General features: G+C 70.6%; 48 protein-coding genes (2 of these 48 only partly in view). 17 read left to right on the top strand and 31 right to left on the bottom strand.

The window, feature by feature from the left end:
* The 3 genes from fdh to CGQ25_RS07395 form a co-directional block, all read right to left on the bottom strand.
* Nucleotides 1–3,247, bottom strand: partial view of a formate dehydrogenase gene (gene fdh / locus CGQ25_RS07410; RefSeq protein ID WP_255405649.1) — the 5' portion only. Its footprint begins 98 nt before the window's first position; the window shows 3,247 of its 3,345 coding nt (coding positions 1–3,247); its start codon is at nt 3,245–3,247; the stop codon falls past the left edge of the window.
* A 67-nt stretch (nt 3,248–3,314) separates the two neighbouring features.
* Nucleotides 3,315–4,556 carry a thiolase family protein gene (locus tag CGQ25_RS07400; RefSeq protein WP_208712488.1) on the bottom strand — a complete coding sequence of 414 codons (1,242 nt, stop codon included), beginning with the start codon at nt 4,554–4,556 and terminating at the stop codon, nt 3,315–3,317.
* Nucleotides 4,537–5,937, bottom strand: coding sequence for a class I adenylate-forming enzyme family protein (locus CGQ25_RS07395; protein WP_208712487.1), 1,401 nt, complete (start codon nt 5,935–5,937; stop codon nt 4,537–4,539). The genes CGQ25_RS07400 and CGQ25_RS07395 overlap by 20 nt, the downstream gene beginning before the upstream one ends.
* Nucleotides 5,938–5,977: 40 nt before the next feature.
* Between CGQ25_RS07395 and CGQ25_RS07390 the strand changes: the two genes are divergently transcribed.
* The gene (locus tag CGQ25_RS07390; protein ID WP_208712486.1) at nt 5,978–6,859 is read left to right on the top strand and encodes a neutral zinc metallopeptidase; all 882 of its coding nucleotides are present in this window, start codon (nt 5,978–5,980) and stop codon (nt 6,857–6,859) included.
* Nucleotides 6,860–6,939: 80 nt separating this feature from the next.
* On the opposite strand, the gene CGQ25_RS07385 is transcribed toward CGQ25_RS07390, so the two are convergent.
* From CGQ25_RS07385 to CGQ25_RS07365, 5 genes are read right to left on the bottom strand one after another with little or no spacing between them, the layout of a single operon-like run.
* Nucleotides 6,940–7,269, bottom strand: a complete 330-nt coding sequence (locus CGQ25_RS07385) for a metal-sulfur cluster assembly factor (RefSeq protein ID WP_208712485.1) — start codon at nt 7,267–7,269, stop codon at nt 6,940–6,942.
* 17 nt (nt 7,270–7,286) lie between these two features.
* Nucleotides 7,287–8,060: a Fe-S cluster assembly ATPase SufC gene (gene sufC / locus CGQ25_RS07380; protein WP_208712484.1), complete on the bottom strand. Its 774-nt coding sequence runs from the start codon at nt 8,058–8,060 to the stop codon at nt 7,287–7,289.
* Nucleotides 8,061–8,112: 52 nt separating this feature from the next.
* Entirely contained in the window at nt 8,113–9,405 is a 1,293-nt protein-coding gene (gene sufD / locus CGQ25_RS07375; RefSeq protein WP_208712483.1) for a Fe-S cluster assembly protein SufD, read from the bottom strand.
* Between the two features lies 1 nt (nt 9,406).
* On the bottom strand, nt 9,407–10,894 hold the full coding sequence (gene sufB / locus CGQ25_RS07370) for a Fe-S cluster assembly protein SufB (RefSeq protein ID WP_255405648.1): 1,488 nt from the start codon (nt 10,892–10,894) through the stop codon (nt 9,407–9,409).
* Nucleotides 10,894–11,676, bottom strand: a complete 783-nt coding sequence (locus CGQ25_RS07365) for a helix-turn-helix transcriptional regulator (protein ID WP_369802305.1) — start codon at nt 11,674–11,676, stop codon at nt 10,894–10,896. Before CGQ25_RS07365 ends, sufB begins: the two co-directional genes overlap by 1 nt.
* A 136-nt stretch (nt 11,677–11,812) precedes the next feature.
* Here CGQ25_RS07365 and CGQ25_RS07360 point away from each other — a divergent pair, with 136 nt between their 5' ends.
* Genes CGQ25_RS07360 through CGQ25_RS07350 form a run of 3 tightly spaced genes read left to right on the top strand, consistent with a single transcriptional unit; the run spans nt 11,813 to nt 14,485 of the window.
* Entirely contained in the window at nt 11,813–12,805 is a 993-nt protein-coding gene (locus CGQ25_RS07360; RefSeq protein ID WP_255405647.1) for an ABC transporter ATP-binding protein, read from the top strand.
* Entirely contained in the window at nt 12,802–13,542 is a 741-nt protein-coding gene (locus CGQ25_RS07355) for an ABC transporter permease (protein ID WP_208712482.1), read from the top strand. Before CGQ25_RS07360 ends, CGQ25_RS07355 begins: the two co-directional genes overlap by 4 nt.
* Nucleotides 13,543–13,546: 4 nt before the next feature.
* Nucleotides 13,547–14,485 (top strand): heme A synthase, encoded by a 939-nt coding sequence (locus CGQ25_RS07350; protein ID WP_208712481.1) that lies wholly within the window; start codon nt 13,547–13,549, stop codon nt 14,483–14,485.
* 91 nt (nt 14,486–14,576) lie between these two features.
* Here CGQ25_RS07350 and CGQ25_RS07345 read toward each other — a convergent pair whose 3' ends face one another.
* Entirely contained in the window at nt 14,577–15,521 is a 945-nt protein-coding gene (locus tag CGQ25_RS07345) for a heme o synthase (protein WP_208712480.1), read from the bottom strand.
* Nucleotides 15,522–15,920: 399 nt separating this feature from the next.
* On the opposite strand from CGQ25_RS07345, the gene tkt reads away from it, so the two are divergent.
* The 6 genes from tkt to pgl are packed head-to-tail and all read left to right on the top strand — an operon-like array spanning nt 15,921 to nt 24,131.
* Entirely contained in the window at nt 15,921–18,053 is a 2,133-nt protein-coding gene (gene tkt / locus CGQ25_RS07340; RefSeq protein WP_208712963.1) for a transketolase, read from the top strand.
* An 18-nt stretch (nt 18,054–18,071) separates the two neighbouring features.
* Nucleotides 18,072–19,199: a transaldolase gene (gene tal, locus CGQ25_RS07335; protein WP_208712479.1), complete on the top strand. Its 1,128-nt coding sequence runs from the start codon at nt 18,072–18,074 to the stop codon at nt 19,197–19,199.
* A 2-nt stretch (nt 19,200–19,201) separates the two neighbouring features.
* Nucleotides 19,202–20,812: a glucose-6-phosphate isomerase gene (locus tag CGQ25_RS07330; protein WP_208712478.1), complete on the top strand. Its 1,611-nt coding sequence runs from the start codon at nt 19,202–19,204 to the stop codon at nt 20,810–20,812.
* A gap of 19 nt (nt 20,813–20,831) precedes the next feature.
* A complete protein-coding gene (zwf, locus tag CGQ25_RS07325) occupies nt 20,832–22,385 on the top strand; it encodes a glucose-6-phosphate dehydrogenase (RefSeq protein WP_208712477.1) in 1,554 nt (517 codons plus the stop codon).
* A complete protein-coding gene (locus CGQ25_RS07320) occupies nt 22,382–23,323 on the top strand; it encodes a glucose-6-phosphate dehydrogenase assembly protein OpcA (protein ID WP_208712476.1) in 942 nt (313 codons plus the stop codon). The genes zwf and CGQ25_RS07320 overlap by 4 nt, the downstream gene beginning before the upstream one ends.
* The gene (pgl, locus tag CGQ25_RS07315; protein WP_208712475.1) at nt 23,313–24,131 is read left to right on the top strand and encodes a 6-phosphogluconolactonase; all 819 of its coding nucleotides are present in this window, start codon (nt 23,313–23,315) and stop codon (nt 24,129–24,131) included. The genes CGQ25_RS07320 and pgl overlap by 11 nt, the downstream gene beginning before the upstream one ends.
* A 107-nt stretch (nt 24,132–24,238) precedes the next feature.
* Here pgl and secG read toward each other — a convergent pair whose 3' ends face one another.
* The 13 genes from secG to CGQ25_RS07250 form a co-directional block, all read right to left on the bottom strand.
* Nucleotides 24,239–24,496, bottom strand: a complete 258-nt coding sequence (secG, locus tag CGQ25_RS07310; RefSeq protein ID WP_208712474.1) for a preprotein translocase subunit SecG — start codon at nt 24,494–24,496, stop codon at nt 24,239–24,241.
* Nucleotides 24,497–24,567: 71 nt separating this feature from the next.
* Nucleotides 24,568–25,380 carry a triose-phosphate isomerase gene (gene tpiA / locus CGQ25_RS07305; protein WP_208712473.1) on the bottom strand — a complete coding sequence of 271 codons (813 nt, stop codon included), beginning with the start codon at nt 25,378–25,380 and terminating at the stop codon, nt 24,568–24,570.
* A gap of 92 nt (nt 25,381–25,472) precedes the next feature.
* Nucleotides 25,473–26,717 (bottom strand): phosphoglycerate kinase, encoded by a 1,245-nt coding sequence (pgk, locus tag CGQ25_RS07300; RefSeq protein ID WP_208712472.1) that lies wholly within the window; start codon nt 26,715–26,717, stop codon nt 25,473–25,475.
* Nucleotides 26,718–26,758: 41 nt separating this feature from the next.
* Nucleotides 26,759–27,766 (bottom strand): type I glyceraldehyde-3-phosphate dehydrogenase, encoded by a 1,008-nt coding sequence (gene gap, locus CGQ25_RS07295; protein ID WP_208712471.1) that lies wholly within the window; start codon nt 27,764–27,766, stop codon nt 26,759–26,761.
* A gap of 235 nt (nt 27,767–28,001) precedes the next feature.
* Nucleotides 28,002–28,634, bottom strand: coding sequence for a superoxide dismutase (locus CGQ25_RS07290; RefSeq protein ID WP_208712470.1), 633 nt, complete (start codon nt 28,632–28,634; stop codon nt 28,002–28,004).
* 106 nt (nt 28,635–28,740) lie between these two features.
* The gene (gene whiA / locus CGQ25_RS07285; protein WP_208712469.1) at nt 28,741–29,721 is read right to left on the bottom strand and encodes a DNA-binding protein WhiA; all 981 of its coding nucleotides are present in this window, start codon (nt 29,719–29,721) and stop codon (nt 28,741–28,743) included.
* 43 nt (nt 29,722–29,764) lie between these two features.
* Nucleotides 29,765–30,811, bottom strand: coding sequence for a uridine diphosphate-N-acetylglucosamine-binding protein YvcK (gene yvcK, locus CGQ25_RS07280; RefSeq protein ID WP_208712468.1), 1,047 nt, complete (start codon nt 30,809–30,811; stop codon nt 29,765–29,767).
* Nucleotides 30,808–31,731, bottom strand: a complete 924-nt coding sequence (gene rapZ, locus CGQ25_RS07275) for an RNase adapter RapZ (RefSeq protein ID WP_208712467.1) — start codon at nt 31,729–31,731, stop codon at nt 30,808–30,810. The genes yvcK and rapZ overlap by 4 nt, the downstream gene beginning before the upstream one ends.
* A gap of 31 nt (nt 31,732–31,762) precedes the next feature.
* Nucleotides 31,763–33,694, bottom strand: a complete 1,932-nt coding sequence (uvrC, locus tag CGQ25_RS07270) for an excinuclease ABC subunit UvrC (RefSeq protein WP_208712466.1) — start codon at nt 33,692–33,694, stop codon at nt 31,763–31,765.
* Nucleotides 33,695–33,723: 29 nt separating this feature from the next.
* Nucleotides 33,724–34,389, bottom strand: a complete 666-nt coding sequence (locus CGQ25_RS07265; RefSeq protein ID WP_208712465.1) for a 1-acyl-sn-glycerol-3-phosphate acyltransferase — start codon at nt 34,387–34,389, stop codon at nt 33,724–33,726.
* A complete protein-coding gene (locus CGQ25_RS07260; RefSeq protein WP_208712464.1) occupies nt 34,383–35,096 on the bottom strand; it encodes an HAD hydrolase-like protein in 714 nt (237 codons plus the stop codon). Before CGQ25_RS07260 ends, CGQ25_RS07265 begins: the two co-directional genes overlap by 7 nt.
* A 46-nt stretch (nt 35,097–35,142) precedes the next feature.
* Complete coding sequence (uvrA, locus tag CGQ25_RS07255) at nt 35,143–38,028, bottom strand: excinuclease ABC subunit UvrA (RefSeq protein ID WP_255405753.1); 2,886 nt, start codon at nt 38,026–38,028, stop codon at nt 35,143–35,145.
* A 140-nt stretch (nt 38,029–38,168) separates the two neighbouring features.
* Nucleotides 38,169–38,549, bottom strand: a complete 381-nt coding sequence (locus CGQ25_RS07250; protein WP_208712463.1) for a GntR family transcriptional regulator — start codon at nt 38,547–38,549, stop codon at nt 38,169–38,171.
* 43 nt (nt 38,550–38,592) lie between these two features.
* Between CGQ25_RS07250 and CGQ25_RS07245 the strand changes: the two genes are divergently transcribed.
* Both CGQ25_RS07245 and CGQ25_RS07240 read left to right on the top strand, forming a co-directional pair.
* Nucleotides 38,593–39,255 carry an MBL fold metallo-hydrolase gene (locus CGQ25_RS07245; RefSeq protein ID WP_208712462.1) on the top strand — a complete coding sequence of 221 codons (663 nt, stop codon included), beginning with the start codon at nt 38,593–38,595 and terminating at the stop codon, nt 39,253–39,255.
* A complete protein-coding gene (locus CGQ25_RS07240) occupies nt 39,245–40,165 on the top strand; it encodes an amidohydrolase family protein (protein WP_255405644.1) in 921 nt (306 codons plus the stop codon). Before CGQ25_RS07245 ends, CGQ25_RS07240 begins: the two co-directional genes overlap by 11 nt.
* A 17-nt stretch (nt 40,166–40,182) precedes the next feature.
* Here the strand turns inward: CGQ25_RS07240 and CGQ25_RS07235 are convergent, their stop codons facing one another.
* Complete coding sequence (locus tag CGQ25_RS07235) at nt 40,183–40,983, bottom strand: trans-aconitate 2-methyltransferase (RefSeq protein ID WP_208712460.1); 801 nt, start codon at nt 40,981–40,983, stop codon at nt 40,183–40,185.
* A 62-nt stretch (nt 40,984–41,045) separates the two neighbouring features.
* Here CGQ25_RS07235 and CGQ25_RS07230 point away from each other — a divergent pair, with 62 nt between their 5' ends.
* The 3 genes from CGQ25_RS07230 to CGQ25_RS07220 are packed head-to-tail and all read left to right on the top strand — an operon-like array spanning nt 41,046 to nt 45,505.
* Nucleotides 41,046–43,616 carry an RNA helicase gene (locus CGQ25_RS07230; protein ID WP_208712459.1) on the top strand — a complete coding sequence of 857 codons (2,571 nt, stop codon included), beginning with the start codon at nt 41,046–41,048 and terminating at the stop codon, nt 43,614–43,616.
* 9 nt (nt 43,617–43,625) lie between these two features.
* Nucleotides 43,626–44,150 carry a GNAT family N-acetyltransferase gene (locus tag CGQ25_RS07225; RefSeq protein WP_208712458.1) on the top strand — a complete coding sequence of 175 codons (525 nt, stop codon included), beginning with the start codon at nt 43,626–43,628 and terminating at the stop codon, nt 44,148–44,150.
* The gene (locus tag CGQ25_RS07220; protein ID WP_208712457.1) at nt 44,147–45,505 is read left to right on the top strand and encodes an alpha/beta fold hydrolase; all 1,359 of its coding nucleotides are present in this window, start codon (nt 44,147–44,149) and stop codon (nt 45,503–45,505) included. Before CGQ25_RS07225 ends, CGQ25_RS07220 begins: the two co-directional genes overlap by 4 nt.
* Here the strand turns inward: CGQ25_RS07220 and CGQ25_RS07215 are convergent.
* Genes CGQ25_RS07215 through coaE form a run of 3 tightly spaced genes read right to left on the bottom strand, consistent with a single transcriptional unit; the run spans nt 45,493 to nt 49,631 of the window.
* A complete protein-coding gene (locus tag CGQ25_RS07215; RefSeq protein ID WP_208712456.1) occupies nt 45,493–46,839 on the bottom strand; it encodes an MFS transporter in 1,347 nt (448 codons plus the stop codon). The genes CGQ25_RS07220 and CGQ25_RS07215 overlap by 13 nt on opposite strands.
* Nucleotides 46,832–48,943, bottom strand: coding sequence for an excinuclease ABC subunit UvrB (gene uvrB, locus CGQ25_RS07210; protein ID WP_208712455.1), 2,112 nt, complete (start codon nt 48,941–48,943; stop codon nt 46,832–46,834). The genes CGQ25_RS07215 and uvrB overlap by 8 nt, the downstream gene beginning before the upstream one ends.
* 52 nt (nt 48,944–48,995) lie before the next feature.
* A complete protein-coding gene (coaE, locus tag CGQ25_RS07205; protein WP_208712454.1) occupies nt 48,996–49,631 on the bottom strand; it encodes a dephospho-CoA kinase in 636 nt (211 codons plus the stop codon).
* 43 nt (nt 49,632–49,674) lie between these two features.
* Here coaE and CGQ25_RS07200 point away from each other — a divergent pair, with 43 nt between their 5' ends.
* A complete protein-coding gene (locus tag CGQ25_RS07200) occupies nt 49,675–50,352 on the top strand; it encodes a YigZ family protein (protein WP_208712453.1) in 678 nt (225 codons plus the stop codon).
* Here the strand turns inward: CGQ25_RS07200 and CGQ25_RS07195 are convergent.
* The 4 genes from CGQ25_RS07195 to polA form a co-directional block, all read right to left on the bottom strand.
* Complete coding sequence (locus CGQ25_RS07195; RefSeq protein ID WP_208712452.1) at nt 50,349–50,780, bottom strand: flavodoxin family protein; 432 nt, start codon at nt 50,778–50,780, stop codon at nt 50,349–50,351. The two genes, CGQ25_RS07200 and CGQ25_RS07195, sit on opposite strands and share 4 nt — an antisense overlap.
* A 239-nt stretch (nt 50,781–51,019) precedes the next feature.
* Complete coding sequence (gene rpsA, locus CGQ25_RS07190; RefSeq protein WP_208712451.1) at nt 51,020–52,495, bottom strand: 30S ribosomal protein S1; 1,476 nt, start codon at nt 52,493–52,495, stop codon at nt 51,020–51,022.
* A gap of 200 nt (nt 52,496–52,695) precedes the next feature.
* Nucleotides 52,696–54,030: a GNAT family N-acetyltransferase gene (locus CGQ25_RS07185; protein WP_255405642.1), complete on the bottom strand. Its 1,335-nt coding sequence runs from the start codon at nt 54,028–54,030 to the stop codon at nt 52,696–52,698.
* Nucleotides 54,027–56,675 (bottom strand): DNA polymerase I, encoded by a 2,649-nt coding sequence (polA, locus tag CGQ25_RS07180; protein ID WP_255405750.1) that lies wholly within the window; start codon nt 56,673–56,675, stop codon nt 54,027–54,029. Before polA ends, CGQ25_RS07185 begins: the two co-directional genes overlap by 4 nt.
* Before the next feature lie 121 nt (nt 56,676–56,796).
* Between polA and CGQ25_RS07175 the strand changes: the two genes are divergently transcribed.
* Nucleotides 56,797–57,396 carry a hotdog fold thioesterase gene (locus CGQ25_RS07175; protein ID WP_208712449.1) on the top strand — a complete coding sequence of 200 codons (600 nt, stop codon included), beginning with the start codon at nt 56,797–56,799 and terminating at the stop codon, nt 57,394–57,396.
* On the opposite strand, the gene CGQ25_RS07170 is transcribed toward CGQ25_RS07175, so the two are convergent.
* A protein-coding gene (locus CGQ25_RS07170; protein ID WP_208712448.1) for a dihydrofolate reductase family protein crosses the window boundary here: on the bottom strand, nt 57,381–57,671 show its 3' portion. It continues 249 nt past the right edge of the window; 291 of the gene's 540 nt are visible here — the last part of the coding sequence; its start codon lies beyond the right edge, outside the window; its stop codon occupies nt 57,381–57,383. The two genes, CGQ25_RS07175 and CGQ25_RS07170, sit on opposite strands and share 16 nt — an antisense overlap.

The raw sequence follows: 57,671 nt of genomic DNA, 5'->3' as shown, positions 1-57,671 counted from the left end.
TCTCAGGCGTCGTGGCCGCCCGCTGCTGGTACTCCGCCACGAGGGCGAGCAGGTCCGCCCCTCGGGGCCGGCGGCCAGGCCGGATATCGCAGGAGGCGACCTTCGACTCCTGGATCTGGACATTCGGGTCCAGTGTCACGCCCAGGAGGTCGTTGGCCGCATCGCCGCTGACGACCGCGTTCTCCCCGACGCCCCAGTGGTACGGCAGGCCGATCTGGTGCACCGTATGGTTGCCCACGGTCAGCGGCTTCACCCGTTCGGTGACGATCACCTTCGCCTCGATGGCCGAGCGCGGCGAGATGATCGTTGCCCACCCGTAGGGCTCGAGCCCTCGCTCGGCGGCCAGCTCGGGCGAAACCTCGCAGAACATCTCCGGCTGCAGTTCCGAGAGGTACGGGAGCCAGCGGCTCATGCCTCCCGCAGTGTGGTGCTCCGTGAGCCGGTAGGTGGTGAAGACGTAGGGATAGACGTCAGCACCGCTGATGCCGGCGCTTGGCGCACTCAGGTTGTCGGCTCGGGGGAAGACGAGCCGCGCTGGGCTCTGCTGCTGCGGGTACAGCACGTTGGCCACCGGCGATTCCTGAGCCTCGTAATGGGTGGGAAGGGGTCCGTCCACGAGGCCCTTGGGAGCGAACAGCCAGCCCTTGCCGTCGGACTGCATGATGAACGGATCATCTCCACTGAGCGCGGCGGGACCGCCGAGCGCGGGGTCGGGCTTGCTCCCCGGGGCCCTGTCAGGCGGGAAGTCGGGAACGTCATCGCCCACCCATCGCTGCTGTTCCTCGTCCCACCAGATGTACTTCTTCCGCTCGCTCCACGGCTTGCCGGCCGGGTCGGCAGATGCCCGGTTGTACAGGATCCTGCGGTTGGCGGGCCAGGCCCATCCCCATTCCGGAGCCGCGGGCCCCTGCTCGTGGCCGGGCTTCCGGTTGGCGGCGTGGTTGATGCCGTCCGCGTACACGCCGGTGTAGATCCAGCAGCCGCCCGAGGTCGAACCGTCGGCACGCAGCTCGGTGTACGCCGAGAGGGGCCTGCCTGCGTCCGGCCCCTCGAGATGACGGCCATTGATCTCGGCGAGCACCGACTCGGGGTCGGGATCGCCGTGCTCGTCCGTGGGATAGTCCCAGGTGAGGTCGAGCAGCGGGCGGTCGCGCTCGTCGTCGGACCCGGCCAGCTTCTGGCGGATCCGCTGGCCCAGCTCGAAGAAGAACTGCAGTTCGCTCTGGCAGTCTCCAGGGGGTGTGACCGCTTGGTGCCGCCACTGCAGCAGTCTCTGGGTCTGGGTGAACGACCCCGCCTTCTCCACATGGGTGGCGGCAGGCAGGAAGAACACCTCGGTCTCGATGTCCTCGGTGTGCAGCTCCCCGGACTCGATTTCCGGGCCGTCCTTCCACCACGTGGCCGACTCGATGAGATTCAGGTCCCGCACCACCAGCCATTTCAGGTGGGACATCCCCAGCCGCTGCATGCGGCCGTGGGCTGACCCGACGGCCGGATTCTGTCCGAGGAGGAAGTAGCCCTCCACCTCGTCGTCGAGCATGCCCATCACCGTCTCGTACGTGCCGTGCGCTCCGGTCAGCCGGGGAAGGTAGTCGTACGCCCAGTCGTTCTCCGCCGTCGCGGCATCGCCCCACCAGGCCTTCAGCAGGCTGATGGTGTAGGCGTCCGCGTCGGCCCAGAATCCCTTCTGCTTCTTCGACGCGACGGCGTCCAGATAGTCGCTGAGGGTGTCGTGGCGGCCTGCGCTGGGCATGGGAAGGTACCCAGGGAGCAGGTTGAAGAGCGTCGGGATGTCCGTGGAGCCCTGGATGCTTGCATGGCCGCGCAGAGCCATGATGCCGCCGCCGGGGCGGCCCACGTTTCCGAGCAGAAGCTGCAGGATCGCGGCGGCGCGGATGAACTGCGCCCCCAGTGTGTGCTGGGTCCAGCCCACGGCGTAGGCAAAGCACGTCGTCCGCTCGCGCCCCGAGTTCTCCGCGATGGTGCGCGCCAGATACTCGAAGTCGGCGATGTCGATGCCGCACATGTCCCGGACCACCTCGGGGGTGTAGCGGGAGTAGTGGCGCTTGACGATCTGGAAGACGGTCCGCGGGTCCTGCAGCGTGTCATCGCGCTGCACCTGGGCATGCTCCAAGGCGGGCCCGCCACTGCCGAAGACGTCGCCAGCGGCGCGGGCCGAAGCATGGACGCCGTGTTCCGAGGCGGCCCCGGGCTCCTCGACGCGGTCGCCGCCCTCTTCCGCGTACGACCATGACGACGTGTCGTACGCCCGCTTCTCCGGATCGAAGCCGGAGAACAGTCCGCCGAGATCCTCGGCGTCGCGGTAGTCGTCGTGCACCAGCGTTGCCGCATTGGTGTACGCCTTCACGTACTCCGTGAACCAGAGGTCATTGGTGATGACGTAGTTGATGAGCGCGCCCAGGAGGACAACGTCCGAGCCGGCACGGATCGGGATGTGCCTGTCAGCGACCGCGGAGGTGCGCGTGAATCTGGGGTCTACATGGATGACCTTTGCGCCGCGGGCCTTCGCCTCCGCCACCCACTGGTATCCCACAGGGTGGCACTCGGCCATGTTCGAGCCCTGGATGACGATGCAGTCGGCATTGGCCATGTCCTGCAGTGATTGCGTCGCACCACCGCGTCCAAACGAGGCTCCCAGACTGGGAACCGTGGCGGAGTGTCAAATGCGCGCCTGGTTCTCGGTCTGCACCGCCCCGGCAGCCGTGAAGAGCTTCTTGATGAGGTAGTTCTCTTCGTTGTCGAGGGTGGCGCCGCCCAGCGACGCGATCCCCATCGTGCGTCGGAGCAGCCGTCCGTGCTGGTCCTCCTGCTGCCAGGTCCTGCGGCGCGTCTCGATGAACCGGTCCGCCACCATGTCGATGGCCTTCTCCAGGTCCAGATGCTGCCATTCGGTGGAGCGGGGGGCGCGGTACAGCACTCGGGTCTGCCGGCCCGGCGAATTGACGAGCTGCTCGCTCGCGGAACCTTTGGGGCAGAGCCGGCCGCGCGAGATGGGCGAGTCCGGATCGCCTTCGATCTGGACGACCTTCTCGTCCTTGACGTAGACACGTTGTCCACATCCCACAGCACAGTACGGGCAGACGCTCTGCACGACGCGGTCGGCTGTCGACGTCCGCGGGGCGATCGCCTGCGTCTTGGGCGACGTGACCGATGGTCCGCGGCCGAACAGGTCGCCCGTGGTCACCTGCCGAACCACTGGCCACTCAAGGAAGCTTCGCCGTGCCATGTCCGGGAGCATATCCCACATCACACCGCAAGCGAAGAACCCCGCGGGGCCCGTGTGCGGCGTCCCCTCAGCCGCGCGGCCTCCTGGTCTCGAAGAGGGCCGCTGTGCCAAGGCCCCCCGCGGAGCTGATGAGCGCGAGGCACAGCGCGCCGTCGGGGAGCGATTGTGCCCGGGCGAGCAGCCGGACCACCGAGACCGCCCCAGAGGCACCGTACGCGTGCCCGAGGGCGAGCGCACCGCCGCCCGTGTTGAGCACGGCCTCCAGCTGCGCGCGCCCGAGGCCGAGCCGGTCGGTGCACGCGAGGACCTGGCCCGCGAAGGCTTCATTGAACTCGATGGCGGCGACGTCCTGGATGTCCAGCCCGAGATCCGACAGCAGCGACCCAGCCGCCGCTGCCGCCCCGAGGCCGAGCCGCCGAGGGTCGACCCCCACGGTCGTCGCGCCCACGAAGGCCAGCGACGCGCGTCCGCCGGCCCCCTCGCAGCCCGTCGCGGCATCGCGGGCCACCACGAGCACGGCTGCCGCGCCGTCGGCGTCGAAGCACGAGTTCCCGGCCGTGACGGTCCCCCCGGCAGCGAACGCCGCCGGGAAGCGGGCGAGGAGCCTGGCGTCAAGCCGTGCGCGGGGTCCGTTGTCCGCGCGCACCCACCCGCCACCTCCGCGCACAGGCACGAGCTCGGCGTCGAACGCCCCCGAGGACGCCGCGGCGAGGGCCAGACGGTGGCTGCGCAGCGCGAACGAGTCCTGGCGATCACGGGCCACGCCGGCCTCGCGCGCCACCGTCTCGGCAGCGAAGCCCATGTCGGGGTCGCCGGGCTCCGCCTCGCCGTCGCGAGTCGGGGCGTGCTGGGCGCGGTGGTAGAAGTCGACGCCGCCGTCTGGCAGCCGTCTCCCGCGCACCGGTGCGGTGCTGATCGACTCCGTGCCGCCGGCGAGGAACGCATCGCCGGCGCCCGCCTGGGCGAGCCTGCAGGCGAGGACCACGGCGTCGAGCCCCGACCCGCACTGCCGGTCCACCGTGATGCCTGGGAGGCGCTCGGGCAGTCCGGCGTCGAGGGCGGCGAGGCGGGCGAGGTTGCCGCCTCCCCCTGCGGCGTTCCCGACGACGACGTCGGCGAGCCGCCCGGGGTCGAGGCCGGGCGCCGCGGTCAGAGCCTCCAGGACGGGGGCGAGCAGCCGATGGGCGGGGACGCCGGCGAGCAGGGTGCCGGCGCGCGCGAGCGGAGTGCGCTGGCCGGCGACGACGAGGGGCGCACCGTCCGGCGCGAGTCGCCGGCCGGCGCCGGGCTCAGGGAAGGGGCCGCGCACGGGCGTCGCCCTCGAGGACCCAGCGCTGGAACTCGGCCCGGCTGAGCTTGCCCCGCTCTGTGGTGGGGAGCTCGGCCAGCTCGAGGTACGCCAGCGGCCGCTTGACCGGCGGGAGCGAGCCCTCGAGGCCCGCGCGCAGGGCGAGCTGCCCGAGCCCCGCGTGCGAGGGCACGATCCCGGCCACGATCCGCTGCCCGCGCACGTCGTCGGGAACGCCGGCGACGACGACCTCCGCCACGCCGGGAAGCATCGCCAGCGCCGCCTCGACCTCGTGCGGGTACACGTTGGCGCCGCCCGTGTTGATCATGTCGGCCCTGCGGCCGAGGACGTGGAGGACGTCGCCGTCGAGGAACCCCTGGTCCCGCACCGTGGCCCAGCCGCTGAGCCTGGTGAACGCCTCGCCGTCGTCGCCCCACACGTAGCCTGCAGAGACGAGGGCGCTCTTCACGCAGATGTTGCCCACCCCGCCGTCGGGCAGCGGCTTGCCCGCGTCGTCGAGGATGGCCAGGCGGACGCCGGGGAACGCGCGCCCGACGCCGGTCCCGACCTCGGCGCCGACGGCTCCAGGCTCGTGGAGGCGCGCCGCGACGAACGAGAGCTCGGAGGCGCCGTAGTACTCCCACACCGCGGCCTGAGGCGCCCACCGCCGGACCGCTTCGAGCGTGCGGAGGTCGAGCTTCTGCCCCGAGCACACGACGGCGGTGACGCCGCTCGCGTCGACGTCCCCGGTGAGGCCGCGCTCGGCGAGGACCCTCAGCATCGTCGGGACCAGGACGAGCCTGGTGATGCCCCGCGAGGTGATCTCCGCGTGGGCGTCGCCGACATCGAAGTGCGGGAGGGTGTGGAATGTGGCCCCGGCGTACAGGCACTCCGAGAGTGCGTACAGGTTCAGGCTCGCCGAGAGCGGCCCCGGCGCCAGGACCCTGTCCTCGGGCTTGAGCGCGAAGCACTCGATCGAGGCGTCGAAGGACCGCCGCCACGAGCCCCGCGCGCGCGAGAAGCCCTTCGGCAGCGAGGTCGTGCCCGAGGTGAGGCCGACGAGGAAGGAGGAGTCGGGATCGCCGTCGGCCAGTTCCGCCGGGACCGGCTCCACCGTGCGCCAGCGCTCGGCGAGGCGGGCCTCGACGTCGGAGGCGAGCTGCTCTGGCCACAGCGGGTCCAGGACGGCGCACTCGCGCTCCCCCGCCACGCCCGCGGCCCATCGGACGGCGAAGTCGACGCCGTTGCCCTGCCGGAGGATGCCTGTGGGCTCGCCTGACCGCGCGAGGGCTGCCGCGGCGTCGTGCAGCTCGGACCACGTGAGCCGCTCGCGCCCGCACACCACCGCGGGCTCGTGCGGCTTCTGCGCCGCCCAGCGGCGCAGCTGGTCAAGGAAAGGCATCACAGCATTCTACGGCGGCCGCCCCGCTACTCTGGGGTACATGAGCTTCAATGACGGTGCACAGCTGGACCCGTCGCAGGTCCAGGACCGGCGCGGCGGCGGCCTCGGGCGCGGCGGGGTGATCGGCGGCGGAATCGGCGGGGGCATCGTCGCGCTCATCCTGGTGCTCCTCGGGGTGAACCCGCAGATCCTCGGGGACCTCACGAACCAGGCGCCCCAGACGCAGCAGGCCAATCCGAGCAGCCTCGCCGAGTGCCGCACCGGGGCGAACGCCGACGAGCGGCTCGACTGCCGCATCGTCGGCACGGTGAACAGCCTCAACGCGTTCTGGGGCAGCTACCTCCCCCAGCGGGGCGTGAAGTACCCGCGGCCGCAGGCAGTCATCTTCAGCCAGGCGACGAGCACGGCCTGCGGATCCGCCACGAGCGAGGTGGGGCCGTTCTACTGCCCCGGGGACACGACCGCCTACTTCGACCCCGGGTTCTTCCAGGTCCTCGAGACCCGGTTCGGGTCTTCCGGGGGGCCCCTCGCGCAGGAGTACGTGGTGGCGCACGAGTTCGGCCACCACGTCCAGAGCCTCATCGGCACCCTCGACTACGCGCAGAAGGACCCGCAGGGACCCCAGTCAGGCTCGGTTCGCGTCGAACTCCAGGCCGACTGCTTCGCCGGGATCTGGGCGCACTACGCGTCCGACAAGGGCTCAGGCCAGCCGTTCCTGGAGCCGCTGACGCAGAAGGACGTCCAGGATGCTCTCTCGGCTGCCTCCGCCGTGGGCGACGACCGCATCCAGAAGTCCGCGACCGGCCGCGTCAACCCTGAGGGCTGGACCCACGGGTCGAGCCAGCAGCGCCAGACCTGGTTCATGCGGGGTCTCCAGAGCGGCGACCTCGACCAGTGCAACACGTTCTCGGGAGCCATCTGACGGACGACGACGGGCGGTCACCTTCCGCGGGGAAGGTGACCGCCCGTCGTCGTACTCGGTGCTGGTGAGGAGGCCGGCTGTCAGATGTTGAAGCCGAGGGCCCTCATCTGGTCGCGGCCGTCCTCGGTGATCCGCTCGGGACCCCACGGGGGCATCCACACCCAGTTGAGGCGCCACTCGTCCACCACGCCGTCGAGCGCCTGGCCGACCTGCTCTTCGAGGATGTCGGTGAGCGGGCACGCGGCCGTGGTGAGCGTCATGCTGATGAGCAGGGCGCCGTCCTCGCCGTACTCGAGGCCGTAGACGAGCCCCAGGTCCACGACGTTGACGCCGAGCTCGGGGTCGATGACATCCTTGAGGCGTTCTTCGACGTCCTCGAGCGAGGTCTGTGCGGGCTGGATCTCAGTCATTGCTGCCTTCCGGTTGATCAGGCCGTCACTGCCGAGCCGGCGCCGGCCACGTAGCGGTCGTAGCCCTCGTCCTCGAGGCGGTCGGCGAGCTCCGGACCGCCCTGCTCGGCGATGCGGCCGTCGACGAAGACGTGCACGAACTCCGGCTTGATGTAGCGGAGGATTCGAGTGTAGTGGGTGATGAGGAGGGTGCCCATGCTGCCCTCGGCCTGCGCGCGGTTGACGCCCTCCGAGACGACCTTGAGCGCGTCGACGTCGAGGCCCGAGTCGGTCTCGTCGAGGACCGCGAACTTCGGCTTGAACAGCTCGAGCTGGAGGATCTCCACGCGCTTCTTCTCGCCGCCGGAGAAGCCCTCGTTGACGTTGCGCTGGGCGAAGTCGGCGTCGATGCGGAGCTGGTCCATGGCCGCCTTGACGTCCTTGGTCCACGTGCGCAGCGCCGGGGCCTGGCCGTCGATCGCGGTCTTCGCAGTGCGGAGGAAGTTCGTCATGGTGACGCCGGGGATCTCGACCGGGTACTGCATGGCGAGGAACAGGCCGGCGCGGGCGCGCTCGTCGACGCTCATCGCGAGGACGTCCTCGCCGTCGAGCGTGATGGAGCCCGAGGTGACGGTGTAGCGCGGGTGCCCCGCGATCGTCGAGGCGAGCGTGGACTTGCCGGAGCCGTTGGGACCCATGATGGCGTGTGTCTCGCCCGTCTTCACGGTGAGGGTGACGCCCTTGAGGATCTCCTTGACGCCCTGCTCGGTCTCGATCGAGACGTGCAGGTCCTTGATCTCCAGAGTGGACATATGTGTGTTCTCCTTGTGCCCGGTCGGCCCGGGCTAGCCGAAAAGGTGAGGGTCAGTACTCGCTGGCTTCGAGCTCGCGCTCGACCGCCTCGGTGAGGTGCTCTTCGATGGACGGGACGCCGATCTTCTGGATGACCTCGTTCAGGAAGCCGCGCACGACCAGCCGCCGGGCCACATCCTCGGGGATGCCACGTGCCATCAGGTAGAAGAGGTGCTCGTCGTCGAAGCGGCCGGTCGCACTCGCGTGGCCTGCCCCTTCGATAAGTCCGGTCTCGATCTCGAGGTTCGGCACCGAGTCTGCGCGGCAGCCGTCGGTCAGGACGAGGTTCTGGTTCTTCTCGTAGCTGTCCGTGCCCTCGGCCTGCTTCTGGATCAGCACGTCGCCAACCCACACCGTGCGCGCGTCCTTGCCCTGGAGGGCACCCTTGTAGAGGACGTTGGAGACGCAGTTGGGCTGGGCGTGGTCCACGAAGGTGCGGTGCTCGAGGTGCTGCCCGGCGTCGGCGAAGTAGAGGCCGAAGAGCTCGGCCTCGCCGCCCGGAGCGGCGAAGCGCGCCGTCGGGGTCACGCGGACCACGGACCCGCCGAGGCTGACGCTGATGTGCTTCAGGTGGGCATCGCGGCCGACCTTGACCTGCTGGCTCGAGGCGTGGACCGAGACGTCGGTCCACTCCTGCAGGGTCACCACGGTGAGGTCTGCGCCCTCATCGAGGACGATCTCGACGTTCTCGGACACGACCGCCTCGCCGACGTGGTTGAGCACGACGACGGCGCGGGCACCCTTCTCGGCGACGATCACCAGGTGCAGGGCTGCTGCCGCGGCGCCGGCACCGGTCACGGTGACGAGGACGTGCTCGTCGAGCTCGGCCCCTGCGGGGACGGTCACGACGGTGGCGTCGGAGAAGTGGGCCCACGCGTTCGCGGAGACGCGGTCCTCCGGGATGCCGGCGGTGCCGATGCGGGCGTCGTCGCGGCCGACCGTCTCGACCCGGACCGCCTCGGGCCCCGTGACGTCGACTGCCGGGGCCGCGCCGTCGAGCGCCGCCGTGTGGAGGCCGCCGAGGCGCTTGAGCGGCGTGAAGCGCCACTCCTCCTCGGTGCCCTTGATGGCCGGGAAGTCCTCGAGCCGGTACGACGTCAGGCGGCCGGCGCGCGAGCTGTCCGGGATGCCGTAGCCGCCGCCGTGGGAGTGGCTCTTGGCGGCGGCGCCGCCCAGAGGCGAGGCGGTGGTCTGCGCCGGGGCGAGCGTCTCGCCCTCCTCGGTCAGCCCGGGGATGGACGGCGCGCCGATGCGGGCCTTCTCGTCGAGCTTCTCTTCGGTCGTCACTTCGGTAAGTTCAGCCATATCAGCCGACGGACCCTTCCATCTGCAGTTCGATCAAACGGTTCAGCTCGAGGGCGTACTCCATGGGGAGCTCGCGCGCGATCGGCTCGATGAAGCCGCGCACGATCATCGCCATGGCCTCGTCCTCCGGCAGGCCGCGGGACATGAGGTAGAAGAGCTGCTCCTCGGACACGCGGGACACGGTCGCCTCGTGGCCGAGCACGACGTCGTCCTCGCGGATGTCGATGTACGGGTACGTGTCGGAGCGCGAGACGGTGTCCACGAGCAGCGCGTCGCAGCGCACCGTGTTGGCCGAGTGCTTGGCGCCCTCGCGGACCTGGACGAGGCCGCGGTACGCCGCGCGCCCGCCGCCACGGGCCACGGACTTGGACACGATCGAGGACTTCGTGTTCGGCGCAATGTGCACCATCTTCGAGCCCGTGTCCTGGTGCTGGCCCTCGCCGGCGAAGGCGATCGAGAGGGTCTCGCCCTTGGCGTGCTCGCCCACGAGGTAGACGGCCGGGTACTTCATGGTGACCTTGGAGCCGATGTTGCCGTCGATCCACTCCATGGTGGCGCCCTCGTGGCAGATCGCGCGCTTGGTCACGAGGTTGTACACGTTGTTCGACCAGTTCTGGATCGTCGTGTAGCGGACGCGGGCGCCCTTCTTGACGATGATCTCGACGACCGCGGAGTGCAGCGAGTCGGACGTGTAGATCGGGGCCGTGCAGCCCTCGATGTAGTGGACGTAGGAGTCCTCGTCCGCGATGATCAGCGTCCGCTCGAACTGGCCCATGTTCTCCGTGTTGATGCGGAAGTAGGCCTGGAGCGGGATCTCGACGTGCACGCCCTTGGGCACGTACACGAAGGAGCCGCCGGACCACACGGCGGTGTTGAGCGAGGCGAACTTGTTGTCGCCCACCGGGATGACCGTGCCGAAGTACTCCTGGAAGAACTCGGGGTGCTCCTTGAGCGCGGTGTCGGTGTCGAGGAAGATCACGCCCTGGGCCTCGAGGTCCTCGCGGATCTGGTGGTACACCACCTCGGACTCGTACTGGGCGGCGACGCCGGCCACGAGCCGCGCGCGCTCGGCCTCCGGGATGCCGAGCTTCTCGTACGTGGTGCGGATGTCCTCGGGGAGGTCCTCCCACGACTGCGCCTGCTTCTCGGTGGAGCGCACGAAGTACTTGATGTTGTCGAAGTCGATGCCCGAGAGGTCGGCTCCCCACAGCGGCATCGGCTTCCGGTCGAAGTACTTCAGGCCCTTGAGGCGCAGGTCGAGCATCCACTCGGGCTCGTCCTTCTTGGCCGAGATATCGCGGACCACGTCCTCGTCGAGGCCGCGCCTGGCGTTGGCGCCGGCGTCGGTCTTGTCGGCCCAGCCGTACTCGTAGGTGCCGATCCCGTGGAGCTCCGGGTTCTTCTCCAGGATCTCGGTGATCACCGTGGTCTCGGCGCCGTCGGCGCCCACGGCCCGTGCGGTGGCGTTGTCAGCTAATTGATCCGTCATCACGGCCTCTCGTGCTGCTTGGTTGCGGTCTCCGGGTCGGCCGGCGTCAGCTTGGCCCTCCCGGTGGGTATGTGGGTGGTGCACACGTGCCCGCCTTGGGCGAGCGTTGACAGCCTGCGGACGTCCACGCCGAGGAGGCGGGAGAACGCCGCGGTCTCGCTGTCGCAGAACACGGGGAACTCGGCCGCCAGCTGCTGGACGGGACAGTGTCCCTGGCAGAGCTGGACGCTTGCGAGGTGCGCGGGCAGGGGCGCCTTCCCCTGGACCGACGCGGCCGAAGCCACGAAGCCGTCGGCAGTGAGCGCCTCGGCGAGGGCCCGTGACCGGGCTTCGACGTCGTCGCCCGCGGCGTCGACGAGCGGCTGGTAGCGCCGCTCCATCGCCGCGAACCGCTCGTGGGCGAAGTCCTCAACGGCGCTGCGCCCGCCGACCTCTGCCAGGCGTTCGAGGGCCTTGCGGGCAATGTCGAGGTAGTCGTCCCCGATGGTGGACTGGCCTCGGGAGGTAAGGACGTAGCGACGTGCCGGCCGGCCTGCGCCCGTCCCTGAGGTCGCGACGCGCTTGACTTCGACGACGCCGGCCTCCGTGAGCGCGTCGAGGTGGCGGCGCACGGCCGCGGGAGTCACGTTCAGCATGTCGCCGAGCTCGGCGGCGCTGACAGGGCCGTGCTCGAGCACGGCACTCAGGACGCGGTCTCGCGTGCGGTCCTCGGAATCGGCCGGACGCGGTGCTGGGCGCCCGGCGGCGTGCTGCGCAGGCTTCGGCGTCGTCACGGAATACACAACACAATCATTGCCTAATATTCCGCAGGTCTCCAGTAAGGAGAGGCTTATCACGCCGGTAGCGAACCGCGGAAGGGGACTTTGGTCCCGGAACCGCCCGCCCGGCCGATCCTACTACCCCGCGTAGAATGTACGGGTGCTCAGAACCGGTACCCCCTGCCTCGAGATCGAAGGCCTGGTCAAGGACGTCGGCCCACTCCCATCCCTCGACGGGCGGATGAAGAGGGTCCTGGCCGGCGTCGACCTCACAGCGAATGCGGGCGAGATCACCGTGATCCTCGGTGTCAACGGCGCGGGGAAGACCACGACCCTCGAATGCGCCCAGGGCCTCCAGCGCCGCACGGACGGAATGGTCAGGCTGCTCGGGGAGGACCCAGAAACGGCGAGCGCCGAACTGCGCGCGCGTGTCGGCATCATGCTCCAGGAGGGCGGTCTCCCACCCTCGGCCCGCCCCGTGGCGCTCCTGCGCCATGTCGCCGGGATGTACACCGACCCGCTCGACGTTGACCAGCTCGCCGGACGCCTCGGCATCGACGACTTCGCCTCGACCACCATCCGCCGTCTCTCCGGCGGCCAGAAGCAGCGCGTGGCCCTCGCCTGCGCGCTGGTCGGCCGTCCGGAGGTGGTCTTCCTCGACGAGCCCAGTGCGGGCCTCGACCCGCAGTCCCGGCAGCTGGTGGTCGACCTCATCGACGGGCTGCGCCGGGACGGGCTCGGCGTGGTCCTCACGACGCACCTCCTCGACGACGCCGAGCGACTGGCCGACGTCGTCCACATCCTGGACCGGGGCCGTGTCGTGGCGAGCGGCACCGTTGCGGAGCTCGCCGCCCACCGCGGCCCGGCCCAGCGCCGCCTGAGCCTCGCCTCGGATCCCGCGCTCCCGCTCGCCGACGCCTTCGGCAGCCGCCCCGGCCTGGAGGTCACCGAGCGCTCGCCCGGGCAGTACACGGTCGACGGCGAGCTCGCACCGGCGGATCTCCTCGCGCTCGCAGCGTGGCTGGAGAGGCGCGGGATCATGCCGCGCAGCCTCGAGCTGGGAGCGCAGAATCTCGAGGACGTGTTCCTCGCGATCGCCGCCGAGTCCGAGTCGGAGGCGGCGGCCGCCGGGCGCGCGGGTGAGGCCGCATGAAGGCCGCGACCCTCCCCCGCCGGATCTGGCAGCAGGGACGCTACGAGACCGTCGCGATGCTGCGCAATGGCGAGCAGCTCATCCTCATGATCGTCCTCCCGCTCATCGCCCTCATCGGCCTGAGCGTCACGCCCTTCCTCGACGGGCTCGGGCCGAGCCGGGTCGACGTCGCGGCGCCAGGCGTGCTCGCGCTGTGCACCATGAGCGTCGGCTTCACCGGGCAGGGCATCGCGACCGGGTTCGACCGCCGGTACGGAGTCCTCAGGTTCCTGTCCACGACCCCCCTCGGGCGCGGGGGCCTCATCGCGGGCAAGGTCCTCGCGGTGCTCGTGGTCCTCGCCGTCCAGACCGTCGTCATCGGCGGCACTGCCCTCGCTCTGGGTTGGAAGCCGGCGGCCGCCGGCATCGTCCTGGGCGTCCCGCTCCTCGCTCTCGGGGCGGCGGCCTTCACGGCCCTCGGCCTGCTCATCGCCGGCACCGCGCGTCCCGAGGCGACCCTCGCCGTGACAAACCTCGTCTGGATCCTCCTCGGCCTCTTCGGCGGGATCGTGCTCCCCGCCACCCGTCTCCCGGCCGCGCTCGCCCCCGTTGTCGGATTCCTGCCCTCGGGCGCCCTCGGAAACGCGCTGCGGAGCGCGTTCCTCGACGGCACCCTCGACCTCGGCGCCGCCGGGGTCCTCGCCCTGTGGGCCGTGCTCGTCGGCACGGCCGCCACCCGCTGGTTCCGATGGAGCTGATCTCATGACCACCACTGGCCCGACCGTCCTCAAGCGCTTCGCGGCGCGGCTTCCGCGCGAGGTGGACCGCCGCATCCGCGCCCTGTCGATTGCATCCCTCGTCGGGCAGATCGTCCTCATCGGCACCGGCGGCGCCGTGCGCCTGACCTCGTCCGGCCTGGGCTGCCCCACGTGGCCTCGATGCACGGCGGAATCGCTCACCACGACCGCCGAGATGGGCCTGCACGGGGTCATCGAGTTCGGCAACCGCCTGCTGACGTTCGCCCTCACAGCGGTGGCCCTCGCGATGCTCGTCATGCTCTGGAACCTGCGGAAGGAGCGCCGCGACCTGTTCTGGCTGGCCGTGGGCTTGCTCGCGAGCGTCCCCGCGCAGGCGATCATCGGCGGCATCACCGTGCTCACCCAGCTCAACCCGTGGGTCGTGGGGCTGCACTTCCTCGTCTCCATGGCGCTCGTCGTCCTGGCGATGCTGCTCGTGAACCGCGCGTTCGGGCGCACGGGACGCTTCATGGACCGCTCCTACCCCGCGCTTCCGAGCTCGGCATTCCCCGCGGCCGCGGCCACAGCGGTGGCAGCGGGCGCCGCCGTCGTGCTCGGTGTGGCGGTGACCGGTGCGGGCCCCCACGCGGGCGACGCCGATGCTCCCCGCAACGGGCTCGACTGGGACCTTTTCTCCCACATCCACGCGGTCCCCGCCTATCTCGTGGCCTTCGGCGCGCTGTTCGGGATCTGGGTGGCCGTCCGGTACCGAGCGCGAGGCGCGTACCGCAACGGCGTCGCCGCGCTGCTGGCGCTCACCGTGGCGCAGACGGTCCTCGGCATCACGCAGTACTACACCGGCATCCCGCCGCTGCTGGTGGGGACCCACATGGTCGTGGCCGCGCTGCTCGTCGCAGCGGCAGTGAACACCGCGGACATCGCAAAGCACAGCCCACGCGCCTAGGATCGGCAGCCCGCGTTCCGAGGATGCGCACAGACGCGAAGGGCCACACCGGAATCCGGTGTGGCCCTTGGTGCGTCTGGCGCGTTGGGCGTCAGCCGACGAGCGGTGCCCCCACGAACGGGTCCACCGCGAGGGCGAGGAACAGGACGGTGAGGTAGCTGATCGAGCCGTGGAAGACCTTCATGGCCTTCTTGTCCTCGATCTCCTCCCGCTGCGTGCGCGTGTAGAGGGCGTGCGAGACGTACAGGAACCAGATCCCGCTCGCGACCGCGGCCACCGTGTACACCCAGCCGGCGCGGCCGAGCGGGATCAGCAGCAGCGAGCAGATCACCATGGCCCAGGCGTAGAGGACCACCTGGACGGCCACGATCTTCGCTCCGGCGATGGCCCCGAGCATGGGGACATTCGCGTTGCGGTAGTCATCGCCGTAGCGCATGGACAGCGGCCAGTAGTGCGGCGGCGTCCAGAGGAAGATGACCATGAAGAGGATGATCGCCGGCCACTCGACCGTGTTCGTGACGGCGGCCCAGGCGATGAGCACGGGGAAGCAGCCCGCGGCACCGCCCCAGACGATGTTCTGCGCGGTGCGGCGCTTGAGCACGAGCGAGTAGATGACCACATAGAAGAAGATCGCAGCGGCCCCGAGCACCGAGGAGAGCGGATTCGCCCCGAACCACAGGATGGCGAGTGAGGCGATGCCGAGGATCCACGCGAACGCCAGTGCTTCCCGGGGCGTCACCTCGCCCGTGACGAGCGGCCGGTTCACGGTGCGGCGCATGAGCCGGTCGATGTCGCGGTCGATGTAGCAGTTGAAGGCGCCAGCGCTGCCCGCCGCGAACGCGCCGCCCACCATGGTTGCGAGGATGAGGCCGAACGACGGGAACCCCCGCTCGGCGTAGATCATCGTGGGCAGGGTGCTGACGAGGAGGAGCTCGATGACGCGAGGTTTCGTGAGGGCGACGTACGCCTTGACCTTGCGGCGCAGACCGAGCTTGGCTGATCCGGACTGGGCAACGGGTGCGTCTGCTGTACTCACGGGTGCGCGACTCTGTTCTACTCGGTATCACTCAGTTGAGGTGCGGGCCGTGACGCGGCCTCGAAGGCGCACGTGGCCGCCTCCATGATACCCGGCGGCCGTGCTGGCCCCGATTCCGCGCCGGCCCCGCATGTCCGGCGGATTTCCGCGGCATCACGCCGGCACGCAGGTCGCGTGATTCACACTGCGGAATATCGCGGCAAATTTCGGGAACACCCTCTCGTCGGACCCCAGCTCGTGGCTAGTATGTGAGCTGGACGTCCCTTACATGCCATGTGTCCTGCCGGCCCCCGCCAGGACGTGGACGTCCGCAGACAACGTTTCGATGGTGAACGGCTGGCAGTGCGTCGCAGGCCCACCATTTTTCGCGGGCTCGCCGGAGGCTGCTTGCCGTCAGCAATGGAGAGGGGCTCGGTCTTAGTGCCTGCTGTGGATGTACAAGAACTGGTCTGGACGGATCTGGACCGCAAGGCTGTGGACACAGTGCGTGTGCTGGCTGCGGACGCGGTGCAGAAGGTGGGCAACGGGCACCCGGGCACGGCGATGAGCCTCGCCCCCGCGGCGTACCTGCTGTTCCAGAAGCTCATGCGGCACGACCCCGCCGATCCCACGTGGATCGGCCGGGACCGGTTCATCCTCTCCCCCGGGCACTCCTCCCTCACGCTGTACATCCAGCTGTTCCTGGCCGGGTACGGCCTGGAGCTGGAAGACCTCGAGTCGCTTCGCACGTGGGGCTCGCTCACCCCGGGCCACCCGGAGTACGGGCACACCAAGGGCGTGGAGATCACCACCGGCCCGCTCGGGCAGGGCCTTGCCTCCTCGGTGGGCTTCGCGTACTCGCAGCGCCGCGAGCGGGGCCTCTACGACCCGCAGGCGCCGACCGGCGAGTCGCCGTTCGACCACACGGTGTGGGTCATCGCCTCCGACGGCGACCTGCAGGAGGGCGTGACCTCGGAGGCCTCCTCCCTCGCCGGGCACCAGGAGCTGGGCAACCTCGTGGTGATCTACGACGAGAACCACATCTCCATCGAGGACGACACCGACGTGGCCTTCACCGAGGACGTCCTGAAGCGCTACGAGGCCTACGGCTGGCACACCCAGCGCGTCGACTGGACCGCCTCGGGCGAGTACAAGGAAGACGTGCAGGGCCTGTGGGACGCGCTCGTGGCGGCCAAGGCCGAGACCGGGCGCCCCTCGATCATCTCGCTGCGGACCATCATCGGCTGGCCGTCTCCGACCAAGCAGAACACGGGCAAGATCCACGGCTCGGCCCTCGGGGCGGACGAGGTCGCTGCGCTCAAGGAGATCCTGGGCTTCGACCCGGAGAAGTCCTTCGAGGTCGACCCCGAGGTCCTGGCGCACACCCGCGGGGCCATCGAGCGCGGCGAGGCCGCCAAGGCCGCCTGGCAGGAGTCCTTCGACGCCTGGAAGGCGGCGAACCCCGAGGCCGCGAAGCTGCAGGAGCGGATCGAAGCCCGCCAGCTCCCCGCCGGCTGGGAGAAGTCCCTGCCGGTGTTCCCCGCAGGCAAGGAGGTCTCCACCCGCGCCGCCTCGGGCAAGGTCCTGAACGCGATCGGCCCGGTCCTGCCCGAGCTCTGGGGCGGGTCCGCCGACCTGGCCGAGTCGAACAACACCACGATCGAGGGATCCCCCTCGTTCATCCCCTCCTCCCGCTCCACCGGGGCGTGGAAGGGCAACGAGTACGGCCGGGTGCTGCACTTCGGCATCCGCGAGCACGCCGCCGCCGCCATCGTCAACGGCATCACGCTCGGCGGGAAGACCCGTGCCTTCTCCGGCACGTTCCTGATCTTCTCCGACTACCAGCGCCCCGCAATCCGCCTCTCGGCCCTGATGGGCATCCCGTCCACGTACGTGTGGACGCACGACTCGATCGGCCTCGGCGAGGACGGCCCGACCCACCAGCCCGTGGAGCAGCTCGCGTCGCTGCGCGCCATCCCGGGGCTCGACGTCGTGCGCCCCGCCGACGCGAACGAGGTCGCCCAGGCGTGGAAGGCCATCCTGGAGAACACGGACCACCCCGCCGGGATCGTCCTCACCCGCCAGAACCTGCCCGTCTGGGACCGCGCTGAGGGCGGCTTCGCCGATGCCGCAGGCACCGCCCGCGGCGGCTATGTGCTCGCCGAGGCCCAGCGCGACGGAAAGGACGTGGACCCCGAGGTGATCCTCATCGCCACGGGCTCCGAGGTCCAGCTCGCCGTCCAGGCCCGTGAGGCCCTCGCCGCCGATGGCATTGCCGCCCGCGTGGTGTCCATGCCGTGCGTGGAGTGGTTCAAGGCCCAGGACCCCACCTACCAGGACTCCGTGCTCCCCGCCGCCGTGAAGGCCCGCGTCTCGGTCGAGGCCGGCCTGGCGCTTGGCTGGCGTGAGTTCGTCGGCGACGCCGGCCGCACCGTCTCCCTCGAGCACTACGGCGCGTCCGCCGACTACAAGACCCTGTTCCGCGAGTTCGGCATCACCGCGGAGGCCGTGACCGCCGCCGCCAAGGACTCCCTCGCCGCCACCGCGGCCTGACCCCACCAGGAGGACACCATGACCACCCCGACTCAGGCCCTCTCCGACGCCGGCGTCTCGATCTGGCTCGACGACCTCTCCCGTGCCCGCCTCACCGACGGCTCCCTCAAGGCCCTCATCGAGGAGAAGAACGTGGTCGGTGTGACCACGAACCCGACCATCTTCCACCTGGCGATCACGAAGGGCCACGGCTACGACGCGACCCTCGCCTCCCTCGCGGCAGAGGGCGCCGACGTCGAGCGCGCCGTCTTCGAGCTCACGACCGCGGACGTCGCGGACGCATGCGACCTCTTCGCCCCCGTTGCCGAGGCCACGGGCGGAGTCGACGGCCGCGTCTCGATCGAGGTCGACCCGCGCCTGGCCTGGGACACCGCTGCGACCATCGCCGAGGCCAAGAAGCTCCACGCCAAGGTCGCCAAGTCCAACGTGCACATCAAGATCCCGGCCACGGTTGAAGGCCTGGAGGCGATCTCCGAGACCCTTGCGTCCGGGATCAGCGTCAACGTCACCCTGATCTTCTCCCTCGAGCGGTACCGCCAGGTCATCAATGCCTTCATGACCGGGCTCGAGAAGGCCAAGGCCAACGGACACGACCTGTCCCAGATCCACTCGGTCGCCTCGTTCTTCGTCTCCCGCGTGGACACCGAGATCGACAAGCGCCTCGAGAAGATCGGCACGGACGAGGCCAAGGCCCTCAAGGGCAAGGCCGGCCTGGCCAATGCCCGCCTCGCCTACCAGGTCTACGAGGAGGAGTTCTCCTCCGAGCGCTTCAAGCTCCTCGCCGATGCCGGCGCGCGGCCGCAGCGTCCGCTGTGGGCCTCCACAGGCGTCAAGGACCCGAGCCTTCCGGACACCCTCTACGTCACGGGCCTCGTCGCCCCGGGCGTCGTGAACACCATGCCGGAGAAGACGCTCGAGGCTACCTTCGACCACGGCGAGGTCACGGGCGACACCGTCACCGGAACCTACGCTGACGCGAACGCGCACCTCGATGCCCTGGCCGGCCTCGGCGTCGACTACAACGACGTCGTCGCCGTCCTGGAGTCCGAGGGACTGGACAAGTTCGTCGCGTCCTGGAACGAGCTCCTGGCCGACATCGAGGGCGCCCTCGCCTCCGCCAAGACCGCCGACGCGAAGGGGGCCTGAGTATGAGCGCCCTCACCTTCGACGCGACGGGCTCCGCCCGCGAGGCGGTCGAAGCGCACACCCCCGCCCTCGCGGCAGACAACGTCGCGAGCCGGATCTTCGCAAAGGACCACACCCTGTGGGGCCCGGACGCCGAGGAGGAGTCCGCGAAGCGACTCGGTTGGGTCGAGGCAGCGTCCGTCTCCCGCCCGCTCGTCGCGGACATCCTCGCCCTGCGCGACGAGTTCCGCGCCGAGGGCGTGGACCGGATCGTGCTCTGCGGCATGGGCGGCTCGTCGCTCGCCCCCGAGGTCATCGCCGCCACGGCGGGCGTGCCGCTCGTCGTCCTCGACTCGACCGACCCCGAGCAGGTCGCCGCGGCCCTCTCCGAACGCCTCGAGAACACCGCCATCGTCGTCTCGTCCAAGTCGGGTTCCACGGCGGAGACGGATTCACAGCGGCGGGCGTTCGAGGCGGCCTTCACGGGAGCCGGCATCGACGCGGCGCGCCGGATCGTCGTCGTCACGGACCCCGGCTCGCCGCTGGACTCGGCGAGCCGCGAGGCCGGCTACCGCGCCGTCTTCAACGCCGACCCCACGGTGGGAGGCCGGTATTCGGCGCTCACGGCGTTCGGCCTTGTGCCGTCGGGGCTCGCGGGCGTGGACATCGAAACGCTCCTCGATGAGGCCGAGGAGGCCGCCGAGCTCCTGCGCGACGACTCCGAGGACAACATCGGCCTCCAGCTCGGCGCCGTGCTCGGCGGCACCTCGCCCCTGCGGGACAAGATCGTGATCGTCGAAGACGGATCCGGGATCGCGGGCTTCGCCGACTGGGCGGAACAGCTCATCGCGGAATCGACGGGCAAGAACGGCCGCGGCGTCCTCCCTGTCGTCGCGACCGTGGACTCGCCCGAGGTCTCCGCCGGCGCGGACGATGTGCTGGTCGTGCGGCTCGTCTCGGCCGACGCCGAGCCCTCCTTGGGCGCGGACGAGGCCGCCGTGGGCGGAACCCTCGCGACGCAGATGTTCGTGTGGGAGTTCGCCACCGCGGTCGCCGGTCGGCTCCTCGGCATCAACCCGTTCGACCAGCCCGACGTCGAGGCCGCCAAGGTCGCTGCGCGCGGACTCCTGGATGCCCGCCCCGAGCCGACCCGGGCTGCCTTCACCGACGGCCCGATCGAGGTGCGCGGCGGCGACTGGCTCGGGGGTGCGTCGACGGCCGAGGAAGCTGTGAAGGCACTCCTGGCCCAGCTCGGCCCGGACGGCTACCTGAGCGTCCAGGCGTACCTCGACCGACTCGCGTTCCCTGAGCTCGAATCGGTCCGCGACCGGTTCGCCGCGGCGACCGGACGGCCAACGACGTTCGGGTGGGGCCCGCGCTTCCTGCACTCCACCGGGCAGTACCACAAGGGCGGTCCCGCCGTCGGCGTGTTCCTGCAGATCACGGCCGATGCCGCGCAGGACGTCTCCATCCCGGACCGGCCCTTCACGTTCGGCCAGCTGATTGCGGCGCAGGCAGCCGGCGACGCCCAAGTGCTCGCGGAGCATGGCCGTCCCGTGCTCCGCCTCCACCTGACCGATCGCCGTGCCGGTGTCGCAGCGCTGATCGAGCTCGTCTCGACGCTCGGCCGGTAGCCACAAGAAGAAAGCAGCTATGCCAGAGAACGACAAGGGCGGAGCCCGGCGGCCCGCCAATCCCCTGCGCGACCCGCGGGACCGTCGGCTGAACCGCATTGCCGGCCCGTCGTCGCTCGTCCTCTTCGGGGTGACGGGCGACCTCGCCCGCAAGAAGCTCATGCCCGCCGTGTACGATCTGGCCAATCGCGGCCTGCTCCCGCCGAGCTTTGCCCTCGTGGGCTTCGCCCGGCGGGAGTGGGAGCGCGAGGACTTCGCGGAGGAGGTCAAGGCGTCGGTCAAGGCCCACGCGAGGACTCCGTTCGACGAGACGGTGTGGGCGCAGCTGAGCCAGGGCATCCGCTTCGTCCAGGGAACGTTCGACGACGACGACGCGTTCGTCCGCCTCCGGGACACGATCAAGGAACTCGACGAGCAGCGCGGGACGCGGGGTAACCACGCGTTCTACCTGTCCATCCCGCCGAAGGCCTTCGAGCAGGTGTGCCGGCAGCTGTCCAAGCACGGTCTCGCCCAGCCGGAAGAGGGCAAGTGGCGCCGGGTGGTGATCGAGAAGCCTTTCGGGCACGATCTGGCCTCGGCGCGGGCGCTGAACGAGATCGTCGAGGACGTCTTCCCAGCCGACGCGGTGTTCCGCATCGACCACTACCTCGGCAAGGAGACCGTCCAGAACATCCTGGCGCTGCGCTTCGCAAACCAGCTGTTCGAGCCGATCTGGAACGCCAACTACGTGGACCACGTCCAGATCACCATGGCCGAGGACATCGGCACCGGCGGCCGCGCGGGCTACTACGACGGCGTCGGCGCGGCCCGCGACGTGATCCAGAACCACCTGCTGCAGCTCCTGGCGCTCACTGCCATGGAGGAGCCGATCTCATTCAACGCCGAGCACCTGCGGGCCGAGAAGGAGAAGGTCCTCGCAGCCGTGAAGCTGCCCGAGGACCTCTCGACACACTCCGCCCGGGGCCAGTTCTCCGGCGGGTGGCAGGGCGGGGAGCTCGTCAAGGGCTACCTCGAGGAGGAGGGCATCCCCGCGGACTCGACCACGGAGACGTACGCGGCGGTGCGCCTGGACATCAACACCCGCCGCTGGGCCGGGGTCCCCTTCTACCTGCGCGCCGGCAAGCGGCTCGGGCGGCGGGTGACCGAGATCGCCGTCGTGTTCAAGAAGGCACCGAACCTCCTCTTCCAGGACCAGGCCGAGGCCGAGTTCGGCCAGAACGCGGTGGTGATCCGCGTCCAGCCGGACGAAGGCGCGACGATCCGCTTCGGCTCCAAGGTCCCGGGCACCCAGATGGAGGTCCGCGACGTGAGCATGGACTTCGGCTACGGGCACTCCTTCACCGAGTCCTCGCCTGAGGCCTACGAGCGGCTCATCCTGGACGTGCTGCTCGGGGAGCCGCCGCTGTTCCCGCGGCACGAAGAGGTCGAGCTGTCCTGGAAGATCCTGGACCCGTTCGAGGAGTACTGGGCCAGCACGGGCGAGCAGCCCGAGCCCTACGCACCCGGCAGCTGGGGGCCCTCGTCCGCGGACGAGCTCCTGGCCCGTGACGGACGTTCCTGGAGGCGGCCATGATCATCGACCTGCCCAACACCACCACCTCCAAGATCTCCAAGGAGATCACCAACCTCAGGCACCGCGGCGGCGTCGTGGCCCTGGGCCGGGTCCTCACGCTCGTGGTCATCACCAAGCACGGGTTCGAGGAAGAGGCCATCGAGGCGGCCAACCAGGCGAGCCGGGAGCATCCCTGCCGGATCATCGTCCTCGTCGACTCGGGCCGCGACTCGGCGAACCGCATCGACGGGCAGATCCGGGTGGGCGGGGACGCGGGGGCCTCGGAGGTCATCGTCCTGCGCGGCTACGGCATGCTGGCCGAGGAGAGCGAGTCCCTCGTGGCGGCCCTGCTCCTGCCCGACGCCCCAATCGTCGCCTGGTGGCCTCACGGCGCGCCCGCGAACGCCGGGAAGACCTCGATCGGGCGGATCGCCCACCGCCGCATCACCGACTCCGGCAACGAGCCGGACCCGACGGCGGCGCTGTACCGCCTCCGCGAGACGTACACCGCGGGCGACACGGACCTGGCCTGGACCCGGCTCACCAACTGGCGCATCCAGCTGGCCGCGGCCTTGGACCAGGTCGACGACAGCCCGGTCACGGGTGTGACCGTCGAGGGCGCCTCGGACTCGCCGAGCACGGCGCTGCTCGCGGCCTGGCTCACGCTCGCGCTCGACGCGCCAGTGACCATCGTCGCCGACCCCGCCGGGACAGGGATCCGCCGGGTGCGCCTGCACCGCGGCACCGGGGACGTCCAGCTCTACCGACCGGGCCTCACCGTCGCCGAGCTGACCCAGCCCGGCCAGCCCCCGCAGCGCATTGCCCTCGCCCGGCGGAATCTGCAAGACTGCCTGTCCGAAGAACTGCGCAGGCTCGACCCGGACGAGGTCTTCGGCGAAGTCCTCTCCTCGGGGCTGCCGCGCACCAACCTGAGGAGTGTGCAGCCGAGTGAGCGCTGATCCCCGTGTGAGTGTCCATCCTGATTCGTCGGTGCTGTTGGCCGCCATCGCGGCGCGGCTCATCACGAAGCTCGTGGACACCCAGGACCGATTTGGGGAGGCAACAGTCGTCCTCACCGGCGGATCGACCGGCATCGGCACGCTCCAGGCGGTCCGGCAGTCTCCGGCCTGCGGCGCGGTCAACTGGTCCAAGGTCAACGTCTGGTGGGGCGACGAGCGCTTCGTGGAGGCGGACTCCGACGAGCGGAACAGCCGTCAGGCCGCCAAGGCACTGCTGGACGAGCTCCCGCTCGATCCCGAGCGGGTCCACGTGCCCGGCGCGGCGGGCGAGTTCGCGACCGCGGACGACGCCGCCGCGGACTACGCGCGCCGCCTCGCCGAAGCCGCCGCGCGGGAGCACGCGGCGGACTACTCGGATCGCCGCCCCGACGAGCCCGGTCCCCTCCCCCGCTTCGACGTCCTCCTCCTGGGGGTCGGCCCGGACGCCCACATCGCGTCCCTCTTCCCGGAGATGGCGGCCGTGCGCGAGACCGAGAAGCTCGTGGTGGGGGTCGAGAACTCCCCCAAGCCGCCGCCGTCGCGCATCTCCCTCACCCTGCCCGCGATCCGCTCCGCGGAGGAAGTGTGGATGGTCGTGGCGGGCGAGGACAAGGCCGGCGCCGTCGGGCTCGCCCTAGCGGGCGCCGGACCTGTCCAGGTGCCGGCAGCCGGCGCCCGGGGGCGCTCGCGCACCCTGTGGCTCATCGACGCCGCAGCGGCCGCGAAGGTCCCGGTGGAACTGGTCCGCAAGGAGCCCGCCTCGGCCTGATGCCGTGAGGAGCCGAGACGAAAACGGCAACGCGGAAGGGGCGGGAGCAGCAGTTGCTGCTCCCGCCCCTTCCGTGTCTCGCCGGTGTCAGCGATGCCGAGGCTCTGTCAGGAGTCGCCCACGCTCGTGATGCGCATGATGAGGCCGAGGGCGATGATGACGACCGCCCACGTGACCCCCAGGATGATCGTGAAGCGGTTGAGGTTTCGCTCCGCGACGCCTGACGACGAGAGCCCAGACGACATGCCGCCGCCGAACATGTCGGAGAGGCCGCCTCCGCGGCCCTTGTGCATGAGGATGAGCAGCGTGAGCAGGAGGCTCGTGATGCCGAGCAGGATCTGCAGGATGATCGTCAGGACTTCCACGTGGGAGCTCCGGCCTTTCTCGCGGCGGTCTCGTGCCTGCTCTGCGCAGGCTGCTTGGTCAAGGCAGGCGGCTAGGCCGCCGTGTGGCTCTCGAACCTGACAATGCTAGCAAACTCGGCGGCGTCGAGGCTTGCGCCGCCCACGAGCACACCGTCGACGTCCTTCTCGGCGAGGATGGCGGCCGCGTTGTTCGCCTTGACCGAGCCCCCGTACAGGAGCCGCGTGGCGTTGGCCGCGTCCGCGCCGAACAGCTCGGCGAGCTCGGAGCGGATGGCGGCGCACATCTCCTGCGCGTCGCCGGGGCCGGCAACCTCGCCCGTCCCGATGGCCCAGACCGGCTCGTACGCGACGACGAGGGCGGCGGCCTGTTCGGCGGTGAGTCCCTCGACATCGGCCCTCAGCTGTCCGAGCGTGTGCTCCACGTGCGTGCCTGCCTGCCGGACCTCCAGGCCCTCGCCCACGCACAGCACGGGGACGAGGCCATGACGGAACGAGGCCTTGACCTTCGCCGCCAGCACCTCGTCGGTCTCGCCGTGCACGGTCCGCCGCTCCGAGTGGCCCACGAGGACGTACCGGCAGCCGAGCTTGGCGAGGAAAGCGCCGCTGATGTCGCCCGTGTACGCCCCGGAGTCGAACTGTGAGAGGTCCTGCCCGCCGTAGGCGAGCGGAAGGTCGTCGCCCGCCACGAGGGTCTGCACGCCGCGCAGGTCCGTGAACGGCGGGAAGACGGCCACCTCGACGCGCGCGAAGTCGTGCTTGGCGTCGTCGAGCGTCCACGCGAGCTTCTGGGTCAGCGTGATGGCCTGGAGATGGTCCATGTTCATCTTCCAGTTCCCGGCGATCAGCGGGGTGCGTTCGAACGAGCCGTTGGCAGAGGTGGTCACAGTGTCTCCTTGGAGGGTCCTGCTGGGCGCCGGACAGGCCGACGCGGGGAAGAGAGCGCGCCGCGCCCCTCGGGGGCGCGGCGCGCGTGGGGTCAGGCGCCGAGGGCCGTGAGCCCGGGCAGCTCCTTGCCCTCGAGGTATTCGAGGCTCGCGCCTCCGCCGGTCGAGATGTGGCCGAACTGGCCGTCCTCGAAACCGAGCGTGCGGACCGCGGCAGCGGAGTCGCCGCCGCCGACGACGGTCAGGGCACCCGCTGCTGTCGCGTCGGCGAGGGCCTGGGCGACAGCCTTGGTGCCGGCCGCGAAGGCCGGGAACTCGAACACGCCCATGGGCCCGTTCCAGAACACCGTCTTGGCTGCAGTGATCTCCTTGGCGAACGCCGAAGCGGTGTCCGGCCCGATGTCGAGCCCGATTCCGGCCTCGCCGAAGCCCGTGGACTCGATGGTGTCGGCCGCGGCGACCTCGTGCTCCGCGTCCGCGGCGAACTTCGAGGCCACGACGACGTCGGTCGGCAGCACGAACTCGGTGCCCGCCGACGCAGCCCGGGAGAGGTACTCCTGCACCGTCGGGATCTGGTCCTGCTCGAGCAGGCTCGAGCCGACTTTGTGCCCCTTGGCCGCGAGGAAGGTGAAGAGCATGCCCCCGCCCACGAGGAGCTTGTCCGCCTTGCCGATGAGATTGTCGATCACGGCCAGCTTGTCCGACACCTTCGAGCCGCCCAGGACCACGACGTACGGGCGCTCGGCCCCGTCGGTGAGGCGCCGCAGCACCTCCACCTCGGTGCGGACGAGCTCGCCGAGGTACGCGGGGAGGATCTGGGCGATGTCGAACACCGACGCATGCTTGCGGTGCACCGCACCGAAGGCGTCGTCGACGTACGCCCCGCCCTCGCCGGTCAGCGCCGCGAGTTCGCGGGCGAACGCGGCGCGCTCGGCGTCGTCCTTGCTCGTCTCGCGGGCGTCGAAGCGGACGTTCTCGAGGACCAGCACCTGACCGTCCTCGAGGGCGGCAGCGAGCGCCTGCGCGCTCTCCCCCACGGTGTCCTCGGCGCGCTGCACCGTGATCCCGAGGGGTTCGGCGAGCTCGGCCAGGCGGTCAGCGGCCGGCTTGATCGAGTACTTGGGATCCGGCGCTCCCTTGGGGCGGCCGAGGTGGGCCATCACGAGGACCCGCGCGCCCGCCTGGGCGAGCTTCTGGATCACCGGCAGGGAGGCGCGGACGCGGCCGTCGTCAGTGACGGTGGACCCGTCGAGCGGCACGTTCAGGTCCGACCGGACCAGAACGCGCCGCCCGCGGACACCATCGGCGAGCAGCTCGTCGAGAGTGTGTGCAGTCATGGACTCAGGCTATCCGAGTTCCCCGAACGTTACGGACCGGGTCAGAGCTTGGACGCGACCAGTTCCGTGAGGTCCACCAGGCGGTTGGAGTAGCCCCACTCGTTGTCGTACCAGGACACGACCTTGACCTGGTTCCCGATCACCTTGGTCAGCCCGGAATCGAAGATCGACGAGGCGGGATCAGTCACGATGTCCGAGGAGACGATCGGGTCCTCGGTGTACGTCAGGATGCCCTTGAGGCCCTCCGACTCCGACGCGGCCTTGACGGCGGCGTTGACCTCTTCCTTGGTGACCTCGCGCGAGACGGTGACCGTGAGGTCCGTCGCCGAGCCGGTCGGAACGGGAACGCGGATGGCGTAGCCGTCCAGCTTGCCCTTGAGCTCGGGGAGCACGAGTCCGATGGCCTTCGCAGCGCCGGTCGAGGTCGGGACCATGTTGATCGCGGCGGCACGGGCACGACGGAGGTCGCGGTGCGGGCCGTCCTGGAGGTTCTGGTCGGCCGTGTAGGCGTGGACCGTGGTCATGAGGCCACGCTCGATGCCGAACGCGTCGTTGATCGCCTTGGCGAGCGGGCCGAGGCAGTTCGTGGTGCAGGAAGCGTTCGAGATGATGTCGTGGCTCGACGGGTCGTACAGGCCGTCGTTGACGCCCATGACGATCGTGACGTCCTCATCGGTCGCCGGGGCCGAGATGATGACCTTCTTGGCGCCTGCGGCGAGGTGCTTCTTGGCGTCCGCGGCCTTGGTGAAGAAGCCGGTGGACTCGATGACGATGTCGACCCCGAGGTCGGCCCACGGGAGGTTCGCGGGATCACGCTCGGCGAGGACCTTGACCTCCTTGCCGCCCACCACGATGATGCCGTCGCGGACCTCGACGGACTGGGCGAGGCGACCGGTCACCGAGTCGTACTTCAGGAGGTGGGCCAGCGTCTCGGGGCTCGTGAGGTCGTTGACCGCCACGATCTCGAGGTCGGCGCCCTGGGCGAGGGCTGCGCGGAAGAAGTTGCGGCCGATGCGGCCGAAGCCGTTGATGCCAATACGAGTGGTCACTCTGGTCGATCTCCTTGATGCTCAGTCGAGCACCCGGATGACTGCTCGAACTGTTAGACGGTCCCGCACATCGTTGGGCAGAGATTTGCACAAGGAAAGGCCGACAGCCTGAGTCTCCATTGTCCATGGCCAAAAGGCCGCCGGGGCCTTTCCGCCCCCCATCCTACGGGGAAAGGGCCCGTCTCGGAACAGACGGACCCTTTCGCACCGAAAGTCACAAAATGTGACGGACCTCTCAGACGATGACGAGCCCGGCGGCGCCCTTGCGGGCCGCGTCGAAGCGCTTGGCGACGTCCGCCCAGTTCACAATGTTCCAGAACGCCTTGACGTAGTCCGCCTTGACGTTCTGGTAGTCGAGGTAGAAGGCGTGCTCCCACATGTCGAGCTGGAGGATCGGCGTGGTCGCGACCGGCACACCGTTCTGCTGGTCGTACATCTGCTCGATGACGAGGTTGCCGCCGATGGGCTCGTACGCGAGGATCGCCCAGCCGGAGCCCTGGATGGTCGTGGCGGCGGCGGTGAACTGGCCGCGGAACGCGTCGAACGAGCCGAAGTACTCATCGATCGCGGCAGCGAGCTCGCCCTCGGGCTTGTCGCCGCCCTCCGGGGAGAGGTTGTTCCAGAAGATCGAGTGGTTGATGTGGCCGCCCAGGTTGAACTGGAGGTCCTTGGACAGCTTGGCCGCAGCAGCGCCGTCGCCGTTGGAGCGGGCCTCGGCCATCTTCTCGAGGGCCGTGTTGGCACCGGTCACGTACGCCGCGTGGTGCTTGTCGTGGTGGAGCTCCATGATCCGCGCCGAGATGTGCGGCTCGAGTGCCGCGTAGTCGTACGGGAGCTCGGGCAGTGTGTAGGTCACAACATCCTCCATCGGTTGGCTTCCCGCACCACTGGCCGTGATGTGCGGGCTGGTGACGGCTCCATCCTAAGCAGGTGCCCGGACGGGATACCGAAACGTCGTGTCACAGGCGCCGGGATCAGCCGTCCAGCATGTCCGGGGTCACGCTGGCCTCGGTTCCCGGAATGCCCGACTCCGCCGCCTTCTTGTCCGCCATGGCGAGCAGACGGCGGATCCGGCCGGCGATCGCGTCCTTGGTCAGTGGCGGGTCCGCGAGCCGGCCGAGCTCGTCGAGGCTCGCCTGCTTGTGGGCGACCCGAAGCTCTCCCGCGTAGCGCAGGTGCTCGGGGACGTCGTCGCCGAGGATCTCGAGGGCGCGCTCGACCCTGGCGCCCGCGGCGACGGCAGCCTGGGCGGAGCGGCGCAGGTTGGCGTCGTCGAAGTTCGCGAGGCGGTTCGCGGTGGCCCGCACTTCCTTGCGCATGCGCCGCTCCTCCCACGCCATCAGCGCGTCGTGGGCGCCCATTCGCGTCAGGAGCGCGGCGATCGCGTCGCCGTCGCGCACGACGACGCGATCCACCCCGCGCACTTCGCGCGCCTTCGCCGCAATGCCCAGACGCCGGGCCGCACCGACGAGCGCGAGGGCCGCCTCCGGCCCGGGGCACGTGACCTCGAGCGCGCTGGAGCGCCCCGGCTCGGTGAGGGAGCCGTGGGCGAGGAATGCACCGCGCCACACTGCCTCGGCGTCGGCCGCGGACCCGTTGACGACGACGGACGGCAGCCCGCGCACGGGCCGTCCGCGATTGTCGAGGAGGCCCGTCTGGCGCGCGAGCGCCTCGCCCTCGCGCACCACCCGGACCACGTAGCGGTTGCCGCGGCGCAGCCCACCGCCCGAGACCACGATGATCTCGCTCGGATGGCCGTACACCTCGGCGATGGCGGCGCGCAGCCTGCGGGCGGTCGAGGCGAGGTCCACCTCCGCCTCGATCACGATGCGCCCCGAGATGATGTGGAGCCCGCCGGCGAAGCGCAGGATCGCGGAGACCTCGGCCTTCCGCTCGGAGGACTTCTTGACGGTCAGCCTCGAGAGCTCGTCCTTGACGCTCTGGGTCAATGCCATGGTGTCCCCTCCTGCTCCCGCGGCTGGCCCTGCGGAGCGACGCTCATCGGCCGCCCTGGGGAGCGCCGCCCCCCGTGAAGACCTCGTGGTACGCCCCGGCGAGCCGGAGCGGGTCGTGGATCGGCCTGTGGCCGGAAGACCTCACTCTATCGAAGTGGACCTCGGCGCCGAGTTCGGCCGCGACGCGCTCGAACTCCGCCCGGTCCGCCACCGACGCCTCGTCGGCGATCACGGCGTCTGCCGTGAAGCCGGGGGCGACCCGCTGGAGGGCGCGCAGATGGTCCGCCGCGCTCATCCCCGTGGTCTCCTTCGTGTCCATCGTGAGGTTCATCGTGATGCACCTGCGGGCGGGGGTCGCGCAGAGCGCCTCGCGCATCTGGGGCAGCAGGAGGTGCGGGAGGACGGACGTGTACCACGAGCCCGGACCGAGCACGACCCAGTCCGCGAGCTCGATCGCCGACAGTGCCTCAGGGCAGGCCGGCGCATCGTCCGGGACCAGGCGGACCTCCTCGAGGCGGCCGGCGACGGCGCACGCCGCCTGTCCGCGGATCGTCTCCCGGCGGGAGGCGCCTCCGTGGGCGCCGCCCGCGGCGACTTCGACGTCGCCCTCGATCATGAGGGGCGTCCGGGACATCGGAAGCACCTCCCCGCGCGCGCCGAGCAGCGCGCCGGCCCAGCGCAGGCCGTCGACGACGTCGCCCAGCAGCTCCCAGAGCGTGACGATGAGGAGGTTCCCCAGCGCGTGGTTCTCCAGTCCGCTCGTGCCGGTCGGGGACCGGAAGCGGTGCTGCATGACGTCACGCCACGTCCTCCCCCAGTCCGTGTCGTCGCACAGCGCGGCGAGGGCCATCCGGAGGTCGCCCGGGGGGACGACGCCGAAGTCCTTCCGCAGGCGGCCGGAGGACCCGCCGTCGTCCGCGACCGTGACCACGGCGGTGAGGTCGGTGGTGAGGAGGCGGAGCGCTGACAGTGACCCCGAGAGGCCGTGCCCTCCGCCGAGGGCGACGACGGACGGGCCCTTGGGCGTCCCGCCCGTTGTCCCCGTGCCTGGGGGGATGAGGGGCAGCTGACCGGTGAACACCGCGTTCACTCCCTCCCGAGGTCGCGGTGGGACGTCGTGACGGTCACGCGAGGCTGCTGCGCGAGGCGCTTGCTGAGCTCCTCGGCGATCGCCACGGAGCGGTGCTTGCCGCCGGTGCAGCCCACGGCGATCGTCGCGTAGTGCTTGTTCTCCTTGCGGTAGCCGGCGAGGACGGGCTCGAGGGCCAGCACGTAGCGGTCCACGAACTCCTGGGCCCCGTTCGCGACGAGGACGTAGTCCCGGACATCGGGGTCGAGTCCCGTGTGGGGGCGCAGCTGGGGCACCCAGTGGGGATTCGGGAGGAACCGGACGTCGGCGACGTAGTTCGCGTCGGCGGGGAGCCCGTACTTGAAGCCGAAGCTCATCACGTTGAGCCGGAGGGTCACGGGGCCCTTCTCCGAGAAGAGCTCGGTGATCGCAGTGGCGAGCCCGTGGACGTTGAAGTCCGAGGTGTCGAGGACGAGGGTCGCGTGCTCCCTGAGCTCCGCGAGGATGGCGCGCTCCGCGGCGATCCCGTCCGAGATCCGGCCGCCGCCCTGAAGCGGGTGGGGGCGCCGGCCCTGCTCGAAGCGGCGGATCAGCACGTCGTCCCGCGCATCGAGGAAGAGGACGCGGTACTCGGTGCCGCGCGCGCCCAGCTGCGCGAGCGCCTCGCGGATGTCCGCGAAGAGCGCCTTGCTGCGCACATCCATCACGACCGCGAGCTTGGGGATCTTCGCCGACGCGTGGCCGACCAGCTCCGAGAGCGTGCCGAGCAGCTGCGGCGGGAGGTTCTCCACGACGTACCAGCCGTGGTCCTCGAGCGCATTCGCGGCCGTGCTCCGGCCCGCGCCCGACATGCCCGTGACGATGAGCAGTTCGGAGGCGGCGGGCTTGACCGGGGTGAGTCCTGTGTCGTGGTCCGCCTCGGCGGCGCTCGTCTCCCTCATGGTCCCCAGCCTATCCAAGACCGGCGGCCAACTAGGACTCGATGATCTCGCCGGTCGCATAGTTCACGGCAGGCGCGGCGTCGCCGAGGCCGTTCAGGCGGGCGTGGACTGCCGCGGCGAGGGCCGGACCGACCCCCTGGACCTCGGTGAGCTCGCCCAGTCCGGCCGCCTTGAGCCGCTTGAGCGATCCGAAGTGGGTCAAGAGGGCCTTCTTCCGTGCGGGGCCGAGACCCGGCACCTCGTCCAGGAGCGACGCCGTCATGCTCTTGCCGCGCTTCTGGCGGTGGAACGTGATGGCGAAGCGGTGCGCCTCGTCGCGGATCCGCTGGAGCAGGTAGAGGCCCTGGGAGGCCCGCGGCAGGATGACGGGGAAGTCGCCTTCGGGGAGCCACACTTCCTCGAGGCGCTTGGCGAGCCCGACGACGCGGATCTCGTCCCCGATGCCGAGCTCGGCCAGAGCCCTGACGGCCGCCGTGACCTGGGGCTGGCCGCCGTCGACCACGACGAGGTTCGGCGGATACGCGAACTTGCCGCCGCGGTCGCGCTCCTCGACCGGCTTCTCCCGTTCGGCCAGGTAGTTGCGGAACCGGCGGGTCAGGACGTCGTGCATGGCGGCGGTGTCGTCCCGCGCGGCGTCGCCCGTGATGGAGAACCTGCGGTACTCGCTCTTCTTGGTGAGGCCGTCCTCGACGACGACCATGGAGGCGACGACGTTCGTCCCCTGGACGTGCGAGATGTCGAAGGACTCGATCCGCAGGGGCGGTTCCGGCAGCTCGAGGGCCTCCTGGAGCTCCTGGAGGGCGAGGGACCGCGTGGTGATGTCCCCGGCCCTGCGGCTCTTGTGCAGGCGCAGCGCCTGCACTGCGTTCTCGTGCACCGTCTTCATCAGCGCCGCCTTGTCCCCGCGCTGCGGGACGCGGAGTTCCACCTTCGCCCCCCGCAGGCCGCTGAGCCATGCGGTGAGCTCGTCGGCGTCCTCCGGCATCGCGGGGACGAGGACCTCGCGCGGCAGCCGCCCGTCCGTCTCGGACTGCTCGCCGTACACCTGGGTCAGCAGGTGGCCGACGAACTCCTGCGGCGTGGCCTCCTCGACCTTCTCGACGACCCACCCCCGCTGGCCGCGGATGCGGCCGCCGCGGACGTGGAAGACCTGGACGGCGGCCTCGAGCTCGTCCTCCTCGACGGCGAAGACGTCCGCGTCGGTCTCCTCGGACAGGACCACGGCGTTGCGCTCGAAGACCTTCTTCATCGCGATGATGTCGTCGCGCAGGCGCGCAGCGGCCTCGTAGTCGAGATCGGCGACGGCGTCCGCCATCCTCCGCTCGAGCTGCACGATGAAGCGCCTCGCCTCCCCGCCCATGAAGGCGCAGAAGTCCTCGGCCAGGGCGCGGTGGTCCTCCTCGGAGATGCGGCCGACGCACGGGGCCGAGCACTTGTCGATGTAGCCGAGCAGGCACGGCCGGCCGCTCTGCTCCGCCCGGCGGAAGACGCCGGCGCTGCAGGACCGGACCGGGAAGACCCGCAGGAGGGTGTCCATGGTCTCCCGGATGGCACCGGCCGTGTACGGCCCGAAGTAGCGGGTCCCCTTGCGCCGCTCCCCGCGCATCACCTGGACCCGCGGGAACTTCTCGCCCATCGTGACCGCCAGGTACGGGTACGTCTTGTCGTCGCGGAAGGCCAGGTTGTACCGGGGCCGGAACTCCTTGATCCACGTGTACTCGAGCTGGAGCGCCTCGAGCTCGCTGCCGACCACGGTCCACTCGACGCTCGCCGCCGCGTGGACCATCGCGTAGGTCTTGGGCAGGAGGGTTGCGGGGTTCGCGAAGTACGACGTGAGCCGCTGCCGCAGGTTCTTGGCCTTGCCGACGTAGATGACGCGCCCGTGCGGGTCGCGGAACCTGTAGACGCCGGGATCGGTCGGGATCTCTCCTGTCCTGGGCCGGTAGCTCGCTGGATCTGCCACTGGTCCAGTCTAGTGAGCCGGAGGGGCTGCTACTGCGCGGGCGGCTTGTTGTAGCCGGCCGCGCGCTCCTGCCCGCTCAGCGCCGCGATGGCATCCATGATCCGGTCCGTCGCCTCGCGCCGCGCGGGAAGGGAGTGGTCCGGCCCGGTCTTGTCGAAGGAGAGCGGCTTCCCGACGATCATCTCGAAGTGCTGCGGCTTGATCCCGTTCGTGTCCGCCGGCTGGAGCTTCTCGGTCCCCCGCAGGCCCACGGGGACGACGGGCGCGCCGGTCGTGAGGGCCAGCCACCCGACCCCTGTCCGCCCGCGGTAGAGGAGGCCGTCCCGTGAACGGGTGCCTTCGGGGTAGATCCCGATGCCGCGGCCCTCGCCGAGGATGTCGAGCAGCGTCTTGAGGGCCGCCACGCTTGCTGCCTGCTCGCCGCGCTCCACCGGGATCGACCCGACGCCCTCGAAGAACGACTTCATGAGCCTGCCCTTGACGCCCTTGCCCGTGAAGTACTCGGCCTTCGCGAAGAACGCCACGCCGCGCGGCATGAGGGCTTGGATGATCACCGAGTCGAGGAAGGAGAGGTGGTTCGAGGCCACGATGAACGGCCCGGTCGTGGGGACGTTCTCGAGCCCAGTGACCGTGGGGCGGCACAGGCCGGCGATGAGCCCGCGGATGCTCTGGCGGGTGAGGGTGTAGATCAGCATGCGGCAGTCTCCGCGGCCGTGCCGGCCGTCTGGCGCGACAGCACGGCCGCGATCGCAACGCGGAGGGCAGCGGCGTCGTCGACGATGCCGACGAGTGCGAGCGCCTCAAGCTCGCCGGCCGGGGCGAAGCCCCACCGGACCCCGATGCAGGGGATCCCGTTGGCGGCGGCTCCGTGGGCGTCGTGGCGACGGTCGCCCACCATGACGGCCCGGGAGGCGTCGGTGTGGTTGGTGGTGAGTGCGGCGCGCACGATCCCTGCTTTGCCGTCCGGCGCCGGCGGGAGCGTCTCGTCGTCGGGCGCGCCGTGGATGCTGTGGAAGTGCCGGTCCAGGCCGTGAAGCGTCAGGAGCTTCTCAGCGAGCGACTGGGGCTTCTGGGTTGCGACCGCGAGGTGCAGGCCCTCCTCGCGGAGCTGCGCGAGGAGCTCGGGGATCCCCGGGTAGGGCCGGCTCGCCGCCATGCCGTGCGAGATGTACCGCCGGCGGTAGGCATGCACGACGGCGGGGAGCGCCTCCTCGGGCACGTCCGCCAGCCGGCGGAGCGACTCGAGGAGGGGCGGCCCGACCATGCTTCCGAGGGTCGTGGCGTCCGGCACGGGGAGCCCGTGCGACTCGAGCGCGAAGGCGATGCCTGATGTGATGCTGCCCGCTGGGTCTACGAGGGTTCCGTCCAGATCGAAGATCACGAGTGCGGGGCTTTCAGTCACCGGGACAGTCTCCCATACCGGGAAACGGTGCCCGAAATCTGCGCCGTCAGCTCGCCCCGAGGATCTCCGCCAGGAACTGGCCGGTGAAGCTCCCCTCCGCCCGGGCAACCTGCTCGGGTGTCCCGGTCGCCACGACCCGGCCTCCGCCCGAGCCGCCGCTCGGACCCAGGTCGATGATCCAGTCTGCGCTCTTGATCACGTCGAGGTTGTGCTCGATGGTGATGACCGTGTTGCCCTTGTCGACGAGCGACTGCAGCACGAGGAGCAGCTTGCGGATGTCCTCGAAGTGGAGCCCGGTGGTCGGTTCGTCGAGCACGTAGGCGCTGCGGCCGTTCGAGCGCTTCTGCAGCTCGGCGGCCAGCTTCACCCGCTGCGCCTCGCCTCCCGAGAGCGTCGTGGCAGGCTGCCCGAGGCGGACGTAGCCGAGCCCCACGTCGACGAGTGTGCGGAGGTGCCGGGCGATCGGGGTGAACGCGGCGAAGAAGTCGGCGGCCTCGTCGATCGGCATGTTGAGCACATCAGCGATCGTCTTGCCCTTGTAGTGCACCTCGAGGGTCTCGCGGTTGTACCTCGCCCCATGGCATACCTCGCAGGGCACGTAGACGTCGGGGAGGAAGTTCATCTCGATCTTGAGCGTCCCGTCGCCGCTGCACGCCTCGCAGCGCCCGCCCTTGACGTTGAACGAGAAACGCCCCGGCTGGTAGCCGCGGACCTTGGCCTCGTTGGTCTCGGCGAACAGCTTCCGGATGTGGTCGAACACGCCGGTGTATGTAGCCGGGTTCGACCGCGGGGTGCGCCCGATCGGGCTCTGGTCGACGTGGATGACCTTGTCGAGGTGCTCAAGACCCTCGATGCGGGTGTGGCGCCCGGCGACCTGCTTCGCGCCGTTCAGGCGGTTCGCCAGCACCTTGTACAGGATGTCGTTGACCAGGGTCGACTTCCCCGAGCCGGAGACGCCCGTCACCGCGGTGAGGACGCCGAGCGGGAACGCGATGTCGACGCCCTGGAGATTGTGCTCGCGCGCTCCCACGACCTTCAGCTGGCGCTTGCGGTCGATCGGCCGGCGCTTCGCCGGGATGGGGATAGAGCGCCGGCCGGCGAGGTAGTCGCCGGTGAGGGACGCCCGGTTCTCCTTGAGCTCCGCAAGGGTCCCGGAATGCACCACCTCGCCTCCGTGCTCGCCCGCGCCGGGGCCGATGTCCACGATCCAGTCGGCCTCGTGGATCGTGTCCTCGTCGTGCTCGACGACGATCAGGGTGTTCCCCAGGTCGCGCAGCCGCGTGAGCGTCTCGATGAGGCGCCGGTTGTCGCGCTGGTGGAGCCCGATGCTCGGCTCGTCCAGGACGTACAGCACCCCCACGAGCCCGGAGCCGATCTGCGTGGCGAGGCGGATGCGCTGCGCCTCGCCGCCCGAGAGCGTTCCCGCCGCGCGTTCGAGGTTCAGGTACTCGAGGCCCACGTCGAGGAGGAAGGTGAGGCGGGCGTCGATCTCCTTCAGGACCTGCGCGGCGATCTGCTCCTCCCGGCGCGTCAGGTCCAGCGTGCTGAGGAACTCGCGCGTGTCGCGCAGCGGCAGGCGGCATGCCTCCGCGATGGAGCGTCCCCCCACGAGCACCGAGAGGGACGCCGGGTTGAGCCTGGCACCACCGCACTCCGGGCACGGGATCTCGCGCATGTACTCCTCGTAGCGGTCACGCGCGGAGTCCGACTCCGTCTCGAGGTGCTTGCGCTGGATGTACTGCACGGCGCCCTCGAAGCCGGTGCTGTACTTGCGCTCGCGGCCGAACCGGTTGCGGTACTGGACCACCACCTTGTGGTCCTTGCCGTACAGGACAGCATCCCGCGCATACTGCGGCAGGCTGTGCCACGGCGTGGTCATGGAGAAGCCCAGCTCGTCGGAGAGCCCCTGGAGGAGCCGGGTCCAGTACTCCTGGGTGGCCGTGCCGAGGGACCACGGGGCAATCGCGCCCTCGGAGAGGCTGAGGGCCGCGTCCGGGACGACGAGATCCTCGTCGACCTCCAGCTTCGTGCCGATGCCGGTGCAGGCCGGGCACGCGCCGAAGGGGTTGTTGAACGAGAACGACCTCGGCTCGATCTCGTCGATCGCGAGGGGATGCTCGTTGGGGCACGCCAGGTTCTCCGAGAACGCACGGACGCGTGCGTCGTCGTCCGCTGCGACGTCGACGAAGTCGGCGAGCACGCGTCCCTCGGCGAGGCCCAGCGCGGTCTCGACCGAGTCGGCGAGGCGCTGGCGAATGCCCTCCTTCACCACCAGGCGGTCGACGACGACCTCGATGGTGTGCTTGAACTGCTTGCCGAGCTTGGGCGGCTCCGCGAGCTGGATGAGGTCGCCGTCCACGCGCGCACGGGAGTAGCCCTTCGCTGCGAGCTCCTTGAACAGGTCCACGAACTCGCCCTTGCGCCCGCGCACGACCGGCGCGAGCAGCTGGAAGCGCGTGCCGTCCGGCATCTCGAGCAGCTGGTCGACGATCTGCTGGGGGGTCTGGCGCGTGACCGGCTCGTGGCAGACGGGACAGTGCGGCCTGCCGATGCGCGCCCACAGGAGGCGCATGTAGTCGTAGATCTCGGTGATCGTCCCGACGGTCGAGCGCGGGTTCTTGCTCGTCGACTTCTGATCGATCGAGACGGCAGGCGAGAGTCCCTCGATGAAGTCCACGTCCGGCTTGTCCACCTGGCCGAGGAACTGGCGCGCGTACGCGGACAGGGACTCGACGTAGCGCCGCTGGCCCTCGGCGAAGATCGTGTCGAAGGCGAGCGAGGACTTGCCCGACCCGGAGAGGCCCGTGAAGACGATCATCGCGTCGCGCGGCAGGTCGAGGCTCACGTTGCGCAGGTTGTGCTCGCGCGCGCCCTTGACCACGAGGCGGGACTGGTCGGGGGCATGGGTGGGCTGCCGGAAGGCGTCGGGGATCTCCGCGGCCGACGACGGCAGTGGCGAGGAATCGTTCAGGGTGGAGAGACTCTGCACCTGTCCATGCTAGTCGACGGTGCTCACATTCGAAAATGTCTTCGAAGTGAGAATGGTCGCGGCCCGCGGTGAGCCACGTCGCATCACGTCGCGCGCTGGAAGGCAGCCCGCAGCAGCGCGACGGCCTCCTCGAAGGACGCGCCCTGCGAACTCGCCACCCCGGCGAAGACCGCTGCCGCGGCCGCCAGGTCCTCGTCCCGACGCGCCCTCGGGGCGACGGTGGTGCCCGCACGGCCCGCCGTCGCGAGGACCCCTGCCTCCTCAAGCTCGCGGTAGGCACGCGCGACGGTGTGCGGGGCGACGTCGAGCTCCCCGGCGAGCGCGCGGACGGAGGGCAGCTTCGCGCCGACGGCGAGCGCGCCCTCGTCGACGAGGTCGAGGATGCGGCGCCGCAGCTGCTCGAAGAGCGGCACGGCCAGCTCGGGGTTCGGGCGCCAGCGCCCCGGGAAGTCGTTCTCCGCCACACGCCCAGAGTACCTGCGCCCGAGGCCCACCTAGACTGGCGCCATGAGCAGCCTCCTGCATGACCTCGACGACGTCACGGTGCGGCGGATCGCCGTGAGCTCGATGGACAACAATGTCTACCTGATCACGGCCAAGCAGTCCGGCGAGCAGGTCCTGATCGACGCCGCGGACGACCTTCCCGCCATCCAGGCCCTCCTCGCCGCGGGCGCCGCCGACGCGAGCGGACCGGCGAGGCTCGCGCTCATCGCGACGACCCACCAGCACTGGGACCATGTCCGCGCCCTGGAGGGCCTCGTCGCCGCCACGCACGCCCCGGTGGCCGCCGGCCGCCAGGACGTCGCGGGAATCCCGGTCGGCGTCGACGTGGTGCTCGACCATGGGGACGTCCTCCCGGAGGCCGGAGCGGACTGGGGGTTCACGCTGACGGCCGTGCACCTCCGGGGCCACACCCCCGGGTCCATCGCCTACGTCCTCGAGCCCAAGGACGCGCCGCCGCTGATCTTCTCGGGGGATTCGCTCTTCCCGGGCGGGGTCGGCAACACCCAGAACGACGCCGACCGCTTCTCGCTGCTGTACGCGGACGTCGTGGGACGCCTGTTCAACGCGTACCCGGATGACGCGGAGGTGCACCCGGGCCATGGCAGGCCCACGACCCTCGGCGCCGAGCGGCCGCACCTGGCCGAGTGGCGCGACCGTGGCTGGTAGTCCCACCGGCGCGGGCACCACAACGCCCGGGCCCCGCGCCGACCACGAGATCCCGGCCTACCTCGAGCGGCTGGGCCTTCCCGGGCTCGCGGACATCCACGTGCACTTCCTCCCCCCGAGGATGCTCGAGAAGGTCTGGGAGTACTTCGACGACGCGGAAGCGCGCTACGGGTGGCCGTGGCCGATCGAATACCGGCTCGGCGAGGAGGAACGGCTCCGGCTCGCACGCAGCTTCGGCCTGGCAGCCATCCCCGCGCTCTCCTACCCCCACAAGCCGGGAATGGCCGAATGGCTCAACGACTGGAGCGCCGACCTCGCGCGGCGGGTCCCCGACGTCGTGCACTGCGCCACGATGTACCCCGAGCCCGATGCCGGTGACTACGTGGGCCGGGCGCTCGCCGGCGGCGCCCGCCTCTTCAAGGTGCACCTCCAGGTCGGCCGGTTCGCGGCGGACGACCCGCTGCTCGAACCGGGGTGGGCACTCCTGGAGGACGCAGGCGTCCCGGTCGTGGTCCACGCCGGGTCCAAGCCGCTCGCCGGCGAGCACACCGGCCCGGAGGGGATCAGGCGGCTCCTGACGGCCCACCCGGATCTGACCCTCGTCATCGCGCACCTCGGCATGCCCGAGTACTGGGAGTTCGCCGAGCTGGCCGGGCGGTTCCCCCGCGTGCACCTCGACACCACGATGGTCGGGACCGACTTCACGGAGCGCTTCGCTCCCCTGCCGGACGGATTTCCCGCGCGGCTTGCGGAGCTGTCCGATCGGGTCGTGCTGGGCTCGGACTTCCCCAACATCCCGTACCCGTACGCGCACCAGATCGAGGCCCTCGCGCGCCTCGGACTCGGGGACGGCTGGATGCGGCAGGTGCTCTGGGAGAACGGCGCGAGGCTCTTGGGCCTCGGGCGCTGACGCGGCCCTCCGCTCGGCTAGGACGGCTTGCGGCCCACGCAGAAGATGCGGCGGAACGGGTACAGGGTCGTGAGGAGGCCGTCCCGTTCCACCGAGGGGTAGGCGTCGAGGAGCAGCTGGTCGTACTGCTCCTCGAACTGGGCGCCTTCCTCGGGCGAGAGCACGTCCAGCACGGGCCGGAGGCCGGTTCCGCGGATCCAGTTCAGGACGGCGTCCTCACCGACCAGCTGGTGGTAGTAGACGGTCTCCCAGACGTCCGCCTCCCAGCCGGCCTCGAGCATCAGCTCGAGGTAGGCCTGGGGCTCCGCCACCGCGTCGGTGTGGCGGAGGACCCCCCGCAGCCGATGCTCCCACTGCGAGGACTCGGCCAGTTCGCGCATGAGCGTGTGCGACGGGGCCTGGAAGTTCCCGGGGACCTGCACCCCCAGCCAGGCGCCGGGGACGAGCTGGTCGAGCCACCGCCCCATGAGCCCGAGGTGACCGGGCACCCACTGGAGCGCCGCGTTCGAGAGGACCACGTCGACGTCGCCCTCGGGCTCCCAGTGCAGGATGTCCCCATGGGTGAACGTGAGGCGGTCGCGTCCCGCGAACCGCGAGCGCGCGGCGTCGAGCATCTCCTCGGAGCTGTCGAGGCCCTCGATGAGGGCGTCCGGCCACCGCTGCGTGAGGGACGCGGTGAGCTCGCCGGGACCGCAGCCGAGGTCGACGACGCGGCGGGGAGCCTCTGCGGCGACGCGCGCGGTCAGGTCGTAGAACGGCCGCGACCGGTAGTCGCCGAACGCGGTGTACAGTGCCGGGTCCCAGGTGGGAGAGCTCATGGGACAACGCTAATCCGGACCCGCCGGTGGGGATAGCCCACTGCGGATAGTCTGGAGGCGCCATGCGACTCGATGCACTCCTCCCCGCGCCCTCCTCGTCCGCCGACCGCGCCGGCCGCGACGACTCCCTGCCCGACGCGGTCTACGAGGCCTTCGTCCGGTGGGCCGAGGGACGGGGCCTGACCCTCTACCCCGCCCAGGACGAGGCGGTGCTCGAGATTGTGTCCGGCTCGAACGTGATCCTCGCGACCCCCACGGGCTCCGGCAAGTCGCTCGTGGCGATCGCGGCGCACTTCCACGGGCTGGCCACCGGGCAGCGCAGCTACTACACCGCACCGATCAAGGCGCTCGTCTCGGAGAAGTTCTTCGCCCTGTGCGACATCTTCGGCGCGGAGAACGTCGGCATGGTCACCGGCGACTCGTCCGTCAACCCGGACGCCCCGATCATCTGCTGCACCGCGGAGATCCTCGCGAACCACGCCCTCCGCGAGGGCTCCGAGGCAGAACTCGGCGCGGTCGTCATGGACGAGTTCCACTTCTACTCCGACCCCCAGCGCGGGTGGGCCTGGCAGGTGCCGCTCCTGGAACTGCCGCAGGCGCAGTTCCTCCTCATGAGCGCCACCCTCGGCGACGTGAGCCGGTTCGAGCGCGAGCTCACCGAGCGAACGGGGCGCACGACGGCGACGGTCGCCCACGCGGAGCGGCCCATCCCACTGCACTACTACTACGAGGAGAAGCCGGTCCACGAGACGCTCGAGGAGCTTCTCGCGACGAAGCAGGTCCCGGTGTACGTGGTGCACTTCAGCCAGCTCGAGGCGATCGAGCGCGCGCAGCAGCTGATGAGCGTGAACATGTGCACTCGCGAGGAGAAGGACCGGATCGCCGAGCTGATCGGGCACTTCCGGTTCGCGGCCGGCTTCGGCAAGACCCTCAACCGGCTCGTGCGCCACGGCATCGGCGTGCACCACGCGGGCATGCTGCCGAAGTACCGGAGGCTCGTCGAGCAGCTCGCCCAGGCGGGCCTGCTCAAGGTCATCTGCGGCACGGACACGCTCGGTGTGGGGATCAACGTGCCGATCCGGACGGTCCTGCTCACCGCCCTGAGCAAGTTCGACGGCACCCGGACGCGGCACCTCAACGCGCGCGAGTTCCACCAGATCGCCGGCCGCGCGGGCCGGGCGGGATACGACACGGCCGGGACCGTCGTCGTGCAGGCGCCCGAGCACGTCGTCGAGAACAACCGCGCGATGGAGAAGGCCCGCGCGAAGTTCGGCGAGGACCAGCGCAAGCTGCGGCAGGTCGTGAAGAAGAAGCCGCCCGAGGGATTCGTCTCCTGGGGCCGGCCCACCTTCGAGAAGCTCGTCGAGGCTGCTCCCGAGCCGCTGACCTCGAGCTTCACCGTCACGCACGCGATGCTGCTGAACCTCATGGCCCGCCCGGGGAACCCCTTCGCCGCCGCGCACCGGCTCCTGACCGAGAACCACGAGCCGCGTCCCGTCCAGCTGCGCCTGATGCGGCGGGCGCTCGGGATCCTGCGCGAACTCCTGGCCGCGGACGTCGTCGAGCGGATCCCCGAGGACGAGCTGACTCCCGAGCAGCGGGCCAGCGGCCACACGCTGCGCCTCACCGTGGACCTGCAGGAGAACTTCGCGCTCAACCAGCCGCTCTCGCCGTTCGCGCTCGCGGCCCTCGACCTGCTCGACCCCGAGTCGCCGTCGTACGCGCTCGATGTCGTGTCCGTCATCGAGGCCACGCTCGAGAAGCCGCGGCAGATCCTCTCCGCGCAGCTCAAACGGGCCAAGACCGAGGCAGTCGCGGCCATGAAGGCCGAGGGCATGGAGTACACCGAGCGCATGAACGCGCTCGACGCCGTCACCTACCCCGAACCGCTCAAGGAGCTCCTCGAGGCGGCGTTCGAGACGTACCGGCGCCACGCCCCCTGGGTCGGGGACTTCGAGCTCGCGCCGAAGTCGGTGGTCCGGGACATGTACGAGCGGGCCATGGACTTCGGCGAGTTCGTCCAGTTCTACGGGCTGGCGCGCAGCGAGGGCATCGTCCTGCGCTACCTGACGGACGCGTTCAAGGCCCTCCGCCAGACCGTGCCGCAGGACGCGCTCCGGGAGGACCTCGAGGACCTCATCGCCTGGCTCGGCGAGCTGGTCCGCCAGGTCGACTCGTCGCTCCTGGACGAGTGGGAGGAGCTCACGAGCGGCAGGGACCTGCACACCCACGATGCGCCGCCCCCTCCACCGCCGGCCCTCACCTCCAACGTCCGTGCGTTCCGGGTCATGGTGCGCAACGAGCTCTTCCGCCGCGTCGAGCTGTTCGCCGACGAGGACTCCGAGGCCCTCGCGGCGCTCGACGGCGAGGCCGGCTTCGGCGTCGAGCAGTGGGAGGCGACCCTCGACGCGTACTTCGACGAGCACGAGGACATCGGCACGGGCCCGGACGCGCGGGGTCCGCAGCTGCTCGTCATCGAGGAGAAGCCCGGCATGTGGCACGTGCGGCAGATCTTCGACGACCCGGCGGGCAACCACGACTGGGGCTTCTCCGCCGAGGTGGACCTCGGCCAGAGCGATGAGACCGGCACCGCCGTCATCCGACTGACGCAGATCGGTCGGCTCGACGGCTAGGTTAGGGGCATGAGCGTTTCCACCACGACAGTGCTCCGGCGAGCTGAGCCGGCCGACGTTCCCGCGATCCTCGAGCTCATCCACGAGCTCGCGGTCTACGAGAGGGAGCCGGACGCCGTGAAGAACACCGCGGAGGACCTCACGAAGGCGCTGTTCGGCGACCACCCGGCGGTCTTCGCGCACGTCGTCGAGGACTCCGGTGCCGGCTCCCCCGCCGTGATGGGCTTCGCGCTCTGGTTCCTGAACTACTCGACGTGGGAGGGCACCCACGGGATCTACCTCGAGGACCTCTATGTCCGTCCCGCCGCCCGCGGCCGGGGGTACGGCAAGGCGCTCCTCGCCGAGCTTGCGCGGATCGCCGTCGAGCGCGGATACGCGCGCGTCGAATGGGCGGTGCTGAAGTGGAACGAGCCGTCCATCGGCTTCTACCGGAGCCTCGGCGCCCGCCCGATGGAGGAGTGGGACACCTTCCGTCTCACGGGTGAGGCGCTCGCGGCCTTCGGCACGGCGTCCGGCGTGGGCGCGCCGTCGTGAGCACGACGCCGGCCCGCGGCCGTCCGCGTCCGGGCGCCGCCGCTGCGGGCCACCACGTCGTGGGCCAGCACGAGTTCCGCGGGCTGCGGACGGTCGAGCACGTGTTCCAGGTTCCGCTCGACCATGCGCGGCCTGACGGCGAGCGGATTCAGGTCTTCGCGCGCGAGTACGCTTCGGCTGCCCACCCGGCGGCGGCCGTCGAGCAGCTCCCCTGGCTCGTGTTCCTGCAGGGCGGCCCGGGCGGCCGCGGGAACCGCGTGACGAGCCTCGGCGGCTGGATGAAGGCGGCGGCGCAGGACTTCCGCATCCTCATGCTCGACCAGCGCGGAACCGGCCTGTCGGCACCGGCCGACCGGGTCTCGCTTCCGCTGCGAGGCAGCGCCCCAGAACAGGCCACGTACCTCGGGCACTTCCGCGCCGACTCGATCGTGTTCGACTGCGAGGCCATCCGCCGCGCCCTCGGCTCGGGCCCATGGACGGTGTTCGGGCAGAGCTACGGCGGGTTCTGCACTCTCACGTACCTCTCGCTCGCGCCCGAGGGCATGCGGCGGGCGCTCATCACCGGCGGCCTCGCACCCCTCGAGGGCCCGGCGGACCGCGTCTACCGGGCCACCTATGCGCGGGTCGCTGCCCGCAATGCCGAGTACTTCGGCTGGTACCCGGACGACCGCGCCAGGGTGAGCGCCGTCCTCGAGCATCTGAGCCGCCACGACGAGCGCCTGCCGAGCGGCGAACGGCTCTCCCCTGAGCGCTTCCAGCTCGTCGGAAGCCTGCTCGGAGGCAACACCCGCGTCGACTCCCTCCACTACCTGCTCGAGGACGCCTTCACCGGCGGACTGCGCGGTCCACGGCTCTCCGACGGGTTCCTCGCACAGGTCCACGCGCTCGTGACGCGGGCCGCGAATCCGCTGTACGCGCTCATGCACGAGTCCATCTACGCCCAGGTCGAGTCGACCGAGTGGGCCGCGTGGCGGGTCCTCGACGAGTATCCTCAGTTCCGGCCCGACGCCCAGGACCCGCTCCTGCTGGGCGAGATGGTCATGCCGTGGTACTTCGAGCAGGATCCGGCGCTCGTGCCGCTCGCGGACGTCGCCGACCTGCTGGCGCGCAGGAGCGACTGGGGGCAGCTCTACGATCGGGGGCGGCTGGCCATGAATGATGTCCCTGTCGCCGCCGCGGTGTACCGGGACGACATCTTCGTCGATCGGGACCTCTCGCTGGAGACCGCCGCCTCAGTCCGGGGCCTGCGGGTCTGGGAGACCGCGGACTTCCACCACGACGGGATCTCGGACGACGGCGAGGGCCTCTTCGCGCGCCTCCTGGGGCTCGCGGATCCCGACGGTCAGGAACGGTAGGCCCGCCGGCCCACGGCGGCGACGGCGAGCACCGCCACGCTGATGAGTCCTGCGACGGCCGCGAGGCCCGGGAATCCGATGAGCGCCATGACGATGCCCGACAGCCCGCCGCCCAGAGCACCGGCGAGGCCCATGGCCGTGTCGCCGACCCCCTGCGCTTCGACCCGGTGGTTCGGCGCCACGGCCTCCGCGAGGAGCGCCGATCCGGCGATCGTGGCCGCGGACCAGCCGAGCCCCAGCAGCACGAGCGCCACGGTCACGGACGCCGGGCTGGCTGCGCCGAGCGCCGCGGTGGCCACCGCGCCGAGGAGGGTGACGTGGCCCGCGGCGAGGACGGTGCGGCGTCCGACCCGGTCGGCGAGCCAGCCCATCAGCGGCGAGAGCGCGTACATTCCCGCGATGTGCAGCGAGATCACGAAGCCGATGAGGGCGAACGAGTCGGTGCCGACGTGGCCGCCGCCGTCCGCCACGCCGCCGACGGTCACTTGCTGGAGGTGCAGCGGCGTCATGGACATGACGGCGACCATGATCCCGTGGGCGCTCACCACCGCGGAGACGGCGAGGCCCGCCCCGGGAGACGAGCGGATCGTACCGATGCCCGCGCGGAGGACGGCGCCCCTTGGCCGCTTCGAGCCGGCCGGCTCCGCGGCGTCTCCCGAGATGCGGCGGGCCTCGAGGAGTGGGTCGGGCCGGAGCCGCGTCCACAGCAGGGCCGCCGCGACGGCCATCCCCGTCACCGAGATGACAAAGGGGCCCGCGGTCTCCGGCAGGCCGAGAGCCGCCCCGAGCGCTGCTCCCGGCTTGATGAGGTTCGGGCCCGCCACGGCGCCGACCGTGATCGACCAGACGACGAGCGACAGGTCGCGGCCGCGGTGCGCCGCGTCCGCGAGGTCAACGGCGGCGAAACGGGACTGGAGGTTGACCGCAGTGCCGACCCCCAGGAGCGCCGCCCCAGCCAGGAGCAGGATCAGGGAGGACGCCATCGTCGCCAGGACGACGGACCCGGAGCCGAGCGCCGCGATGCCGAGGCCGGTGACGAGCGCCTTCCGCCGCCCCCGGGACGCCGCGAAGCCGCTCAGGGGCAGCGCTGCGAGCGCGGCAGCGAGCGTGAGCACGGTGGTGACGGACCCGGCCCACGCCGCCGAGCCGCCGAAGTCGACGGCGAGAAGCGACCCGATCGCGAGGGTGGCCCCGTTGCCGAGGCCGCTCAGGAGCTGCGCTGCGGCGAGCACCCCGACGGTACGCCGCTGGACGCGGCGGCGGGCAGCGTCGTCGTGCGTCAGGCGGCCGGTGGTCGCGGCGGACGCCTGGGCGCCTCGCTCGGGCTCAGGCATGCCCGGCCGACTGCATCTGGCGCAGCTCCTTCTTCAGCTCGGCGACCTCGTCGCGGAGCCGGGCGGCGAGCTCGAACTGCAGCTCGGCGGCGGCTCCGTGCATCTGCTCGGTGAGCTGCGCGATGAGGCCCAGCAGGTCCTCGGCGGGTGCCGCGGCGAGGCCGTCGCGGCGCAGCTCGGCCTCGGCGCGTTCGCGCGCGTTGGCCCCTGCGGCGCCCTTCGTGCGCTTGCCGGCCTTCGAGCGGCCCTCCAGCAGCGCCCGGGTGTCCTCGTCCTCGCGGGCGAGCTGGTCCGTGATGTCCGCGATGCGCTTGCGCAGGGGCTGCGGGTCGATCCCCCGCTCTTCGTTGAACGCCATCTGGATCGCACGCCGGCGGTTCGTCTCGTCGATCGCCTGCGCCATCGAGTCCGTGATCTTGTCCGCGTACATGTGAACCTGGCCGGAGACGTTGCGGGCGGCGCGGCCGATGGTCTGGATCAGTGAGGTCGAGGACCGCAGGAAGCCCTCCTTGTCGGCGTCGAGGATGCTCACGAGGGACACCTCGGGCAGGTCGAGCCCCTCGCGCAGGAGGTTGATGCCCACCAGGACGTCGAAGACCCCGAGGCGCAGCTCGCGCAGGAGCTCGACGCGCCGGAGCGTATCCACGTCCGAGTGGAGGTACTGGACCTTGACGCCGTGGCCGAGGAGGTACTCGGTGAGGTCCTCGGCCATGCGCTTGGTGAGGGTGGTGACGAGGACCCGCTCGTCGCGTTCGACCGTGTCGCGGATCTCGCCGAGGAGATCGTCGATCTGGCCCTTGGTGGGCTTCACGATCACCTCGGGGTCCACGAGGCCCGTGGGGCGGATGATCTGCTGCACGAAGCCGTCGGCCTTGCCGAGCTCGTACTTGCCGGGCGTCGCGGACAGGTAGATGGTCTGGCCGATCCGCTCGAGGAACTCGTCCCACTTCAGCGGCCGGTTGTCCATGGCCGAGGGGAGCCGGAAGCCGTGCTCGACGAGCGTGCGCTTGCGCGACATGTCGCCCTCGTACATCGAGCCGATCTGCGGGACCGTGACGTGGGACTCGTCGATGACGAGGAGGAAGTCGTCCGGGAAGTAGTCCAGGAGGCAGTGCGGCGCGGTCCCGGCGCCACGGCCGTCGATGTGCCGCGAGTAGTTCTCGATCCCGTTGCAGAACCCCATCTGCTGCATCATCTCGAGGTCGTAGGTGGTGCGCATCCGCAGCCGCTGGGCCTCGACGAGCTTGTTCTGCGACTCGAGGGCCTGCAGGCGCTCGGCGAGCTCGTCCTCAATGCCCTTGATCGCCTTGGCCATGCGCTCTGGGCCAGCCACATAGTGCGAGGCGGGGAAGACGTACATCTCCGTCTCCTCCCGGATGACCTCGCCCGTGAGGGGGTGGAGCGTGTGGATGGACTCGATCTCGTCGCCGAAGAACTCGATCCGGAGCGCCTGCTCCTCGTACATCGGGATGATCTCGACAGTGTCGCCGCGCACGCGGAAGGTCCCGCGGTGGAAGTCGACGTCGTTGCGTACGTACTGCATGGCGACGAACTGGCGCAGGAGCGCGTCGCGGTCCATCTCCATGCCGCGGCGCAGCGTCACCATGCCCGCGACGTACTCCTCCGGCGTGCCGAGGCCGTAGATGCACGAGACGGTCGCGACCACGACGACGTCGCGGCGGGTCAGGAGGGAGTTCGTGGCCGAGTGCCGCAGCCGTTCGACCTCCTCGTTGATCGAGGAGTCCTTCTCGATGAAGGTGTCCGTCTGGGGGACGTAGGCTTCCGGCTGGTAGTAGTCGTAGTACGAGACGAAGTACTCGACCGCGTTGTTCGGCAGCAGCTCGCGGAACTCGTTCGCGAGCTGCGCGGCCAGCGTCTTGTTCTGCACCATGACGAGCGTAGGCCGCTGGAGCTTCTCGATGACCCACGCGGTCGTGGCGCTCTTGCCGGTGCCGGTGGCTCCGAGGAGGACGACGTCCTTCTCGCCGTTCTGGATGCGCTCGGCGATCTCGGCGATGGCGGTCGGCTGGTCGCCGGCCGGCTTGTACTCGCTGACCACCTCGAACGGCGCGACGACGCGGTTGATCTCCTGGGCAAGGCTCATGCGTCAAATCTACGCCCGGCAGCGGACAGGGCATGTCCGCATTCGCTGCAGGCTAAGCGGAGGACCCGGCCTGCGCGGACCGGGCGGCCGCCGGCACGAGGACGCCGTCCCACAGCCGGTCCACCGCGGCCCGCAGCTCCTCCACGGTGCCCGTGTTCTCCAGGACGTGGTCGGCGGCCGCGAGGCGTTCCTCACGGGTCGCCTGGGCCGCCATGCGGGCGCGCGCCTCGGCCTCGGGCATGCCGTTCCTGGCCGCGAGACGGGCCACCCGGACGTCGTCGGGCGCGTCGACGACCACCACGAGGTCGAAGTTCCCGGCCTGCCCTGTCTCCACGAGCAGGGGGATGTCCTGGACGACGACGGCGCGCGGGTCCTGGCTGCCCGCCCGCTCGACGATCTCGGCCGCGCGCGCCCGCACGCGTGGGTGGACGATCGCGTTGAGCACCTCGCGCCGCGCGGGGTCCGCGAACACGATGGCGCCCAGCGCCGCCCGGTCCAGCCCGCCGTCGTCGGCCACGATCCCCGGCCCGAACGCCGCGACGACCTCGGCGAGCCCCTCCGAACCGGGCGCGACGGCCTCGCGCGCGAGCACGTCCGCGTCCACGAGGACCGCGCCACGCTCGGCGAGCCGCCGCGCAACCTCCGACTTCCCCGAGGCGATTCCGCCTGTCAGTCCAACCCTCAGCACGGCCCCAGCCTAGCGCGGACGAGCCGCCGCCTAGACTTGTGCGGTGACCGAGACACCGAGCCATGCCGCGCGCTACACGACGGTCGACGGCGAGCACCGCCACGAGCTCGAGGTCAAGCGGTCACGCTTCATCACGGTCCTGCGACGCGTCGAGACGGAAGGGGACGCGCGCGACCTCGTGGCCGGGCTGCGGCGCGAGTTCCACGACGCGCGCCACCACTGCAGCGCCTTCGTCCTCGGACCCGACCGCACCATCCAGCGCAGCAGCGACGACGGCGAGCCTGCCGGCACCGCGGGCATCCCCATGCTCGAGGCCCTCCTGAAGAGGGAGACGCACGACGGCGCGGCGGACCTCAGCGACGTCGTGGCCGTGGTTGTGAGGTACTTCGGCGGTGTCCTGCTCGGTGCCGGCGGGCTGGTCAGGGCGTACTCGGAGTCGGTGTCCTCCGCACTCGACACCGCCCGGCTCGTGAGGCGCCAGCGGCTGCGCATCCTCGGCGTGGCCACGGAGCACGCCGTCGCGCCGCGCCTTGAGAACGACCTCCGCTCGGCCGGTGTCGTGGTCCTCGGCACCGACTACGGCGCGCGCTCCGCCACCCTGCGGATCGCCGTGGAGGACTCCGATGCGGAGGCCGCGGCCCTTGAAGGGCGGCTGGCGAGCCTCTCGGCCGGATCCGCCCGGGCCGACGCGCTCGGGACTTCCTGGGTCGACGTCCCCTAGCCCGCGAGCTGTCGGCCCCAGGCCTCCGCCTTCTCGAGCTCCCCGTCGAGCAGCGGCCCCTCGGTGCCCTTGACGTAGTACCAGGTGGGATCGGCGGCACGCTGGCCGCCGGCTGCCTCGAGCGCGTGCTCGATCTTCTTGGCGGCGTCACCGTGGATGAACAGCTTGACGCGGGTATCGAACGCGGCGGTGCGCACGCCGTCGAGGGAGCCGGGTCCGAGCGCGTCGAGCCAGGCGCCCAGTCCCTCCAGCGGCTTCCAGCCGACGATGGGACTTCCGACCACCAGCAACGCCCCCGGCTCGAGCGTTGCGGGCGAGAACGCCGAGGCATGGACCGCACGGGCGCCGCCGCCCAGCCCCCGGGCGATCGCCTCGGCAATGCGCTGGGTATTGCCGTACTGGGACTCGTAGACCACCACTGCCGTCATTGCCGTGCCTTCCCGTCTGCGGGGCTTCCCGCCTGTCGGCCTTCCTGCCTGCGGGCCTTCCTGCCGCAACAGTAGGCCTGCAGCACGGGAACCGGCGAGGGTCGAACGGCCCCTGTGTGCGACCCGCGCTCACGGGAGCGCGCGCTGACGCGAGCCGGTGCGGACGCGAAAGGGGCGGGCCCTGCTCGCGCAGGACCCGCCCCTTCATGCAGACGGTCGAACCGTCAGCCGGCTACAGCTCAGTTGCCGGTGAGCTTCTCGCGCAGGGCGGCGAGAGCCTCGTCGGACGCGAGCGTGCCGGAGGAGCTGCTCTCGGAGGTCGACGCGGCCTCGGAGGAGTAGCTCGTGGACATCGACTCGTGGCCGGACGCCGCGGCGGCGTCGTCGGCGAGGTGCTGCGAGACCTGCTTCTTGTGCGCCTCCCAGCGGGCCTGGGCGTCGGCGTACTGCTGCTCCCACGCGGCGCGCTGCGTCTCGTAGCCCTCGAGCCACTCGTTGGACTCCGGGTCGAAGCCCTCCGGGTACTTGTAGTTGCCCTCCTCGTCGTACTCCGCGGCCATGCCGTAGAGCGCCGGGTCGAACTCGGTCGAGTCCGGGTCCACGCCCTCGTTGGCCTGCTTGAGCGACAGGGAGATGCGGCGACGCTCGAGGTCGATGTCGATGACCTTGACGAAGAGCTCGTCGCCCACGGAGACGACCTGCTCGGCGAGGTCCACGTGGCGGACCGCCAGCTCCGAGATGTGCACGAGGCCCTCGATGCCGTCCTCGACGCGCACGAACGCACCGAACGGGACGAGCTTGGTGACCTTGCCGGGGACGACCTGGCCCAGCGCGTGCGTGCGTGCGAAGGTCTGCCACGGGTCTTCCTGCGTCGCCTTGAGCGAAAGGGAGACGCGCTCGCGGTCGAGATCGACCTCGAGGACCTCGACCGTGACCTCCTGGCCGACCTCGACGACCTCGGACGGGTGGTCGATGTGCTTCCAGGACAGCTCCGAGACGTGCACCAGGCCGTCGACGCCGCCGAGGTCCACGAACGCACCGAAGTTGACGATCGAGGAGACGACGCCGGGGCGGACCTGGCCCTTCTCGAGCTTGTTGAGGAAGGAGGAGCGGACCTCGGACTGGGTCTGCTCGAGCCAGGCGCGGCGGGACAGGACCACGTTGTTGCGGTTCTTGTCCAGCTCGATGATCTTCGCCTCGATCTTCTGGCCGATGTACGGCGCGAGATCGCGGACACGGCGCATCTCGACGAGCGAGGCCGGGAGGAAGCCACGGAGGCCGATGTCGAGGATGAGGCCACCCTTGACCACCTCGATGACGGTGCCGGTGACGACGCCGTCCTCCTCCTTGATCTTCTCGATGTCACCCCAGGCGCGCTCGTACTGCGCGCGCTTCTTGGAGAGGATCAGGCGGCCTTCCTTGTCCTCCTTGGTGAGGACGAGCGCCTCGACCTGGTCACCGACGGCGACAACCTCGCCCGGGTCCACGTCGTGCTTGATGGAAAGCTCGCGAGAGGGGATGACGCCCTCGGTCTTGTACCCGATGTCGAGCAGGACCTCGTCGCGGTCAACCTTGACTACGGTTCCTTCCACGAGGTCGCCGTCGTTGAAGTACTTGATGGTGGCGTCGACAGCGGCGAGGAAGTCCTCAGTGGTGCCGATGTCGTTGATGGCGACCTGCGGCGTGGTGGACGTCGAGGTGGAGGTGATGGTCATGTAGTAGGGGCTCCGATGTGGATAGTTGGTCGGTCAGTCAGACCCGCGTCCCGGCTGCCGGCCGCGTTGCGGAGACTGGCTGAAGTCTTGGTGTGGTGCTGCGTCCCGCACGCCAGCCGGTCAGGCCAGCAGGCAGAACGCACGCGCGTACTACGCGCCCGTCCAGTCTAGTCGCCGCGCCCAAGGTGGGTCAAAGCGGCTCAGAAGTGCGTGAGGCAGTGCGCAGGCCGCTCGACGGCGAGCATCTGCGCCAGCACGAGCGCGGCCTCGGGCGAGGACTCGCCCGTGCGGATCCTGCCGGCCTGGAGGAGGGACACGGGGCTCACGCCGCCCACGTAGACCGACGAGAGGTCCGCGATGTCGAGCGACACCTGGGCCTCGCCGTCCGGCGTTCCGAGGGCCTCGACTGTCGCCGTTCCGTCCACGACCGCGAGCCGGTAGCGGCCGGCGGCGAGGCCCAGGGCGTCGTCGACGCGGAGGATGAGCTCGCCGTCGTGTGCGTAGCGGCGCGCCTCGAGCGCAGCCCCGACGTCGAGGATCCGCAGCCAGAGCATGTCGCGCGCCGTCTCGGCCCGCACCACGCGGGAGTCCTCGAGCGCCCAGACGAGGGGGTCGTCGGCGGGCGCCTCGTCCCAGACCACGCGGTCGATGAGGTCGAGCGATCCGAGGTAGTCCCACAGGCCCAGGTACGCGTCCGGTGTGGCCGCGACGAGGTCCAGCAGCTCCATGGTGGCCGGCTCGTGGGACCATCCGCGGAACCTGTAGGCGGCGTAGCCGTCCGGTGTGCCGTCCTCGGCGAGGTGGACGGCGACCCGCAGGCCGGGATCCTCACCGCCGGTCGAGCGCTCCCACTGGCCGGCGGCGTGCAGCGTGTACTGCTCCTGGCGGTCCACAGAGCCGGGGACCGTACGGTGGGCACCGGCGAAGATCGTCGGTGCGAGCTCGAGCATCGCTCCCGGCTCGGCTGCCATCACGCGTCCGCGGGGCCGGACGGCGAGGCGGAAGCGAGGCCCGGTGGATACCGTGACGCGGCGCTCGTGGGTCGCGACGCCGTAGCCGAAGCGGCGGTAGATCGAGGCCTCGGAGGCAGTGAGGGCTGCCACAGGGACGCCGTCCGCCTTCGCGCGGCCCAGGTCCTCCACCATGAGCCTGCGCAGGAGGCCCCGGCGCCGGTGGTCGGTGCGCACCGTGACAGCGGTGACGAGGTGCGCGGGCACGAGCCGGCCGTAGCCGGCGTTGAGGGTCTTGCGCATCGAGGCGAAGGTCGCGATCGGCCCGTCGGGGGAAAGGGCCGCCGCAGGGGCCGGCCCCGTCTCGTACACCGCCGTGAGCTCGCGGCCGTCGACGCGGTACGCGGCGGCGGTCTTGGCCACGTGCGCGTCGGCGAGTGCCTTCTTGTAGAACCCGTAGTTCACGGCCCGGATCCATTCCGCGGTCGCGGGGAAATCTTGACTGGCGGAGTCGGCTGCCCGGAAGCGGCGGATCTCGTAGCGGCCCGCCTCCGGGCTGCCCACCGACGGAGGGACCTCGGTCAATGCCCGGCCTCGTTCCACGTCCGCCCCACGCCGATCTGCACATCGAGCGGGACGCTCAGGTCCGCCGCCGAGCCCATCTCCTGCTCGACGACCTCCCGCACCGCGGCCTCCTCGCCCGGGGCGACCTCGACCACGAGTTCGTCGTGGATCTGCAGCAGCAGCCGCGACCCGAGGCCGCGCTCCTTCAGCTGGCCCTCTACCCCGATCATGGCCCGCTTGATGATGTCCGCCGCCGAGCCCTGGATCGGCGAGTTCAGCGCGATGCGCTCCGCGAGCTCGCGGTGCACCCGGTTGGGGCTCGTGAGGTCCGGCAGGTAGCGGCGGCGGCCGAAGATCGTCTGCGTGAAGCCGTCCTGGCGGGCCTGCTCGACGACGCCGCGCAGGTAGTCACGCACGGCGCCGAAGCGGTCGAAGTAGTCCTTCATGAGCGTGCGCGCCTCGTCGACCGAGATCTCGAGCTGCTTGGAGAGGCCGAACGACGAGAGCCCGTAGGCCAGGCCGTAGGACATGGCCTTGACCTTAGAGCGCATCTCGCTGGTGACGTCCGCCGGCGCCACATGGAAGATCCGCGAGCCGACGAAGCGGTGCAGGTCCTCGCCCGAGCGGTAGGCCTCGATGAGCCCCTCGTCCCCCGAGAGGTGGGCCATGATGCGCATCTCGATCTGCGAGTAGTCCGCCGACAGCAGCGACTCGTAGCCCTCGCCGGCGACGAACACGTCGCGGACGCGGCGGCCCTCCTCGCTCCGGATCGGGATGTTCTGGAGGTTGGGGTTGTTCGAGGACAGGCGTCCCGTGGCCGCGATGGTCTGGGCGTACGTGGTGTGGATCCGCCCGTCCTTCGTGACGGCCTTCTTGAGGGTCTCGACCATCTGGCGGAGCTTGCTCGACTCCCGGTGCGCCATGAGCGAAGCGAGGAACGGGTGCCCGGTCTTGTCCAGCAGCTCCTTGAGGGAGGCTGCGTCGGTCGTGTACCCGGTCTTGATCTTCTTCGTCTTGGGCAGCTCGAGCTCCTCGAAGAGGACAGCCTGGAGCTGCTTGGGGGACCCAAGGTTGACCTTGTGCCCGATCGCCGCGTACGCCGCCTCGGCGGCGGCCTCGCTCGTGGCGCCGAGCTCGTCCATGAGCGCGTCGATCTGGGGCACGTCGACCGTGATGCCGGCCCACTCCATGTCGAGCAGGACCCGGGAGAGCGGAAGCTCCATGTCCTGCAGCAGCGCGGCCGCGCCCAGCTCCGTCAGCTGCGGCGCGAGCTCGTCATGGAGGGCGCGCACGACGGCGGCCTGCCGCGCCATCGCTGCCGCCGCGGCCTCGGCTCCGGCGAGGTCGAGCGCGAGCTGGCCCGCGGTCGGCGCCCCCGCGGCGAGCTCGATCCCGAGGTGGTGCTGGGCGAGGTCGGCCAGGGCGTACGAGCGGCGGTCCGGCTCCGCGAGGTAGCCGGAGATCGAGACGTCGTCGACGACCCCCTCCACCTCCGCCCCGAGCGCCCTCAGCGCCTTGGCGCCTTCCTTGTACTCGGCCATCGCCTTGGGCACCGCCGGGTCGGCCAGCCACGCAACGAGCGGGCAAGGGAGCGCCCCGTCGAGGGGCACGACGACGGCGGCCTCCTTCGTCGCGAGCGCGACGGACTCGGCAGCCGGCCGGGGGGTTCCGCCGTCCGTGCGCACGGCGACAGCGACGGGCCTCCCGCCCGCTGCCGCCGCGCCTTCGGCGAGTGCCGCGAGCGAGGCGGCGAGGGCGTCGTCGTCGGCGGGAACGGTGTGGGGCGGGACATGGAACTCGTCCTCCCCCGCCACAGGGCCCTCCGTGCCGAAGACGTCGTAGACGCGCGTCCGCAGCGCCTTGAACTCGAGTTCGTCGAACAGGGCCTCGACCGCGGCTCGCTCGGGGCGGGGGTCGGCGAGGTCGTCCAGCGTCAGCGGCAGCTCGAGGTCCGTCAGGAGGCGGTTGAGCCTGCGGTTGCGCTCCACGGACTCGAGGTTGGCCCGCAGGGACTCCCCCGCCTTGCCCTTGATCTCCCCCGCGTGCTCGAGGACGCCCTCGATCCCGTCGTACTGGGTGATCCACTTCGCCGCTGTCTTGGGCCCCACGCCGGGGACGCCCGGGAGGTTGTCGGCGGACTCGCCGACGAGCGCCGCCAGGTCCGGGTACCGGGCGGGCGGGACGAAGTACTTCTCCTCGATGGCGGCGGCGTCCATCCGGGGGATGTCGCTCACGCCCTTGCGCGGGTAGAGGACGGAGACGTGGTCGTTGACGAGCTGGAACGTGTCCCGGTCCCCCGAGACCAGGAGGACCTCGAAGCCCGCGGCCGCGCCCTGCGCGGCAAGGGTCGCGAGGATGTCGTCCGCCTCGTGGCCCGGGAGCTCGAGGGTGCGGATGCCGAGGGCCGCCATGACCTTCTTGATGTAGTCGATCTGGCCGGAGAACTCGGCGGGCGTCGCGTTGCGGCCAGCCTTGTACTCGCTGTACTCGGTCCGGCGGTGGGTGGTCTCGTCGCTGACGTCGAACGCGACCGCGACGTGGGTGGGCTCCTGGTCCCGCACGAGGTTGATGAGCATGGACGTGAAGCCGTGGATCGCGTTGGTGTGCTGACCTTCGGCGTTGACGAAGCTCTCGGCCGGCAGTGCGAAGAACGCGCGGAACGCCATCGAGTGCCCGTCGAGGACCAGCAGCCTCGGCCGCCCGGCGCCGGGCCCCCCTGCAGTGCTGGTGGGGACGCGCGCGGGGAGGGTTTTGCTGGTTTCAGTCACGGGTGCCAGCCTAGTGGCCATGCACGACAATTTCAGCCGCGCCGCTGCGCCCCCGCCCGCCGTCGACGCCCCCGCAGAGGCTGGCGACGGGGACCGCTCGGCGGCGCTCGCCGCCGAGCTCGAAGCCGCCGGCGTCCCCGAGCACCTCAGGCCCTGGCTGGCAGACCGCGGCGTCGGTGCGCTCGTGGTCAAGCTGGGCATCGTGTTCGAGGAGCTCACGGCCGAGCGCGCGGTCGCGACGATGCCCGTCGCGGGCAACACCCAGGTCGCGGGCATCCTGCACGGGGGCGCCCACGCGGTCCTCGCCGAGACCCTCGGCTCGTTCGCGGCGTCGCTCCACGCCGGGCCCGGACGGCATGCGGTCGGCGTCGACCTGAACGCGACACACCACCGCCCCGCCGTGCGCGGGCTGGTCAGGGGCACCTGCACGGCGGTCCACCTCGGGCGCACCCTCGCGACGCACGAGATCGTGATGACCGACGAGGAGGGCCACCGGCTCTCCACAGCGCGCATCACGAACCTGCTCCGGGACAATCCGCCGGCGGGCCGTACTCCGGAAGGCCAGGGCGGGAGGCGGCAGGGAGGCCGTCCGGAGCGCGGGGGTCAGGCCGCCCTGTAGGCGAGTTCCACCGTCCCTCCGCGCTCGACCACGCTCTCGAGGGTGAATCCCGCCGGCACCCCGAGGGGGTTTCCGCCGAACAGGGGCACGCCCCCGCCGAGTGCGACGGGCACGAGGGTGAGCACGATCCGGTCGATGAGCCCGGCGGAGAGGAACTCCCCGGCGAGCGACCCGCCGCCGACGATGTACACGTCCTTGTCTCCGGCGTCCCTGCGGAGCTCGTCGGCGAACATCTGCACGCTGCCCCGCACGAGCACGACGTCGGCGCCGTCGTC

The organism is Sinomonas sp. R1AF57, assembly GCF_002224485.1.
GTDB lineage: Bacteria > Actinomycetota > Actinomycetes > Actinomycetales > Micrococcaceae > Sinomonas > Sinomonas flava.
The sequence above is the reverse complement of the archived record's forward strand: the minus strand, read 5'-3'. Positions and strand labels throughout refer to the sequence as shown.

Bases quoted from the DNA above. Each gene is read 5' to 3' on its own strand.
- CGQ25_RS07395 (WP_208712487.1), bottom strand. From the start codon at position 5,937: ATGCCTTTCCTTGACCAGCTGCGCCGCTGGGCGGCGCAGAAGCCGCAC.
- CGQ25_RS07390 (WP_208712486.1), top strand. From the start codon at position 5,978: ATGAGCTTCAATGACGGTGCACAGCTGGACCCGTCGCAGGTCCAGGAC.
- CGQ25_RS07385 (WP_208712485.1), bottom strand. From the start codon at position 7,269: ATGACTGAGATCCAGCCCGCACAGACCTCGCTCGAGGACGTCGAAGAA.
- sufC (WP_208712484.1), bottom strand. From the start codon at position 8,060: ATGTCCACTCTGGAGATCAAGGACCTGCACGTCTCGATCGAGACCGAG.
- sufD (WP_208712483.1), bottom strand. From the start codon at position 9,405: ATGGCTGAACTTACCGAAGTGACGACCGAAGAGAAGCTCGACGAGAAG.
- sufB (WP_255405648.1), bottom strand. From the start codon at position 10,894: ATGACGGATCAATTAGCTGACAACGCCACCGCACGGGCCGTGGGCGCC.
- CGQ25_RS07355 (WP_208712482.1), top strand. From the start codon at position 12,802: ATGAAGGCCGCGACCCTCCCCCGCCGGATCTGGCAGCAGGGACGCTAC.
- CGQ25_RS07350 (WP_208712481.1), top strand. From the start codon at position 13,547: ATGACCACCACTGGCCCGACCGTCCTCAAGCGCTTCGCGGCGCGGCTT.
- tkt (WP_208712963.1), top strand. From the start codon at position 15,921: ATGGAGAGGGGCTCGGTCTTAGTGCCTGCTGTGGATGTACAAGAACTG.
- tal (WP_208712479.1), top strand. From the start codon at position 18,072: ATGACCACCCCGACTCAGGCCCTCTCCGACGCCGGCGTCTCGATCTGG.
- CGQ25_RS07330 (WP_208712478.1), top strand. From the start codon at position 19,202: ATGAGCGCCCTCACCTTCGACGCGACGGGCTCCGCCCGCGAGGCGGTC.
- zwf (WP_208712477.1), top strand. From the start codon at position 20,832: ATGCCAGAGAACGACAAGGGCGGAGCCCGGCGGCCCGCCAATCCCCTG.
- CGQ25_RS07320 (WP_208712476.1), top strand. From the start codon at position 22,382: ATGATCATCGACCTGCCCAACACCACCACCTCCAAGATCTCCAAGGAG.
- pgk (WP_208712472.1), bottom strand. From the start codon at position 26,717: ATGACTGCACACACTCTCGACGAGCTGCTCGCCGATGGTGTCCGCGGG.
- CGQ25_RS07290 (WP_208712470.1), bottom strand. From the start codon at position 28,634: ATGGAGGATGTTGTGACCTACACACTGCCCGAGCTCCCGTACGACTAC.
- whiA (WP_208712469.1), bottom strand. From the start codon at position 29,721: ATGGCATTGACCCAGAGCGTCAAGGACGAGCTCTCGAGGCTGACCGTC.
- rapZ (WP_208712467.1), bottom strand. From the start codon at position 31,731: ATGAGGGAGACGAGCGCCGCCGAGGCGGACCACGACACAGGACTCACC.
- CGQ25_RS07265 (WP_208712465.1), bottom strand. From the start codon at position 34,389: ATGCTGATCTACACCCTCACCCGCCAGAGCATCCGCGGGCTCATCGCC.
- CGQ25_RS07245 (WP_208712462.1), top strand. From the start codon at position 38,593: ATGAGCAGCCTCCTGCATGACCTCGACGACGTCACGGTGCGGCGGATC.
- CGQ25_RS07235 (WP_208712460.1), bottom strand. From the start codon at position 40,983: ATGAGCTCTCCCACCTGGGACCCGGCACTGTACACCGCGTTCGGCGAC.
- CGQ25_RS07230 (WP_208712459.1), top strand. From the start codon at position 41,046: ATGCGACTCGATGCACTCCTCCCCGCGCCCTCCTCGTCCGCCGACCGC.
- CGQ25_RS07225 (WP_208712458.1), top strand. From the start codon at position 43,626: ATGAGCGTTTCCACCACGACAGTGCTCCGGCGAGCTGAGCCGGCCGAC.
- CGQ25_RS07215 (WP_208712456.1), bottom strand. From the start codon at position 46,839: ATGCCTGAGCCCGAGCGAGGCGCCCAGGCGTCCGCCGCGACCACCGGC.
- uvrB (WP_208712455.1), bottom strand. From the start codon at position 48,943: ATGAGCCTTGCCCAGGAGATCAACCGCGTCGTCGCGCCGTTCGAGGTG.
- CGQ25_RS07195 (WP_208712452.1), bottom strand. From the start codon at position 50,780: ATGACGGCAGTGGTGGTCTACGAGTCCCAGTACGGCAATACCCAGCGC.
- rpsA (WP_208712451.1), bottom strand. From the start codon at position 52,495: ATGACCATCACCTCCACCTCGACGTCCACCACGCCGCAGGTCGCCATC.
- polA (WP_255405750.1), bottom strand. From the start codon at position 56,675: ATGGCGTTCCGCGCGTTCTTCGCACTGCCGGCCGAGAGCTTCGTCAAC.
- CGQ25_RS07175 (WP_208712449.1), top strand. From the start codon at position 56,797: ATGCACGACAATTTCAGCCGCGCCGCTGCGCCCCCGCCCGCCGTCGAC.